A 57,443-nucleotide genomic window follows, 5' to 3' on the forward strand; every position below is an offset into this window, starting at 1 on the left:
GACAGCTCGGCGTGGAACCGCTCGTCCTGCACCACGAAACGCGGATCCGGCGCCGGCGACCGCTCCCGCATCGCGTACCAGCGCTCCAGCTCGGCGCCGAGGACCGCCGGATCGTGCCGCACGGAGGGGTCCTCGATCGCCCGGGCGATACCGCGCAGCTCCAGGGTGACCCGGAGTTCGTAGAGATCCTTCAGCTGGGCGAGTCCGAGGACCGTGACGTGGAAACCGCCGTCCCCCCGCTCGATCAGCCCGTCCGCCAGCAGCCGCGCCAGCGCCTCCCGCACGGGCGTCCGCGACACCCCGAAGCGCGCGGCCAGCCGTACGTCGCTCAGCCGCTCGCGTGTGCCGAACCCGCCGTCGAGCACGGCGGCCCGCAACTCCGCGTACACCCGGTCACGCAGCGAACCCGCGGGCGGCGTCACGCCCGGGGCCACCGGGGCCACGAGGGTGAGCGGTCCGGCAGGATCGGCCGGGACCGCGTCCGGCCGCGTATACACCGTTGAATCCATGCCCGCAGACGCTAGAAACCCCTTGTTTCCCAGGAGCCCTCCGCGCGTGAATGCCTCGTTTCCGAGTCCTCACCCCGGAATCCGGGATCCGGCGCCCGGGGTCCGGGATCCGGCGCCCGCTCCCCCCGGGCTCAGGCGCCGTCGAGGCCGCGGGCGTGGGCGAAGCGGGCCTGGCCGTCGGCGAGGGCGATCAGCGGTCCGGGATAGCCGAGGCGGGCGCGCCGGTCCTCCGGCAGCCGCCAGGGCTCGTGCACGTACCGGTCGTCCACGTCCGTCAACTCGGGCACCCAGCGCCGTACGTAGGCGCCGCTCGGGTCGTAACGCCTGCCCTGGCGCACGGGGTTGAGGACGCGGTTCGGACGGGTGTCGGTGCCGGTCCCGGCGACCCACTGCCAGTTGAGCTGGTTGTTGACGAGGTCGCCGTCCACGAGCAGGTCCAGGAAGTGCCGGGCGCCGACCCGCCAGTCCACGTACAGCGTCTTGGCCAGGAAGCTCGCCGCCAGCAGCCGTGCGCGGTTGTGCATCCAGCCCTCGTGGAGCAGCTGGCGCATCGCCGCGTCGACGACCGGATAGCCGGTACGGCCCTCCCGCCACGCGGCGATGTCCTCGGCCGCGTCCTCCTCGGTCCGCCACCGGTCGCCCCGGGGGCGGTAGTCGCGTACGGACGCCGCGGGCCGGGCCGCCAGCACCTGGTGGTGGAAGTCGCGCCAGCACAACTGGCGCACGAACGCCTCCGCCCCGGCCCCGCCCCGTGCCCGGGCCCGGTGGACGAGCTCCACCGGGGAGAGGGCCCCGAAATGGAGGTAGGGGGAGAGGCGGGAGGTCGCGTCGCCCGCCAGGTCGTCGTGCCGTTCCTGGTACCCGGACATCCGGGACCGGGCCCACCGGGCGAACCGTTCGCGCCCCGCGGACTCGCCTCCGTCCGGGAGACCGGGCGAGAGGCCGGACAGGCCGTCCCGGGAGGGCAGCGGCTCGCCGCGCACCGCGTCGGGGACCCGCACGGTGCGCGGCGCCGGGCAGGTCTCCCGCAGCTGCTCCTGCGACCAGCGGCGGAAATAGGGGGTGAACACGGCGTAGTGGTCGGACCCGGCGGGCGTCACCGCCCCGGCGGCGACAGCGGTGATCACGGCGTCGTGCACCCGCAGCGCCACCCCGCGCCGCTCGAGGTCCTCCCGCAGCCGCTCCTCGCGCCGCTGGGCGTAGCCGCTGACACCCGCCGCCATGTGGACCTCCGTGGCCCCGCACTCCGCGGTGACCGCGCCCACCTCCCGGACACCCGGCCCCGTACGCACGACGAGCCGGCCGCCGCGCCGGCGCAGCGAGGCGTCGAGATCCCGCAGACAGTCGGTGAGGAAGGCGTCGCGGTTGGGTGCGTCGAAGCCGGCCGCGCGGATGCCGGGATCGCGTACGAAGAGCGGCACCACCTCGTCGGCCGCGGCGAGCGCGGCACGCAGTGGCGGATGGTCGTGCAGACGCAGATCCGAGGTGAACAGGACGACCGCGACGGTCATGGGGCCACTCCTCGCCGTGCATGAGGCCTTGCTTGCTTTCCCGCCGTCTCTTCGGGCTGTTCCCGGCCCGCGGATGCGGAGCCGGGAACGCCACTGCCGGGAACGCCACTGCCGGGAACGCCACTGCCGGGAACGCCACTGCCGGGAACGCCACTGCCGGGAACGTCACCCGCGGCGCGGGCGGCGGGCACGCCGTGCGGGCCCGTGGCTTTTGCCGCGGCCCCTGCGCGCATCGGCCCCGTGTGCGCTCATGCCCTTCGTGGCGGCCTGGGTGATGTTGCGGGCCATGCCCTCGAACACGACGGAGTGGAGCGGGGCGACGGACCACCAGTAGGCGTGGCCCGGCAGCCCGCGCGGGTGGAACAGGGCGCGTTGCCGGTAGAGGGTGCGGCCCTCGTCGTCCGTGCCGGCGTACATCTCCAGCCATGCGAGACCCGGCAGCCGCATCTCCGCCCGCAGCCGCAGCAGCCGGCCGGGCTCGATTTCCTCGACCCGCCAGAAGTCCAGCGAGTCACCGACCCGCAGCCGTTCGGCGTCACGCCGCCCGCGCCGCAGGCCCACCCCGCCGACGAACCGGTCCAGCCAGCCCCGCACCGCCCAGGCCAGCGGGAAGGAGTACCAGCCGTTGTCCCCGCCGATGCCCTCGATCACCTTCCAGAGCGACTCCACGGACGCCTCGACGCGCACCTCGCGCTCGTCGCGGTAGAGACTTCCGCCGGCCCAGTCGGGGTCGGTGGGCAGCGGATCGCTGGGCGCCCCCGGCAGGCTCGCGGACGACCAGCGCGTGGCGACCTGCGCCTCCCGCACCCTCCGCAGCGCGAGCGCCAGTGACTCGTCGAACGACAGCGGGCTGTCCGGTGTGTCGGGCACGTAGGGGGCGATGTCGTGCTCGTGGCAGACGACCTCGTGGCGCAGCGACTCCGTCAGCGGCCGTGCCAGGGAGGCGGGTACGGGGGTGATGAGCCCGATCCAGTGGCTGGACAGGCTCGGGGTGAGCACCGGCACCGACACGACGAGCCGCCGCCGCAGTCCGGCGATGACGGCGTACCGCCGCATCATCTCGCGGTAGGTGAGGACGTCCGGCCCGCCGATGTCGAACGCCCGGTCGACGTCGGCGGGCATGCGGGCCGAGCCCACCAGGTACCGCAGCACGTCGCGTACCCCGATCGGCTGGATCCGGGTGTGCACCCAGCTGGGGGTGACCATGACCGGCAGCCGTTCGGTCAGGTAGCGCAGCATCTCGAACGACGCCGACCCCGAACCGATGACCACCGCGGCCCGCAGCACGGTGGCGGGCACCGGCCCGTCGAGGAAGATCCGTCCCACCTCGGCGCGGGAGCGCAGATGCGGGGACAGGGACCCTTCCGGGACGTCACGCGGGGTCAGCCCGCCCAGGTAGACGATGCGCCGTACGCCGGCGGCACGGGCCTGCTCGGCGAAGGTCCGGGCGGACCGCCGGTCGGTCTCCTCGAAGCCGGAACCGGCCCCGAGGGCGTGCACCAGGTAGTAGGCGACGTCGATCCCGCGCATGGCCGCGCCGACCGAACCGGGGTCGGTGACGTCGCCCCGGACCGCCTCGACGTCACCCGCCCAGGGATGGTCGCGGAGTTTGCCGGGGGAGCGGGCGAGGCACCGGACCCGGTGGCCGGCCCGCAGCAGCTCCGGTACCAGGCGCCCGCCGATGTATCCGGAGGCGCCGGTGACCAGGCAGTGCAGCCGCTCGGTGCCGCCCTCGTCCCACTGCCCGCCCGAGCCCTCGCCCGCGTCCGTCTCGGTACCCACGTCCGTCTCCTCCGCGCTCGTCCGCCCACGTGCCCACTCGCTCCGGGGTTGCTTCCTCTCCTCCGATCATGGCGGCAGCGCGGTGGACGTGCCCGTTCAGACGGACCGGGAACCTGAAGGGGAGCCGGAGCCGGCACCGGCATCCGCGTCGCTCCCGCGGGCCAGGGCGCTCGGCCACCATGCCCGGGGGCCGATGTCGATCACGAGCGCGGGCACCAGGAGCGAGCGGACGACGAGGGTGTCGAGCAGGACGCCGAAGGCCACGATGAACGCGATCTGGACCAGGAAGGCCAGGGGAATCACCATCAGGGCCGCGAACGTCGCCGCGAGGACGACCCCCGCCGAGGTGATGACCCCGCCGGTCGTGGTGAGCCCGCGCAGCACGCCCTGCCGGCTGCCGTGCGCGAGCGCCTCCTCCCGGACCCGGGACATCAGGAAGATGTTGTAGTCGACGCCCAGCGCGACCAGGAACACGAACCCGTACAGGGGTACCGACGCGTCCGTGCCCGAGAAGCCGAGGAGATGCTCGAAGACGAGCGCCGACACCCCGAGCGTCGCCAGGAAGTTGAGCCCGACCGTCGCCACCAGCAGCACCGGTACGAGCAGCGAGCGCAGCAGCAGGACGAGGATCAGCAGGATGATGGCGAGCACGATCGGCACGATCACCGTACGGTCCCGGGCTGCGGTCTCCTGGGTGTCGTACTGCTGCGCCGTGTAGCCGCCGACCAGCGCGTCGGCCCCGGAGACGGCGTGCACGCTGTCGCGGAGCCGCTCGACGGTCTCCTTGGCGGCGTCGCTGTCCGCGCCGTCCTCGAGGGTGGCGGCGATCTCGACCCGGCCGTCGGCGACGAGCGGCTCGCCGCCGGGCCTCCCCGAGGCGGAGACCGGGGCCGCCGAGGCGACGCCCTCGGTCTCCTCGGCCGCGGCCGTCACCTCGGTGACGCGGGCGGCGTCGGCGATGATGACGGCGGGGTTGCCGGAGCCGCCGGGGAAGTGCTCGCCGAGTGTCTCCTGGGCGGTCACCGAGGGGGCGTCACCGACGAAGATCTCCTCGAACGGTACGCCCTTGGAGGACAGGGTGGGGGAGAAGGCCGCGAAGACGGCGAGCACCAGGGCGGTCACCACCCAGGTGGCGCGCGGCCGCCGGTCCACGGCCGCGGCGACCCGGTGCCACACTCCGTGCCCCTCCGCGGGGGCGTCCGCGGAGGGCGTGCTCCCGGCCTTCTTCGGGCGGGAGGGCCAGAACGCGCTGCGCCCCAGCAGGGCCAGCACGGCCGGCAGGAAGGTGAGCGTGGAGAGCACGGCGCACACGATGCCGATCGCGCCGACCGGCCCGAGAGCGCGGTTGTTGGTGAGGTCACTGGCGAGCAGGGCCAGCAGTCCGAGCGCCACGGTGGCGGCACTGGCCGTGATCGCCCCGAACGAGCGGCGCACCGCGGCGACCGCGGCCTCGACCCGGTCCCCGCGCAGGGTGATCTCCTCGCGGAAGCGGGCGGTCAGCAGCAGCGCGTAGTCCGTGGCGGCGCCGATGACGAGGATGGAGAGAATGCCCTGCACCTGGCCGTCGACCCGGACGACGTCCCGGTCGGCCAGCGCGTACACGACCGCGCAGGCGAGCCCGAGGGCGAAGACGGACCCGAGAATGATCAGGAACGGCAGCAGGACGCTCCGGTAGACGAGCAGCAGGATCACCAGCACGGCGGCGAGCGCCACGCCCAGCAGCAGCCCGTCGACCCCCGCGAACGCGTCCGACAGATCGGCCTGGCTTGCCGCCGGCCCCGCGATCTGCGCCGTGGTCCCCGGCACGTTCCCGGCCGCCTGCCGGATCTCGTCCAGGACGGCGGGCAGCTCCTCGTCGAGACCCGGCTCCAGTTGGACGACTGCCTGCAGGGCCTGCCCGTCGTCGGAGACGAGAGCGGGCGACGGCGAACCGGCGACCCCGGGCTGCCCGGCCAGAGCGCCGGCGGCCCGCGTGGCCTCCTCCTGCTGGGCCCCCGTCACCCGGCCGCCCCCGTCGGCCGTCCACACGATGACGGCGGGTACATCGCGCGACGCCCCGGCCTGCTCGAACGCGTCGCCCTCTTCAAGTACCTTGGTCGACTCTGCGCTCTGCGGCAGGAACGCGGCCTGGTCGTTGGTGGCGACCTCGCCCAGCTTGCCCGCGTAGGGGCCGAGCGTGCCGCCCACACCCAGCCAGACGATCAGCAGAACGAGCGGCACCAGCCACCGGCCCCAGATCGGTGTGGTCCTCATTGAATCCCCAAGTGGCATAGGAACGGAAGGAACGGAAGCGGGACGAGCAGAAGTAAGTCAACCATCAAGTATCTCAATGGTTGAACAAATATATACTGAACGCATGTCCGGCACCGATAGCACCCCGCCCTCCCCTCCCGGGGACGACCCGACGGGGCTGCAGAGCTTCGCGGTCCTGCTGCGCCGGATGAACTCCGAGTTCAACCGCATCGCCCACGAGTTCGCCCAGGCGCAGGGCCTGCACCTCACCGACGTGCAGGCGCTGGTCGCCGTCCTGGACGCCGACCCGGCCGACGGCCCCATGACGCCCGGCAGGCTGCGCGACCAGCTCGACCTCACGTCCGGCGCGGTGACGGCATGCGTCGACCGCCTGGAGAAGGCGGGCCACATCCGCCGTGTACGGGCCCCGGGGGACCGCCGCGTGGTCCATCTGCACTACGAGCAGGCGGCCAGGGCCGTCGCAGGCGCCTTCTTCCGCCCTCTGGCACGGAGTACGGAAGCGGCCCGGGTCCGCTTCACCCAGGACGAACTGATGACGGTGACCCGGTTCCTCACCGAACTCAACCGGGAACTCGTCCTCCTGGGCCGTCACGGCTCGTGACGACGGGAAGGGCACCCCGGCTCCGGTTGCCGCCCGCACGAGAGGCCATGCCCGACCGGGGAGGGCAACCCCACGGCCCGGGCGTCTGTTCCACATCAGCAGCAGGTCAGGTACGTGGAACCGTGCCCTCGGGTCCCACCGCCGTCCGTCCACCGTGTTCGCAAGGGTGTCGGGGCGGTCGTCCTTGATCTGCGTCACCCTGCGGCCGTCCACCCCGATCGGCTTGGCGAGCCCTCCGAGCGTCACCTCACGGTCCAGGTCCTCCTCCCCCGGCTCCACCGGATCGGCTGGCCGTGGACGAAACGGTTCCCGCTCGACCGGGTCGTACCACGCGCTGCCCCGCCCCTCCCTTGGTGCCCATCCCGCGTCGAGCGCGCCCCGGGGCCGGGAAGCCGGGGTAGTGGCGAGGCATCGCGCGCACCACGTGGCCGTGGCGGTACCCCACCTGGGCGGGCCCACTCCCCCAACGTCACCCAGCCCCTGTCAGGCTCGACCACGATCCACCCCGTTCCCACCCGGAATCCGCGACACGCGGCAGCGCACATCAGCGTGACACCCACGGCACCCGAACATCTACCGGCCTCGCCGCCGCCCTCGGGACCTTCGGCCCCGAGGGCATCACGGCGCTGTGCGGCGGGCACACCGCAGTGATCAGGATCTGGCGGCGTGCGTCGGGTGGCCGGCAGCGGACCGGTGCACGATCACACGGTCGCGGCAACCCCCTGGCCGAGGGGGCCGAGGGGGCCGGGTCGGTGCGCCACGTGGCGCGGGGCCACGCCCGCGGCAGAGCGGTGCTCACCGCGGCGCGAGCCTCGAAGGCAACGCCCGGACGAGGTCAGAGGGAGGAAACCCCCGGCTGCGGCGGCCCGACGGGCCCGTTGCCCCGCTCGGCGAGCCCGGCGTGCAGGAGAAGCAGGCGGGCCAGGTCACGCGCCTCGTCGGCGGTGAGCGCCGCCCATGTCCCCGGCCCGCCCCCCTGGTCCTGGCCCACGTCCAGGGTGACCCTGCTGATGGGCCGGTCCGCGGGCGCGAGCCGCAGGCACCGCACCGCGATCCTGCGCCCGCAGGCCGTCACGAGCGAGGGGGTCCCGGCCGCGGTGGCCAGGTCGCGCCCTGTCGTCGTCATCCGTCTTACACTCCTTTGCGCCGGCCGGGCCGGCCCGGCAACTCCGGCGGTCGTCCTGTCCGCTGGGCCCGGCAGGTGTCCCGTCCGGGACCTCCGGCGGGTCAATACGGTCAGCGCGGAGCGGCGCCGGAATGTTCCCCGCCGGCGCGCTCCCCGCCGGATCGTGAACCGCTCCGGCGGGGACGGAGGCTTTGATCTGCCCGGAGGCGTCCAGGGCTTCCCCGCTGCCCGGCCCTGTCTGAACACGGTCACTGTTCCGGCGAAGTCGCTGTACGCGGTCATGCGTTCACTGCGGAGCTGCCGCCGGGACGAGGCCATCTGGTCGCGTGCAGCCGCTCGGCGCTGGAACAGGTGCGTCACGGCGACACCGAGGAGAGTCCCCAGAGCTGCGATCAGGGCTGGGAGAACACCGGCCACGGGGAGCAGGACGTCACAAGATCTCCTGCGTGCCCGGCCGTCCGGCCGCCCGGACGCCCGGACGCCCGCGCGGCCCCGGAACGAGTCCTGGCCTGCCGGAAAGACCATCAAGATCATGACGTTCCTCTTGTGCGGGCGGCCTGTCAGGCGGCCTGAGCGTGGCGGCCGGGTGCCTCGCCCTCCGCGGCCGGGCTACGCGAGGCGGGAGGGGGCGCGGGTCCCGGACGCGCCGGGGGTGCCGTCCGCGGTGCCGGTGTCCAGGCCGGGGGCGCCGCCGGACGTGGTCCCGGGGCCGTTCGCTCCAGCGGTGTGCGGCCCTTCCGCGGAAGCGGACGGGGCGGTGGGGCGTCGGGTGTGCAGTTCCTCGCGGAGGCGGCGGACCTCTTCCGTGAGGGCGGAGATCTCGCTGGTCGTCTGCGCCTCGTTGGCGCGGAGCTCGGAGAACCGGTCCATGAACCAGGACGCGAGGGTCGCGGTGACGAGACCCGCGAGCGCGATGCCGCCGACCATCAGCGCGACGGCGATCAGACGCCCCTCGGTCGTCGTGGGGTAGAGGTCGCCGTAACCGACGGTGGTGACCGTGGTCAGCGACCACCACAGGGCGTCACCGAACGCCGTGATCGAGGCGTCCGGGTTGCGCCGCTCGACGTCGAGGATGGTCAGGCTGGAGAGGAACAGCAGCAGAGCCGTGCAGGCCGCCACGTAGGTGCCCAGACGCAGCCGGACCCGGCCCAGGGTGGAGGCGTTGCGGCGTACCACCATGAACACGAGGGTCACCAGTCGCAGGGGGCGCAGCGGCGGCAGGACCAGGGTCGCCAGGTCGAACAGCCGTACCTTGAGGAACTGCCATCGGCTGCCGGCCACGGCGAAGCGCAGAACGAACTCGGCGGCCAGCAGCGCCCAGATGGCGAAGGTCACGGTTTCGGCGGCGTCACGCCAGGCGCGGGGCAGCCCCGGGTCGAGGATCGGCACCGCGTAGGCCGTGAGGTAGACCAGCGCGAGGCCGATGAGCCAGCCGCCGGTGCGCTGCTCCCAGCGCCGGAGCCGTTGGTCCCTGAGGGCAGGTGTGGCAGACATGGCACGCCATTGTGGCATTGCACCCGGTACGACGGTCACGACGGCATGCGTTCCGGCCCCGGAGGGACGGCGAAGGGGCCCGGCAGCGCGGGCGGGACGAAGCGAGGCTGTGATCCGCATGTGACCGCGGCCACGTAAGGTCCCTTGGGCCACGGTCAGTGGATGACGTGCAGGTTCCCCGAGGGCTTCTGAGAGAGGAGAAGGCGCTCGTCAGCAGGTCAGCGGAGTGCGCGAGGTCCGTTCCTCCCTCTCCAGAAATTTGCGAGTTACCGGGAGAAGTTCGATGCAACTCCAGTAATCTCTATGCTTGTGTCAGATTCCGAAGGTCGCACCCTCGCGCTCGTACCGCCGCCACGTGCTACGGATGTGAGTTCAGGCCCGATCGAGACCGGTTTGGTAGACGTCGTCACCCTCCAGCGGCGCCGCCAGGCGCGGATGTCCGCCCAGGGAGAGGAGAGCTTCTTCGTCGACGCGCTGACCGGGTACCAGTGGGCACGAGACTCAGCCGGACTGGCCCCGTCGACGATCGACCAGCTGATCAAGCCGGTCATCGAGGTCTGCGACTTCTACGGCACCGTGCCGTGGCACCTGACCCCGCGCGAGGTCGACAAGTACTTCGCCGGCCCCGGGAAGCGCGCACACCACACGCACCGGCAGAAGCTCAACCACATTGACGCGTTCTTCGCCTTCCTCGAACAGCGCTACGCCTACGAGATCATGATGCGGTTCGGGGCGACGGTGGAGTCACCGGTCGACCCGTTCAACAGGCCTGTCCACCGTGGGGACTTCGGGCTGCGGATCCCACCCTCGCAGACGGCGATGAAGGAGTTCTTTGCCCGCTGGCGGGAGCAGTTGCCGTCCGCCCGGAAGTACGCCGTTGCCTGCCGCGACTACGTCATGACGAAGATCGCGTATGTCTCCGGTGTGCGGGCCGCCGAGCTGTGTCCGGTGACGATTGGCGACGTCCACTGGGAGCACGGCCAGCGGGGCCGGCTCGTCGTCCAGGGCAAGGGCGCTCGGGGCCGCGGCCTCGCGAGGCGTACCTGTTCCGAGAGGCGCGCGAACTGCTCTGGTGGTACATCGAGGAGGTCCGGGCGGAGTTCGGCGACGACGCCGATCACCCGTCGGCACCCCTGTGGCCGTCCGAGCGCAAGCCGAAGGCGATAGCGGCGCTGAACCTACCGATCGCGCCGGCGATCACACCCTCGACGTTCCGCCGACAGCTCCACGCGGCGGCCGCGAGCTACCTGACCGGCCCCGTCACCGACCTCTTCCCGCACCTCCTGCAGCATGCGTGCGCGACCCACAACTACGAGCGCGGCATGACGCTCTGGGAGGTCCAGCGCGTATTGGGTCACCACTGGGCCACCACGACTCTTCGGTACATGGCGACTGCACAGGCGGACCCCGAGCATGCCAATGTGGCAGCGAGCTCGCGGGCGGCTCAGCGCCTGGTGATGGACAAGGGGAACCTTCGGTGAAGTGGAATCTGAGGATGGTGGCCGCTCAGCGGGACCTGTGGCGTCCCACCGAGTTGCTGGAGGCGTTCAAGACGGTCGGATTCACGCCGTCGCTGAGCAAGGTCGCCGCGATGTGGAGCGGCACACCGGTCACTGTCCGGCTCGACGACCTGGACAAGATGTGCGCGGTACTGAACTGCACCGTTGGTGATCTGCTCCAGGCCGAGCCCCTGGAGGTCAGCGTGGCAGAGAGCGAAGCACTGCCCAAGGCCGTGGGAGCTGAAGGCTTGGACGGGGGTCCCGTGCGGCCGATGCCCCGTCGGCAGGGCAGCCGTCGCTCGTTGCCGCCGAACTGACAATGGCGGCAGGATTTCATCCTGCTCAGTGCCCGGACTGCAAGGGTTGGGGGGTTCCCGGGCTGGCCACGTGCCAGGGATGCATGGAGTGGCGGAAGAACCATCCTGAGCAGGGTGTATGTCTGCGCTGCCGTCACACGGGATACCTCAACTCCGACCGTCTGCGCCGGGCATGCCTGCATGCTGTCCGGCTCGACGCCGACGCAGCCTGGGTCACCGACCCGGACGGCGCCGGCCCGCGAAGCCGTCAGCTGATGCTCCTTTACTCCGGCCTCGCCCCCACCCACGCCCAGCCCCTGAAGAAGTACGGCAGGCGCACCGGCCGCACCGGCGCCGATCAGCGCGAGCGGCTGCACTGGGTGGAACAGATACGCGCGGCGGCGGCCCCGACCCGGGACGACCCTGCGGTCCTCCCACCCGCCATCCCGGGGCAGCTGCCGCTCTTCCCGGTCCGCCGGAAGCTGTCCATCGACGTCTGCCGGCGCATTCTGCAAAGGCCGCTCGCCGGCTACCGCGAGGTCGTCGAGCACACTGCCGCGTTCGCCGCGGACACCGGCATCAGCAAACCCATGCAGCGCAAGCTGCACGAGATGCTGCGTCTCGCGCTCGCCGTGCGCGACGCAGACGGCGACGACCTCGTCGACGAGCTGGTCCTTGACGACATCCCCAACTACGGCCGGTCCGTCCGGGCGATCCTGCTGCGGGCGAAGATGCTCAGGCTCCTGCCAGAGCCGCGCGAACCCGAGCGTCCCCAGCGGTCACGGATGTCACGGACCACGCGCCGCGTCTGGGCGCCCCGGGCGATGACACCGAGGTCCTGCCAGCAGTGCGGCTCTTGGTTCGCAGCGAAGATGAAGGCCACCTGCGAGCCCTGCTCATCCTTCGCTCGAACGAGAGGAAGCAGCGCCGCTTCCACGGGAGTGTGCGCTCGCTGCCGCCGTGTCGACCTGCCGCTCGCCGACGGGTACTGCCGCGGATGCCGATGGCATGTATCCCCCCACGGTCCAGGGGACATCGCCCGGTTCGGAACGCAGCTGTGGCTCGGTTCGCCGGTTCCGGCGCCCACAAGCCTGCGTCGCTCGGGTGTGGCCCCGCCGACTCCGCGCCAGCCTGTCTCCGAGCACGTGATAGCCCCTGGGCAGGAGAGGTTGTTCGAGCACGGCGGCAGACGCCACTCACTCGCCCATCGGCACCACCTTCACCGCCATCTTCCGCCCCACCGGATTCACGATGCCCACGCTGCGGCAGGACCGGATCCGCGACGAGGCATTCGAGGTCGATGACCCGCTTCACCTGATGCGCCTGTTCGGAATCTCCTCTCATACCGCAATGCGGTACATCACCGTGGCCCACCCCGAACGCACCGCGAAGCTACCCCGGTGAGGCGAGCGGCCGCCACCAACCCGTACACAAGAAGCCTAGGATTCAGTATTCGCATACGACTTCCTACAACCTGACGTCCAGGAATTCTGGAACCCTCGTTGGGTCGTACTGGTGAATCCCCCGCAGCAGGTGAGGAGAGGGCGACAGTGCGGCAGGCGCTGTCAGCGAGGCGGCTCTTGGTGAGCCAAACGCTGAGGGCAGAGCTGGGAGCCCAAGGCGCATACCGGCCGCGGAGAGGTCGTATCGAGTCTCAACCTCCGACCTCACGGCGAGATTGGCGCGCATCGTGCCGTACCTCCGCACGGCCGCTTCGCCGAGAACTTCACCCAGTAGGCCTAGCCGACACCGCCACGCGCAAGCCCGGCCATGCGTAAGCTCGGCCGCATCAAGTTGCTCATCACGTTCTGTGTCACGCGCGGGCCTGTTGGGCTTGGGGAACCACTGTCATCGGCACACAGCACCGGCAGAAAGATCGCCCAGTGAACGCAACGTATGACGCAGTAGTGGTGGGAGGAGGCTTCGCCGGGGTCACGGCAGCCCGTGACCTCGTCGACCGCAGACGCTCCGTCGTGCTCCTCGAAGCGGGAACACGCATCGGCGGCCGCACGTACACACGTCCGTTCAAGGGACAGGAGGACCTGACTGTCGATCTTGGCGGCAGCTGGGTCAACCGTGAGCTGCAGCCCGAGATCCGGCGCGAGATCGGTCGCTACGGTATCGCGCTGGCCGAGGACGCGATGCCCGCAAGCGCCGCATTCATCACCGACGGTGTCCTGCGTTCGTTCCCAGTGCCCGCAGGCGAGATCGCGGACCTGGAGCGTGTCGTCGGGCACCTGAGGGACGCATCGAAACGGATCGCACCCTCCCAACGCCTCAGCAGGCAGCCGATCCGCGACCTGGACGTCTCGGCGGACGATTTCATGGCCCCCCTCCAGCTGGGACCAGCCACGCGGGACCTGGTCTACGCGGCGCTGGCCTGGTACGCCGGAGCGGATCCGCGCAAGGTGTCGATGCTCGGCTTCATTGCCCAGACAGCCGGGTTCGGCCACAGCCCGTACGGCTTCTTCGGCGCGCTGACGGAACGCATCGTCGGCGGCGCCGAGACGCTGCTCGACCGCATGGTCGAACAGTCCCGCCTTGAAATCCGCCTGGACCACCACGTCGCGCAGATCGAGCAGGATGAGGACGGGGTGACGGTCCGCACGCGCCACGGTGAGTGCGTGCGGGCTCGCTCGTGCGTCGTGGCCGTGCCCACCAACGTCCTTCGCCACATCGACTTCCGGCCCGGCCTAGCCGACGACAAGCAGCGCTTCCTCAAGGAGAACCACGCCGGCCGCGCCACCAAGCCTTCAATGCTGGTGCGGCACGTCCCGGCCCGGTCGTTCGCACTCGGCCTGGGCACCTTGCAGGCTCTGTGTCTCGGCCACGAGTACCCTGACGGTTCATGCCTGCTCATGGGCTTCGGCGGGGAACGCACCAAGCTCGACCTGAGGAATCGGGAGCAGGTTGAGGACGCCGTGCGCGAGTACTACCCCGAGGCCGAGGTGCTGGCAGTGGACGCCTACGACTGGAACGCCGACCCGCTGTTCGACGGGACCTACCGCATCGACCCCCCTGGGCAGGCGTACGACTTCCTGCGTGCGATGAATGAGCCGGAGGGACGTGTCGTGTTCGCCGGAACCGATCTCGACGACTCGGTCTGGCGCATCTGGATCGAGGGCGCAGTGCACAGCGGTCGTCATGCGGCTGATGGGATCAGCGTCATCCTCGCCCGGTAACGCCCCTCTCACCTCCTGGAGCACCCGCACCGTTCGCTGCGCCGGCGGGATGTGTTCGTCGAGCACGGTGACCGCTGGAGGTGCCCCGCGTGAAGCTACTGGCCGGGGACAGATGGACGGCCGCCGTGCCGAAGGTGCTCACCGCGCTCGGGCTGGAGAGCGAACCGGCCGGACACCTTGCAGAACTCGCCCCCGCCCTGCATGCGGCGTATGTCCAGGTCGCCTCCGGCGCCGGGGCCGCTGCTGTTGCGCGCACCGAAGACCGATGACGAGACCCGTACAGTCCGCAGCGTTCCGGCCCGGAGCCACCATTCATGGTTCCGGGCCGGAACGCTGCGTGGACGCCGACCAAGCGGCTGCGCACGGCAACGACCGCGCCGCATCACAGCAAGCGAATATCCGGCAGGGTCCGCCGTGCTGGCTGCGGACCGTGCGTCAGGCGGACAGGTGCCCGAAGAACAGGCTGCCGGGGACATCCAGGTCCGGCGAGTGGAAGAACTCCCGGATCGCGCGGATGTACTCGGGGCGGCTGATGGCGCCGTCACCGTCGGTGTCCAGCCGCGCGAAGGTGTCCATCGCGTCCGGCGCCTTGCTGCCCCACAACAGGTCCAGGAACTGCTTGAACTCCGACTTGCTGATGGCGTTATCGCCATCGGTGTCCGCGATGTCGAAGATGGCGTGCGGGATGCACTCCATCATGTTGTAGCGGCTGGTGTCGACGCTCGCCGCGCGGTTGGCGTGGGCGAACTGCTTCCGGTCCAGGCGGTCGTTGCCGCCCGCGTGGCGCAGGAGCTCCGTCCAGTACATCTGGTACGCGATCGTCAGCGACTGCGCCTTGCGGTCCTTCTTGTCGATCTTGTACGCGCTGAGGTAGCGGTCGATGATCCGCTGGTAGTCGCTCCAGTCGACGTAGCCGTCGTTGTCGGTGTCGGTCGCTTTGAACAGCGCTTCAAGCTTGAGAGTGATCGGGTCGGTGGCGGTAGTGGTCATGATTGCCCTTCCGGGAGTGAGGTGGTGGGGCACTCTGGCGCGCCCGCCACGAGGCTAACCACGAAATCATTGACAAGAGCTGCTAAATAGCTGCTTCTGGGCAGAAAACACCAGATAGTGTGATTGTTTTGGACTTTTCAGTCTAAGTTCCCCAGTCGATCAGGTGTCGAAGTGGACTGGTGCACTGGCCGGCCGCCCGTAGCGGCGGCACGAGGCCACCGCTACGGGCCCCAGACCGGCTCGAGCTCTGACCAGGAGGGACACAGGGACGCCCCTCGTGCTCCGGATTCCACGGGCGAAGGTCCTGGTCCACACCCTGGAACGTTGCGGCGAGCGAGGTCGGCAAGCTGTATGCGAAGCCGATCGTCGACCCGGGGCAGCCCGCGCCCGCGGTGTTCGGCATGAACGAGCCTGTGTTCTTCCCATGGTGTGGTGCTCTGTCGCTGCCCACACCGGGCGAGGCCTGGTGTGGGCAGCGACAGGTGAACAGATGCTGATCTGATGCTGCGTCAAGGGGACACTGAACTGTGCTGCCCTCTGTCGGACGTGAGGCGTTCTTGTCACCGGACCCTGTGTTCCGGTGTGTGGCGTAATCGAGCGGCGATGTGCGTGGTCACCGCCGGGAGTACAGGCGCCCGTCCGACCACAGCAGGTCTGCGCGGCCCCAGCGTGCTGCCGCGCGCACGTCGGGGAAGAAGCCGTGTCCCTTGTCGTTGGCACTGGTGTTGCACAGCACCGGTACGCCGCTGAGCTGCTCGTACTCCGTGAGAACCGCCGCCAGCAGCGGGTTGTCGCGCTCGGTCACGGTCTGGAGCCGGGCCGTGCCGTCGAGGTGGACGACGGCCGGGATCTTCTCGTGCCACCCGGGGCGCACCGCGTGGTCGAAGAGCATGTACGGGTCGGGACAGCCGGGGGAGAAGATCTCGGGTGCCCGGTGTTCCAAGCAGATGGGGGCGACCGGACGGTAGTCGGCGCGGCTCTTGATGTCGTTGAGCCGGTCCTTCATTTTGGGGTCAGTGGCCGGGGCGAGGATGCTGCGGCCTCCGAGCGCGCGAGGCCCCAACTCGGCCCGCCCGTTGAGGACCACGACCGGCTCCGCGGTCTCGTGGAGCACCTTGGCGAGCCTGGCGGCGTCGCACGGCTCCCATGTCCGCCCCTGCACGTCGGTTACCGGCAGCAGCCGCGGGCCGCTGAACACGCCCCAGTCCAAAGCGGTTCTGTCCTCCTGACAGACCATCTCCGCGACCGCCGTGCCGATCGCGGCACCGGAGTCGTTCGGGAACGGCGGAATCCATACCTCGCGGAAGAGGCCGCTGGTCCGGATCAGACTGTTCCACTTGATGTTGAGGGCGCACCCGCCCGACATGCAGAGATTCGGGCTGCGCACGTCGGGAGCGAGCTCCGCCATGCGCTCGCGCACCGCGGTTAGCAGCCTGGTGCCGAGATAGCCCTGGAAGCTCGCGATGAAGTCGGCGTCCGAGCCGCCAGGCCACACCGCGGCACGGTGGTCGCGGAACCACTCGGCCAGTTCGATCCCGGTGTCGAAAGTGAGTGGAATGCGGTCCAGTTGGGTGTCGAAGACCCGGTACAGGTCCGGCTCGTCCCGTCCCAGGGCGGCATACGCCATTGCCTTGCCCGCGACGTCGAGGTTCCGTGGTACCGCGGCATTGCTGATCTCCTGCTCGTGCTGTCGCGCCGCGTCCGGGGAGCGGAACGGGTCCCACTGGGCGCAGTAGTCGGCGAAGGCGTTGCCGTAGACGGGGAAGAGGGGACCCAGGCTCCGTACCTGAAACGGCGAGGCGTCCACGCGGTACAGCCGGGGAACGGTGCCGCCGTCCCAGACGATCGCCAGTGCGGACTCGCCGCGGGCGGCGAACGGGCTGGTGCAGTAAGCGCCGAGCAGGTGCTGCGTCACGTGGTGATAACTGGCGTACGGGGTGACGCCGTCTCCCAGCGGCAGGCCGGCGAATTCGTAGCGGCTCAGCGCCACCCCGGAGGGAGCGTCCTCTTCGCTGTACGGTGCCACCTCGAGGGCTAGGGGCCGCCCGTGGTGCGTGACCTCCCGCAGGATCGGTGCGGGCTCGCCCGGTGCCGCCATCCACCCGTCGACCGCCACGGCATCGAGGTCGGACAGTCCCACGCCCTCCCCGGCCAGTACTTCCTCGACGACTTCCAGCCGATCCAGCGGCTGGAAGCGTGGGTTGCCCGCCAGTTTCTCCATCTCGATGCTGCACAGCAGTTTGCCGTTCTCGATGACGGCGATCCCGCCGTCATGGGTGAGCTTCAGCCCGCAGATCAGCATTTCATATTCTCTCTTCTTTGAGGTGTCTCTTCTGTGCCCCCCGTCTCGTAGGCGAACGGGTGGATTGTGAAGTGGCTTTTCAGGCTTCACAAAGGGTGGGTTCCTCAGTTTCCCTTGGGCTTCCACAACGGGGCAGCAGCCTGCCCCCGCAACGCCGACCAGTGGTCTCAGCGGTGGCCGTAGGCTTACAGCGGTGTGCCCGTGGGCGCATGCTTCATGCCCCGGGGTTACACGATTCGTCCGACCGTCCGAATATTGCTAACCCGGATGCTGTGCTGCTCCGAGGCTCTTTCTGTGGCGGTTTCGGATATCGGCCCAGGCTGCCCGGCAGTCTTCGGGAATCGCCATTATGATAACGGCCTCACATTCGACAGCGCGAAGGCGGCATTCGACATGACGACTACCGATGTGGCAAGCCTCTACGAATACTTTCCGTTCCCGTCCCCGGCGGAGGACGCTCCGCTCATGGACATGATCGCCGACCAACTCCCCTTCGTCCTGCGCGACTCGGGAATGGAGGGCTGGGAGGTGCTCGATGCCGGGTGCGGCACCGGCTCCATCCTGCTGGCGCTCGCCCGGCGGTACCCCCGGGCCCGGTTCACGGGGGTGGACGCCTGCCGCCGCTCCATCGAGATCGCGCGGCGGAGCGCCGAGTGGCACGGGGTGACCAACGTCGAACTCGTGCACGGCAGCATGCCCGAACTGGACCTGCGGCGCCGGTTCGACCTCGTGGTCTGCTGCGGAGTCCTGCATCATCTCCCCTCACCGCGGGCCGGGTTGCAGTGGCTCACCGAGCACATGGCGAACGACGGATTGATCCATCTGTGGCTGTACGACGCGGTCGGCGAACACAGCCGGATGCTGGACCGGGAGCTCGTGCGACTGCTCACGCCGCCCGGCAGCCACGAGGGCGGGCTCGCCACGATCCGCGACCTCGGACTCGAACTGTCCCTCGCGGACTACGGCTTCCCCGCCGGCTGGACCGGTACCCCGCTCACCCCTGCCGAACAGGACGTCGCGGACGCCGACGCGTACCTCAACCCCGTCGTCCAGCCGATGCGCTTCGCCGACATGCCCGAGCTGTTCGCGGGCCTGCCGGTGACCTGGCTGGCCGCGGACCGCGTCTACCACCCGGGCGGCATCGGCCTCGTCGACCTCGCGGGCGAGGAGGCGGAAACCAATGGCGGCGCGGTATTCGTGCGCCCCGAGGACCTCTTCGACCGACCGGCCCTGCGGCACCGCGTCCGCGAGTTGGGAAACCTCGACCGACTGCGGGCGATCGAGCTGCGGCTGCGGCCCACCGGCTTCGAGGTGCTCGCCGGCCGCGGCGCCGGCCTCGACCGCTGCGTACCTCGCATCGCGGGCAATCTGCTGCCGTTCGGCGGCGGTCCGGGACCCGGCGCGCGCTGAGCGCCGGGCATTCACGTACGCTCTCTCGACACCGCGTCAGACACGAGCGGTGGAGACCGGTGTGTTGAGCAGAGCGCGGGTGTGGGCGGCGGCGCGGATGCCGGTTTCGACGGCGCCGTCCATCCACAAGGCGTTGTAGCTGGTGGAGGTGTCACCTCCGGCGAAGGCGATGCGTCCTTCTGGGGCGCTGATGGCGGGCCCGTGCGTGGTGAGCCAGCCGGGGCGGTAGGCGATCCAGGTACCGCGGGCGTAGGGGTCGTGGTTCCAGTCGTGGCTGTGCACCGCCCTGACACGGGCTGCGGGCGCGTAGGCGGCCAGGGCCTTTTGCGCCCCGCCCAGGGTGTACAGGTCGGGGGAGGCCACGGGGTCACCGAAGCCGGTGAGCAGGCTGCCCTGGTCGGTGACCCTTTCGGTGCGGATCCACTGGAATCCGTCCGGACTTCCCGCGGCGAAGAAGTGCGGCTCGGGCAGGCCCTCGGCCAGCAGCCAGACCTTGGCGAAGTGACCGGCGTGCCCCTGTGCGGTGACGGCCTGCTTCGCGGAGTGCAGGGCCGGGCTGAAGTCGATGCCCTGCCAGCAGTTCAATGGAGTGGCGACGATCGCGGTGCGGGCGAGGAACCGCTCCTCGGCGTCGGTGATGACCTCGACGTGGTCGGAGGTCTGGGCGACACGGCGAACGGGTGAGGAGAGGTGGACCTCGGCGCCGGCATCGGCGATGAGGGCGTCCAGGAGTGTCTTCGTCCCGTCGCGGAAGCTGTCGAGGACATCGAGGGCCAGCGTCTGCTGCGCGAAGGGGGTGTAGCGGCTGGCGATCTCGCCGAGGAGGTACAGGGCGGAGATCTCGTCGGCGGGGGCCCCGTAGTGCACCGACGCCTGCTGACTGAGCGTGGCGACCACTGTGGCGGACAGGCCGAGCGTGCCCAGGTACTGGCGGACCGACACGTCCAGCGGACGGGTGCGGTCGGGGACGTGGAGGTAGGGGAGAGTGGCCTGGGCGGTCTCGGTGATGCGCCGGACAGCCTCATCGATTTCGGCACCGTAGCCGGGGGGCAGGGCCTGCGGGTCAGTGTGGCGCATGCCGTCGATGATCAGGCTGCTGACGGTCGTACTGGGGGTTTGGACGACGGGCAGGTGGTAGCGGTCGGCCTCGACGTAGATGTGGCGGAAGGTGTCGCGGCGGCCCAGCCACATGCCGCCGAGGTCGACGGCTGTGCCGGTGCCGGGGAAGGTACAGGTCCAGGTGCGCCCCCCGAGGCGGTCGCGGGCTTCCAGCAGCACCACGGAATGCCCGGCTGTCCCCAGTTCGCGTGCGGCGGTGGCGCCGGAGATGCCGCCGCCGATGATGATCACGTCGTGCATGTGTGCTCCTGAAGGGTCGGCCGAGGTTTCGGCGCGTGGTGCGAAGCGGCTCGGTCGCCTCGCCGGGGGTCAGGGTGCGGTCTCGGCGCGCACCTCGGCGGCGATCCGGTCCCAGGCCAGTCGCACGTGCCGCGGCTCGGTGCCCGGCGCGCCGATGGCCATGCGCAGCAGTACCCGGCCGCCGGCCTTGGTGTGGGTGAGGTACAGATCGCCTGAGTCGTTCAGCCGCTGCATCACCCGCAGCGTGGCCGCGTCCGCCTCCGTGTCGGACAGCCCAGGCCACAGCGGGCGAAAGCAGACCAGGCCCAGCGGGTGGTGCGGGTGCAGATGGAATGCCGTGTCGGCCTCGATCCCCCCGGCCAGCTCCCGCGCCAGGCCGATGCCGCTGCGGATGTGTGCCCGCAGCCCCTGCGCGCCGTACCAGCGGATCACCGACCACAGCTTGAGCGCTCGGAAGCGGCGGCCGAGCGGGATCTGCCAGTCGCGGTAGTCGATGACCTCGCCGGAGGCGGTGGCCTGGTTGCGCAGGTATTCGGGGAGGACCGAGAGCGCGCCCACCAGCGGTGCGCGGTCGGCCACCCACATCGCGGTGCAGTCGAAGTTGGTGAGCATCCACTTGTGCGGGTTGGTGACGTAGGAGTCGGCGTACTGAGCCAGTCCATCGTTGAGCCACCGCAGTTCCGGGCACACCGCCGCCACACCCGCATAGGCCGCGTCCACGTGCAGCCAGGCGCCGTTGTCGCGGCACACCGCGCCGACCTCGGGAACCGGGTCGATCGCGGTAGTGGAGGTGGTGCCGACGGTTGCGCAAACCAGCAGTGGAACGGCACCGGCCGCGCGGTCCTGGGCGATCATCGTCTCCAGACAGGCCGGGTCCATCCCCAGGGTCTGCTGATCGACGTCCACCACCCGCACGGCAGCCGCGCCGATCCCACAGATCCGTGCGGCCTTCACCAGCGAGGAGTGGGTCTCCGAGCTGGTGTAGATCGTGTACCGCGCGGTGATGCCCTCCCGCCGCGGGTTCCCATCGCTGGCCCGGTGCAGCGCGGCGACGACTGCCACCAGCGCTGCGCTGGACGCCGAGTCCTGGATGACCCCGTTCCCCCGGAACGTGTCCGGCAGTCCCAAAAGGTGCACCAGCCAGTCCATCACCCGGGTCTCGAGCTCGGTGCAGGCCGGACTGGTCGCCCACAGCATGCCCTGAACGCCCAGCCCGGACGAGAGAAGGTCGCCCAGAATTGCCGGACCGCTGGCGTTGGCCGGGAAGTACGCGAAGAACGAAGGATGCTGCCAGTGCGTGATGCCGGGCAGCAGCACCCGGTCCAAGTCCGCCATGACCCCCTCGAACCCCTCACCGGTCTCCGGCGGGCTCTGCGGCAGCGCGTCCAACACCTCACCCGGTACGAGCTGGGACCGCACGGGGTACGACTCGATCTTCTCCTGGTAGGCGGCGATCCAGTCGATCACCTGCCGGCCGTAGCGGCGGAACTCATCGGGCGTCATATGCCCACGCGCGACACTGCTTCCCGACACCGTACTCCAAATGATTGGCGTGGATTCCCAGCCCGACTCCCCTAGAGTCGGGCTTTTTTCATACCGCAGTGCCCGGCGATCTGCGCGAGAATGGCTGCGGTGCTCAGTCAAGCACCCCTGGGCGGGAAGGCAGAGCCAAAAGGCGGGAGTTCACCCTATTCGGTCGCCTGGCGAGGTCGCAGGTGCCCGGCGTGGGATCCCTCAACCGGGCGCCCCGAGTGGAAGAGTTCCTCGTGCGCAACGTCCTTAAAACACTGGAACGGGGATGGGTGACCAGTTATGACTCCTGTGAATGAGCACCGCGCGGAGACGGGAGGACGGATTGACGAGCCGTGTGCTCGGCGGAGGAGAGAAATTACGCAGGCGATCCGCAGGGCGGGCGGGCTCAACTCGCACCCGGTGACCTACAGCACAGAGGAAGACGAGCTGTGGGGCACGATGGTGTCGAAGCTCAACGCCATGCACTCCCGCGTCGCCAGTTCGCGCTACCTCCGGGCCAAGGAGCGGCTGCCGCTGCCCGTCACCCACACGCCCAGGATCGACGACCTCGGGCGGCGCCTGAACAACCTCACGGGGTTCCGCCTGCTCCCGGTCGACGGGCTGACCCCGGTAAGGGACTTCTACGGGCGCTTCGGCGACGACATCTTCTCGACGACCATGTATCTGCGTTGCCCCAGCCAGCCCCACTACAGCCCCGAGCCCGACATGCTGCACGAGCTCGTCGGTCATGTCGTCATGCTGGCCGACCCGCAGTTCGCCGATCTCTACCGGCTGTTCGGAAAAGCAGCGAACAACGCCACTTCCGAGCAGGACCTCCAGGCGATCAGCCAGGTCTTCTGGTTCACGATGGAGACAGGTCTCGTGCAGGAGGACGGCCGGACCAAAGCATACGGAGCGGCCCTCCTGTCATCGAGCGGAGAACTCGCCAAGCTCGACTCCTGCCTGGTCGATGAATTCTCCATCCAGGAAATGATCGCATCAGATTACGACATCTCCACTTACCAGGGGCGGTTGTTCATCGCACAATCCGTCGAGCAAATGGTCAGCGAAGTCCGCTCCTTCTTGGCGCGTGCTTGAAATCGAAATTTCTTCATGCATGGCCGCGTGTCGGCGGAGGTAGCCCGCGGGGGTGCATTATATCTCGGATTTACATTCCAATTGCATGCAGCGAAGGCGGTGGCGAAGCCATGACCACGACGAATGTCGGCAGCCGGTCATACGACATGGGAACTCAGGTGCACGACCCAGCCGCGGTGCGGCTGGTGGAGATCACCCTGGGGTTCTGGATCGGGCAGGCCGTGGGTGCGTTCGCACGACTGGGCATCGCGGACGCGTTCGCCGGTCAGCACCGGACCGTGGATGATCTGGCCGCCCGAACCGACTGCGATCCCCGAGGACTGTGCCGGCTGCTGAGTTCGCTGACCGGTGTCGGAGTCGTCCGTGTGGTCTCGCCCGGCGTATTCGCCCTCGGCGAGTTGGGACAGCTCCTCCGCACCGACCACCCCCAGTCCATGCGAGACCTCGCGGTGCTCCAGAGCCGGCCGTGGATGTGGCGGGTCTTCGAACAGCTCCAGCACGCGGTCTCCACCGGTGGCGCCCCCATCCAGGACGTCCTCGGCGTCGACTGCTACTGGACCTGGCTGCACGGTCGGCCCGAGGAGCGGCAGGTATTCGATGCCGGGATGGTGTCGGTGGCCAAGGTTCTCCAGATCCCCACCGCACTCTCCTACGACTATCGAAACGTACGCCGGATCGTCGACATCGGCGGTGGCCTCGGGCAGGTGCTGACTGCGATCCTCAACGCCAACCCCCACATCGACGGCACACTCTTCGACCAGCCGGCCACCGTCGCCGACGCCGCTCAGGCACTGGCGGACGCGGGGCTGGCAGACCGGTGCTCCGTGGCGGGGGGCGACATGTTCCAGGCCGTACCCGCAGGCGGCGACACCTATCTGCTGTCCTTCGTGCTGATGGACTGGGACGACGAACATGCGGAGCGGCTGTTGCGCAAGGTGGCGGCCGTGCTCCCCGTACGCGGGCGGGTCTTGGTCCTCGACTGCCTGGCGGACCACCCCACCGACACCGGTTCGTCGGGGCACCCCTTCCACATGGGGCGCACGGTCGACCTGTTCCAGATGTGCATGGGCAGCGCCCGGGTCCGCAGTCGCGCGGAGTTCGAAGAACTCTATGCCCGCGCAGGCCTGCGGCTCCATGCGCTTCACCTGCCGCAGGCACCGGTTGGCCTGATGGAGGTAGTCCCTGGCTGAGAGGGCGCCCCGTTCTCCTGTGAGCCTCCGCTCCGGACCGGTCGGCCCACTGGTGTCCCGTTAGCCTGTCGGTATGACGGAGCACGTCGTGCACCACGGTGCGAGGGGTCTGGTCACTCCGGAGGAGGCGGACGCACTGTGGGCCGTTCTGACGGCCGACGGTACCGTGCCGGCGGTCGCCGGGCCGTTCACCCACCGGCCTTCCCCCGCCCGGGCGGGGTATGTCCTCGTCGGGTGCCGTGTCGTCACGGCGGTTCAGGTGGGCGGGGACCGGTGGCGTGTTCCGGAGGCCCAGGTGCGCGAAGCGGCGGCGGAGTTGAACGCGGTGCGGATGGACCGGCGGGACCTGGTCCGTGTCGGTCCCTTCCGCGCGTCGCAGGGGCCCGCGTACGACGAGGAGACACGGATGCGTTGGCGGCGGCGCGTCGCGGACGAGCTGGCGGGGCCGGCCGGTCCCGGGCGCACGGCAGGTCGACCGACTCACCTGGCGGGGATCGACTGGCGGCGAGTGCTGGTGGAGCGCGACCGTGCCGGGACCCGGACGTGGTGGCTGCCGCGCACGGTGGTGAGGCTGCTCGACGCGGCCGAGCACGCCGAGACACGGTGGCTGCGAGCCGAGGCGATCGGTGAAGGGGACGTGGCCGGGGGACCGGCCGCGACCGCTTCTTCCCCCGCCGCCCGGCAGGACGTGGGAGCCGATGGCGGGCCGGCGCCGCGCTTCGCGGGTACCGTGTCGCCACCGGATCCCGTGGAGCAGGGCGTGTCACAGCTCTCCGAGGAGGCCACCGCTCCGCCCCGCCCGTACGGGAAAGAGCTCGAAGGCCGTCGGTACTCCGTGCTCAGCAGAGAGCCCGGCATCACGGAGAGGGTGGCCGGGTGGCTCTGCGCCGTCTGCCTCCGTGTGCCCGCCGCGGTCCTCGACCACTGCCACGAGCACGGCTATGTCCGCGCCCCCGTCTGCCAGTCCTGCAACACGCGGGAACGTCCCGACCACCTCTACGCCACCGACGCCCGCGTCACGGACCGCTGCCTCCGCCTCTTCCGCACCGACGCCGAGACATGGCTCCGCCACTGGCACCGCTGTACCGGCTGTCGCGCGCGCACCGTCCTGCCGCTGCCGCACCTCGCCGCGTGGACGGCGTTCATCGCCTGCCGGTCCCTGCGCCCGACCCACCGGACTCCGGGCGGACGCAAACCCTGCGGAGCCCTGCGTGTGTCCTGGACGGGCAGTCAGAACACGCCGCGGGCCTGTCTGCTCACCGTCATGGTCGACTTCTGTCCCTCCGGCGAGCACCGGATCCTGGCCCGGGTCCCCTACCGCGAGGCCGTCCGGTTGTTCCACGACTGGCTGGCCGAGACGGCCCCCGCCGTGGCCGCTGCGGCCGGTCCCGACCGGGTGGACGGCCTCCCGACCCAGCCCCGCCCGGTCGTCGTGGACACCAGTGGTGACGGCTTGGCACTGTTCTGAGGCGGTGTGCCGCGCACGGCGAGGCGGACTCCGGCGCCATGGCACGGGCTGAACCGCCCCGTATGGCGTTGCGTACATCCCGGCAGGCGTCGGCGTCGTCGGCGTCGTCGGCGCGGCCGGCGGTCTCGGCGCAGATGCGGCAGTGCTCATGGCGCTGTGCGTGCCGGCTGCACAGATCGTGACTGCGCCGGCAGACGATGAGGCATGCCCCGACTGCGCGGTGAGCAACGTGTGGCGATCCGCGGGAACCAGCCGCTCCTTCCTTCCGACTGTTGTGGGGGAGCGAGGAGGTGGCATGGACGGTCTGGACGTCCGGATGTGTGAAGTCGTCTGCCGTCACGGCCGGGTGGACGCCGTGCGGGACGTCGGCCTGGACGTCGGGGCGGGCCAGCGGGTGGCGTTGACCGGCACCAACGGTTCGGGCAAGACCACCTTGCTACGAGCTGTCCTTGGCCTGCACCGTCAGTACGCCGGCCGGATCCTCGTCGGCGGTCGGGGCACGGAGAGCGCGGCCGAGTGGGCATGGCGGCGCCGGGCGTGCGCGTGGATTCCGCAGAAACCCGCGGTCGGCCGGTTCCCGCTGCTGGCAGGGGAGTTGCTGGCAAGCAGCGGCGCGCGCGTCGAGGCGGTGGAGGCGGCGGAGAAGCTGGGCGTCGGGTCGTTGACCGGCCGGCCGCTGCACACGCTCTCCGGAGGCCAGCTGCAACGCATGTATCTGGCCCGCGCGGTCGGCTGTGTCGCGGCCGGCGCGGGGGTGCTGCTGGCCGACGAGCCCACCGCCGCGCTCGACTTCGCGGGACAGGAGGAGGCCGCCGACGTCCTGCTGTCCCTGCCCGTCACCGTCGTGGTCGTCACGCACGACCGGGCGCTCGCCGATCGCTGCGACCGGGTGCTGGAGATGGCCGCCGGCCGGCTGAGGGAGGTCCGGTGAACACCCTCGCCGCCACCGACCTCGGGCCGCTCCTCCAGCTCTTACCCGTCCAACGCGCCGGAACGGCACTGCTGTTGGCTGCGATCGGTCTCCCCGTGATCGGTGTCGTGATCGTCGGGCTCGACATCATGCCGGTGCGGTTCGCGATGATGCACGTCGCGCTGCTGGGCATCGCGGTCGGACTGCTGACCGGGCTCGACCCCATGCTGTGCGCCCTCGTCGCCTGCGCCCTGGCGGGTGCCGGGGTCGCGCCGCTCGCGCGCACGCCGGACGGCCTGTCGGGCGCGATGGGTTTGCTGATGAGTCTGGCGATCGCCGCCGCGCTGCTGCTTCTTGCCGTGTCCGGGGTGAACGCGCAGGGCGCGTTCGCGCTGCTGTGGGGCTCGATCCTGTCCGTGGGCACGGCCGACCTGTGGCTGCTGGGCGTGCTCGCGGTCGTCGTACCGGCGCTGTTCTGGTGGCGTCGCCGCGATCTCGCCCTGCTGCTCCACGACCGTGAACTCGCCCTTTCCTCGGGCGTACGCGTCGACCTGCTCACCCTCCTGCTGCTCGTCCTGGTCGCGGTGTCCGTGGCCGGAGCCATCAAACTGACCGGTGCGCTGCTCGTCGACGCGCTGACCCTGCTGCCCGCGCTGGCCGCGAGGCGGCTGGGCACCTCCCTGAAGTCCATCACCGCCTGGGCGGTGGGCATCGGTGTCGTCGTGAACCTCACCGGGTTCCTTGTCGCGTTGAAGCTCGACTGGCCGCCCGGGCCCGTGCTCGTCCTGACGGCCGGGATCGTCGTCCTGGCCGTCCATCTCATTCCCGAACGGAGAATCAGCTCATGGCGCGCATCCGCGTCCGCATCATCCGTGTCCCTTCCCTTCTCGCACTGAGTCTGAGCACCGCGCTCGTCCTGACCGCCACCGGCTGCGGCTCCGACAAGGCCGACAGCCCGGACGCGAGCACGAGCGGGAAGACCGACGCCGACACGCCCGTCGTCGTTGCCACCACCACCTGGGAGGGCGCCTTCGCGAAAGCCGCGGGTGCCGAGGACGTGAAGGTCATCGTCCCGTCGTCCGCGCAGCACGCCCCCGACTACGACCCCAAACCGTCCGACCTCACGGCCGTCGCCGGCGCCGACTTCGTGCTCTACGCACCCTTCGAGCCGTACGCGGAGAAGATCAAGGAAGCCGCCGGGTCCGACGCGAAGCTGGTCGAGGTCAACCTGGACAACGACGCCGACAAGGTGAGCGCCGAAGTGGCACGCCTGGGCGGGCTGTTCGGCACCGGGGACGCCGCCACTCAGTGGAACGCCTCCTTCGAGAGCGAGTACGGCACGCTGCAGAAGCAGTTGAAGGAGGCATGGCCGGGCGGCAATGCCCCGACCGTCGTCGCCCAGGTGTTCTCCCTCTGGTCGGCGAAACTGGCGGGCGCCGAGGTGAGCGGCACGTACGGCCCCGAGGCCGTGACGGCCGAGCAGCTGTCCGAGCTGTCGGGGAAGAAACCCGCGTACGTCTTCGACAACGTCCACATGACGACGGGCGAGGTGCTGCCGGACTCGGGGGCGAAGCAGGTGGAGATCGTCAACTACCCGGGCAAGGACCTGGATCTGATGACCGTCTACAAGAACGCGGCGGAGACGATCGAGAAGGCGCTGGCCCCGTAGCGGGGCACGCGAGGGAGGAGGGGGAGTCCTCCTGACAGGAGTGCGGGGCCGCCGGGAGACACACGGCGGCCCTCTCACGTACGGGTCACACGGCCTGCGCCGCGGGCTTCGGTGCCTGCGCCGCGCACCGCTCCCGCAGCAGCGCCCGGTCCGGCTTGCCCGCCGGAGTCAACGGCAACTCCGTGACGAAAAGCAGGCGTTCGGGGTGCTTGCGCCGCTCAAGTCCGCGCCTGTCCAGGTGCGCGGACAGCTCCTCCAGCGTGGGCGCATTACCCCGCGGCACCACGCAGGCCGCCAGCCGCTCGCCCATCAGCGCATCCGGCACCCCGACGCACACCACGTCCCGGACCAGCGGATGGCCGGCGAGCTCGATCTCCACCTCGGCCGGGCTGATATTGGCCCCGCCCCTTATGACGACGTCCTTCAGGCGGCCGACGATCCGCAGGTTGCCGTCGTCCTCGACCAGGCCGAGGTCGCCGGTGCGTACCCAACCGTCGGCGGTGCGGTAGCGGGCATCAAGGTCCGGGGCGGCCACATAGCACAGTGGCGTCATGGGACCGCGGGCGACGATCTCACCGACCGAACCCTTCGGCGCTTCCTGCAGTTCGGGTGTGCCGGGGACGGCTATACGGATGTCGGCGACGCGCGGGTCGGGGTGTCCCGCGAGGATGCCGGGCCCTTCCCCGCGCAGGGGTTCATCACCCAGCCCGGTGTGGCAGTTGACGCCGTCGGCCGAGCCGTAGAGGTTCACGACCGGGCAGCCGAAGACCCGGCGGGCCTCCTCGGCCGTGGCCTCGTCGAGCGGCGAGCCGCCGACGACGACGGCCGTCGGGGGAGTCGGCGCCGGGTGCCGCCCCTCGGCGGTCCGGTCCAGCATCATCCGGATCATGGTCGGCACGCCCAGGACATGCGTGGGCTCGTGCTCGGCGAGCGCGTCCAGGGCCGCCTCGGGGGTGAAGTGGTCCAGCAGGACGAGCGTTCCGCCGTGCCGGGCGAGCGTGACGGCGGTGCCGTTGCTGCCGAACGCGGAGGCCAGCGGTACGAGGAAGAGACAGCGCGGCGGCTGACCGTCGGGGATGAGGGAGGCCAGGAAGTTGCCGCGGCCGCCGGCCAGCGCGTTGTGGGAGTAAGCCACCATCTTCGGCTCGGCCTCGGAGCCGGACGAGACGAGGATGCGGGCGGCGGAGTCGGGGTCGGGGCGGGCCGGACTGAAGGAAGTGGGGTCGGTGCGCAGCAGTGAGGAGAGCGCGACAGTGCCTTCGGGGGCGGTTCCCGGCCCGGCGCTGATCACGGTGCGCAGGTCGGGCAGTTCACCGGTCAGAGCGAGCAGGCCGGCGGCGTGGTGGTTGCCGCGGTGTTCGGTGGCGGCGATGACGGCGACCGCCTCCGCCCTGCGCAGCAGCGAGGCCGCCTCGCGGTGGCCGCGGCCGACCGGGAAGGGCAGCGCGATCGCGCCCAGGGCGGCCAGCGCGAGGTCGGCGATGACGGCGCCCCGGCCGTTGGGGAGCTGTATGCCGACGACGTCGCCGGCGCGTATGCCGAGCCCGGACAGCCCGGCGGCCAGACATCGCACCTTACGGTCCATGGCGGTGTAACAGAGCTTCCCCCTGGCATCGAGGACCACGGTGCGGTGCGGGTCGGCGATCTGCCGGGACCGGTAGAGGCTGTAGAGGTCGAGGTCGGGGCAGCTGCCGTCGACCGCCCAGCCGCGGCGCAGTCCGGCGGGAAGCAGGTCGTGCAGGGCCACGGTCATACGAAGCTCCAGGGGGTCGGCACGGCGGGTGCGCCGTGGGCGTCGCGGCTGATCGAGCCGGAGGAGAGGAGAAGGGCGAGGTCGGTGACGACCGGGACGGCGGCCAGACCACGCTCGCGCAACCGCAAAAGCGCCTGACCGGTGGACAGTCCGCGCACGTCGTACGGGATCGCGCCGTGATCGGGAAGGGCGATCCAGCCGTCCGTCGTCGGCAGCGGGCGGCGGAACCCGGCCGGCTGACGCGGGTCGAGCCCTTGTGCGGCCCGGGCCCGGGCGGGTGCCGTGAGCACGTCGGCGGCGCCGAGGAGAGACGAGTCGACGCGCACCCCGTGACCAGTGCGCTCACGCAGCAGCAGTCCCGCCAGGACCCCCTCGGTGCCGAGCAGCCCGCCGAGGACGTCGAGCAGTGTCATCAGCGACGGCGCGGGTGTCTCGTCGGCGGGCCGTACGGCCTCACCCACCCCGGTACGGGCCTGGACCATGAAGTCGGTGCCCATGGGAGCGCCTGGCAGCCGGCCGGCCCAGCCGCTGGTGTACGCGTAGACGAGCGCGGGGTTGGCGGCGGCCAGGTGCTCGTGGTCGAGGCCGAGTTGCGCGGCCTTGCCCGGCGCCCAGTTGTGCAGGAACACATCGGCGTCGGCAGCCATCTCGCGCAGCCGCTCCCGGTCGGCCGGGGACTTGATGTCCACCTCGACGGCCTTCTTGCCCCGGTTCAGCGCGAGCCACCGTGCCGAGACACCCGAGCAGGTGGGCGGCATACCACGCAACGGGTCGCCGCCCGGCGGCTCGATCCGGATCACCTCCGCGCCCAGCAGGCCGAGGAGATGGGCGGCAAGCGGGGCCTGGACGCGGCGGCCGGCCTCCAGGACGGTGAACCCGGACAGCGGCGGATCGCCGCTCGCTCTCCCCGGGGCGTACGTGGCGTCGCGCGGGCTCAGTTCCCAGGGCGGGGCCCCGTCGTACTCCGCCGCCCGTTCGGCGAGTGACCGCAGCGGGCACACATCGGCGCCGGACGTCTCGGCGGTGTGCCGGACCCGCTCCCAGGAGCTCGCCCGCACCGCCTCGTGCAGGGTCCGCGGGAAGGGAGCGCAGGCGGTGGCGTAACGGAACTGGAAGGGCCGCCACCCCTGACGTATCGCCTCCTCCGGTGCGTCGAGGGCGCGCCAGAACGCCGCCCACACCCCGGGGTCGAGCGTCTCCAGTTCGAAGACGGTCCCGTCGGCGGAGGTGAAGGGGGGCCCGCCGGGCGCGAGTTCGGCGGCCTCGCCCTCCTCCGCCCCGGCGGCGGCCAGGTACTGCGAGGCCGCGAGCAGACCGGCCCGCTCCGCGCTCACCTCCACCTGCGCGGTGCGCCCGCCTCCGCGCGCCGAGGCCAGGAGCCCGGCCAGCAGGCCCTGCACGGCGAGCACGCCGGTGGCGGTGGCGGCGTAGTCGACGGCGAGCCCGCGCGGGGAGCCGTCGCGCCGACCGTGCACCGCCATGATGCCCGTCGCCGCCTGAGCGGTGGCCTCGTCCGTCGCGGTCATGCCCCATGTGGTGCGGGCGGTGACCTCGCCGAGGTCTTCTCCGGTGACGGTGAGCCGGCTGCCGGAGCTTCCGTCTCCCCGGGCGCCGAGCAGCCGCAGATGCTCCGCGACGAGGCCGTCCGCCGGACCCGGTGGACCTGAGCTCTCCAGTCGGAGTCCGTCGAGGGGGCCGACCGTCCGAGCGACGGCCGGTGTGGCTGGAGTCGCCATGCCACTCCTTTCCTGACGCGCGGGAACCCGGGGGCGGTCGCCCCCGACCTGTTCCACGGAAGAGGAAGTCGGACGGCCGAGGGCCGGGGTTCCCGTGACCTCTGAGGAAAGTAAGGAGAAATCCGCATGGAGGACTTCACCGGAGCGCCCCAATGCCCGGCGGAAACAACAGAGTTGAGAGACCGCGTCGGGGCGTTCGTACGCGACCGGGTGGTGCCCCGTGAACCGCTGCTGGACGCCGGCGGACCGGAAGCCGCAGCCGCCCTGCACGGACTGCGGGAGGCAGCGACGGCCGAGGGGCTGTGGGCGTTGCCGCTTCCCGCCGAACTCGGCGGGCAAGGGCTGCCGCTGGGGTCGTACGCGCATGTCGCCGAAGCGGAGGGAGCCAGCGACCACGGACCGGCCGCCCTCGGATCGGCACCTCTGCTCGACGCGCTGATGCTGTGGCGGCACGGCAGCCCCGGCGTCCGCGACCGCTACGCCGAGCGCCTGGTCGCCGGGGAGATACGGGCCTGCTACGCGATGACCGAGCCCGAGACACCGGGCACCGACCCCTTCCTCACCGCCACGCGTGCCGTGCCGGAGGAGGACGGAAGCTGGCGGGTGAACGGGCGGAAGTGGTTCACCAGTGGGGCCGCCGACGCCGACCTCGTCACGGTCCTCGCCCGCACCGACGGCGAACCGCCGGACCGCGAAGAGCTGTCGCTGCTCCTCGTGCCCACCTCCTCACCCGGCTTCCGTGTGGTGCGCGAACTGCCGGTGTTCGGTGCGGGCGGGCAGTGGGAGATCGCCCTGGACGAGGTGATGGTCGACGGGGACCATGTGATCGGCGAGCGCGGCAAGGCCCTCGCCGTCGCGGGCGAACGACTCCAACTCGGCCGTACCCTGCGCTGCCTGCGCTGGCTGGGCCAGGCACGCCGGGCCTTCGACCTGATGCGCGAGCGCGCCGTGAACCGCACCCGCTCCCGAGGCCCGCTCGGCGACCTGCAACTCGTCCAGCAGCACGTCTTCGAGTCGCTGCTCGCCCTGCGGACCACCCGCCCGCTGGTGTACGAAGCGGTGGCCCGCCTCGACGCGGGGGCTGACGCGCACGTGGAGGTGGGCCTGGCCAAGGTGGCCGCCGCCCGCACCCTTCAGCAGGTGGCCGACGCGGCGATCCAGGTCCACGGAGCAGCCGGCCTCGGCCCGGACACCGCTCTGCCCGCCCTGTTTCGCACGGGCAGAGCGGCCCGGCTCCTCGATGGCCCGGACGAACTGCACATCACGTCGGTCGCGCGCCGGGTCCTGCGCACCACCTAGGGCCGCAACAGGCAACGTTCGCCCCGTCGCGGCGTCCGGTGCGCACTCTCGCCGCACCGGGCACAAGCCCAAGTACGTCCAGTACGGGGGCGTGCGCCCGGCACGCCGAGAGCACGCACCGGACGCCGCTCCTTGACGGGCACACATTGCCTGCCGCGGCACCGGGTTGGATCTCGGCGCGTGAGGTCGGGCGGCTCTGTCACCGTCCGGCCCGCCCCTCGAGGCGGCCGGCCCCCGGCCCTCGCCCGCGCGTACGGCTGCTCCGACGAGGAAGCAAGCTGTCCGGGCGGTTCCGCGCGCCTCGTACGACCGCCCGGTTTCCACGCTGTCCGACAGCGCCCTGAAGGGATGCGGGGCCGTATCGCCATGCGGCCCCGCCGCGACGGGACGGTGTCCCGTGGAGTGGTGCAGCGGATCACGTTCCGCTGGGAGGCGCTGCCACCGATGGCCGGTGCGTCGGTGTCCGAGGGGCGGGAGATACAAGATCGGCCACACCGGACAGCGGGACGTGACCCGCGACCGGCGACGACGGGTCCCCCGGTTTCGAGCGAAGCCGAGAGCGGGGAGAGCGACCGGCCGAAACGGTGCCGCAGACGAACGACGGCATGACACGGCACGTCCGGCGGAGCGCTCAGGCGTCGTGCGGGCCGACGAGGCCCGTGAGTGCGGCGAGCGCGTACGCGAGGAAGAAGTCGCCCCAGATCAGCTCGTGTTGCGTCGCCGTCCCGGCGGCGAGGTCGTAGCAGCCGTTCAGGAGACGGCCGTCCGCCGTGACATGGGTGCGGACCAGTTCGTCGAGAAGTGTGACCGCCTGCTCGCGGTGGCCGAGCTTGAGCAGGGCCACGGTGGTAATGGCGGCGGCGGAGGTGTCGAGAGGGCCTTCGGGGTGTGCCTCGTCGGCCGGAGGCACAGCCGGTTCCCGGAGCAAGTGACTTACGGATTCTGCCGGATCGTCGGTGTCCAGATGGTGCGCGGCATCGGCGACGGCCAGCAGCAGCCAGGCGCGGCCTCGGCTCCAGCCGGGCGGCGGGTCGTCGCAGGACGCCCAGCCGCCAGGCCGCTCGTACCGCCAGGACCAGCGGAAGCAGCCATCACCCGCGCAGAGTTCCAGATGACGGCGCAGATGGGACCCGGCCGCCCGTGGGTCCACCGAGGCAAGCAGCGGAACCATGCCGGGCACGCCGTCCACGCGCGCCAGGAGACGGGGTCCGCCGAACGCCGAGCCCCAGGGAACCAGGCCGAGTTCGCAGTCGTAGGCGTCCCGGCAGGCGTCAGCCGCCCGCAGACGCAGAACGGCGGCCTCGGGTGTGTCGGCGAGCGCCGTGCCGTACCAGAGGATCAGTCCGCGCGTGGCGGTGTCGGCGTCCACCCAGCCGGTGAGCCGGGCGGTGAACCGTTCGGCGGCCTCGCGGTCGATCCCCTGCCCGGAATACCGGGCGCGGAGCCACAGCAGCCCTGCCCAGAAGCCGCCCGTCCACGAGCCCCGCCCGGTCGTCGTCCACCGGCCGCCGCCGGGGTCCGCGAACAGCGGGAAGCGGTCGCCGACATCGGTCCGGGCGACAGCCACCCGGTCGAGGACGGACTTCAGCGCCCGCCCGGCCCAGTCGGGTACGGCAGGCGGGGGGCCCGTGACCGCACGCGGCGTACTCATCGCCGTACGACCGGTCGCCGTTCGCGCACCGCCCAGACCAGGGCCACCACGCCCGCGCCCAGGAACTCTCCCGCGACCAGCAGCCATCCCGCCCCGTAGTGACCGGCCGCGGCGAGCAGCCCGAACAGCGGCGGACCGAGCGCGAACCCGGCGAAGAAGCCGGCTGAGACCAGCGCCGAGTCCTGGCCGGCCCGGCCGGCTGCCGCGCGCTGCATCACCAGCACCATCGAGACCGCGTTCGCGGCGACCGCGAAGACGCCCACGGCCACCGCCGCGACCCAGGCCAGCGGATGCGCGTACGCGGAGGCCGCGAGCAGCAGCGCCGCCCCCACCGCACCGGCCGCCAGTGCGCCCGGCAGCCACACGGCTCGGCCCGGTTGTCCCGCGACCTTGGACCAGCCCAGTCTCCCGGCGATCCCGGCCACGCCCAGCACCGCCACCAGGGCGGCGGCCGTCGTCGGGCCGAGATCGAGCCGCCGTACGCCGTAGAGGGCGAGGTAGGTGTTCACGGAGGCGATGCCGCAGCCCAGCAGCAGCGAGTAGGCCGCCAGCCAGGCGATCGTTCCCCGGGGGATCCACGAGACGGGCGCGTACTTCGGGGGCGGATCGGCGGGCAGGGCCCGCGCCGCCCAGACCGCGGCCACCACGGCCGTCCCGGCCGCCGTCCACACCGCGCCCCGCCAGCCGACGGCCCCGGCCAGCGCGGCCAGCGGCAGTCCGGCGGCGAACGCGCCCAACTGCACGCCCGACTGTTTCATCCCGGTCACCGAACCGCGCCGTTCGGCGGGAACGGCGGCCAGGATCGTCTTGTTCGTGGCGGGGTTCGCCAGTGCCTGCGGCAGCCCGCCCAGCGCGACCGCCGCCAGCAGGAACCCCGCCCCCGGAGCCGCCCCGATCAGTGCCAGCGCCACCGCCGACACCAGCAGCAGCGCGACCAGACAACGGCGTGGCCCCAGACGGTCCACCACACGCCCACCGGCCGGTGAGAGCACAGCCGCCGCCCCGAAGCCGACGGTCGTGGTCAGGCCCAGCACGGTCGGCGACACGTCCAGGTCGTCCACGAGCCGCGGTCCCAGGGCGCCGAGCAGGAACAGCTGCATCATCGAGAAGGCCATGGCACACGTCAGCAGCGCGGTCACAGCCGCGGTCGCCCGCGCCGGGCCGCTGCCGACCGCGGTCCGGGTCTCGCTCTGCTCCGCCGCCACCGGCGCCCCTCCTCCACCCCGACTCCGCCCGGCGGTACTTCCCGGGTCCTCGGTAGGAGTCGGCAGGAACGACCGGCGAGTTCCCGCCCGCTGTTGTGGTGTGGATCACGGCGGCGGGCCTGAGTCGGATACCCGGGTCGTTTCCGTACCCTCCCGTGACCCAGGTGACCCGGACTGCGAAGATGAGGCGCCATGACTGTCGGGTGGTGTTCTCGCACGCTACGGGCCGCGGTGTTCGCGGCCGTCTGCGTGCTGCTCACTGCCCTGGGTCACGTCATGATGTCGGGGGTCCCGGTGCCTTGGTGGGCCCTGGCCGCAGGGGCGGCTGTGACCGGCTGCACGGCCTGGCGGCTGGCAGGACGCGAGCGCGGGCCGGTCCTGGTCGGCTCCGTCGCGGTGGCCGCTCAGGCCGTCCTCCACTCGTCGTTCTCGTTCGCCCAGGCCCTCGTGCACCCGGAACCGTCCAGCGGCAGGTCGCTCGTCCAGCAGTGGCTGGGCCACCTGCTGTGCGGTTCGCCCTCCGGGCCGGGCGCGGGGTATGACGCCATGTCCACGTCCGTGGGCTCCATGGACCACGGGACGGGCGCCATGCACTCCATGGGGTCGATGGACCACATGACGGGGGCGGCGCACTCCATGGGATCGATGGGTCCCATGGGGGCCGCGCATTCCCTGGATCACGGCATGGGCGGCATGTCCTCGGCGGGCATGCTCGCCGCCCACCTGCTGGCCGCGTTGCTGTCCGGCCTGTGGCTCGCCCACGGCGAACGCGCCGCCTTCCGCATCCTGCGGGCGCTCGCCGGCTGGCTCGTCGCACCACTGCGCCTGGTCTTCCGGCTGCCCTCGCCGCCGGACCGCCCACGCGTCCGGTCCCGCCGGGCCCGTACGGGGCGCGGGCTGCGGCAACTCCTTCTCACCCACGCGATCGCTACTCGGGGACCGCCCGCCGGGACCGCTGTCGCCTGACGACAGCCGGTTTCCCGAGGCCCGTCCACACAGACGTCGAGCCGTCGGCTCCCTGCCTCGGGCATCGGCCGCGCACACCTGTGCCCGGCCGTTCACCCTTCACCGGTTCCGCCGTGCCGCCCGCTGTTCTGCGCGCGCCGCCCCGGACATCGGTTCCCTGGATTCCCGAGAAGGAGAGACACCAGGTGATCATTCCCGCCCTGTCCTCAGCACGCGAAGAACCGAAAGATGTGTCGGGAGACGAGTCGATCACGGCGTGGGCACTCGCCGCCCGCAGCGGCGACCCCGACGCTGTCGAGAAGTTCGTCCGCGCCCTGCACCGAGACGTCCGCCGCTACGTGACCTTTCTCGGCGCCGACCCTCAGAGTGCCGACGACCTGACCCAGGACACGTTCCTGCGTGCCCTGGGCAGCCTGCACCGGTTCGAAGGCCGTTCCTCGGCGCGTACCTGGCTGCTGTCCATCGCCCGCCGCACGGTGATCGACAGCATCCGCTACAGCTCCTCCCGCCCGCGCCTGTCGGACACCGATGACTGGCAGTCGGCCGCCGAACGTGCCCAGCCGCGCGGTCTGCCCGGCTTCGACGACGGCATCGCCCTCGCCCAGCTGCTCGACACACTCCCGGACGACCGCCGCGAAGCGTTCGTCCTCACCCAGCTGGTGGGACTTCCCTACGCGGAGGCGGCCGGTGTGAGCGACTGCCCCATCGGCACGGTGCGCTCACGCGTCGCCCGAGCCCGCACCTCGCTGATCGAGTGGCTTGACGACGCCGAGCACCGCACGCCGGTGGCCGCTGCGGCCTGACAGGCCGTACGTCGCTCCGGGGGCCGGGGAACGCCGTCACGTCGGCGTCTCTGCCGGGCGGAGTGGATGCACAGGCCCGGCGAACAGCACCGGGCCTGTGCGGCATGGGAGCGGGACTCCTGATGACGCGCCCGACGCCTGGACGACTCCCTGGCACTCGGCGGCCCCGCGGGAGTCCGACGGCAGGTGGGCCCTCGTGCCCCGGGCGAGGGCCGAGCGGCTCGGCCGCCCGGTCCGCCGGAACGGCAGACCGGGCCACTTCGAACGGTGGATGGTGTCCCGTGGAGCGGTGCAGCGGATGCACGTTCCGCTGGGAGGCGCTGCCCCCGATGGCCGGTGCGTCGGTGTCCGCGGGGCGGGAGACACAAGATCGGCTACACCGAACAGCGGGACGTGACCGAGCGGTGCCGACACATGCGCCTCCATCGACCGATGGCATGCGTGAACGCGGCTGCCCGGCCACCCGTAAGTAACGGGAACGGTCGGTCCTGAGAAGTCTCCCCGATGTCCCGGAGGTGCCGCATGGCAGGCGTCACCGAAGACGCCGCCGATGTCCTGCGTCTCGCGCGGGCCGGGGTCCTGGCGGCCGTCTGCGTGGTGACGACAGCGCTGGGCCATGCCCTGATGTCGGGCGACCTCCTGCCCTGGTGGGCGGTGGGCCTCGCGTTCGCCGTGACGGTCCCGGGCGCCTGGTGGCTGACCGGCCGGGAACGCGGCGCCGCGACCGTCGTCGGAGCCACGGTGGGCGCGCAGGGGCTGTTGCATCTGCTGTTCAGCCTCGCCCACCTGCTGATCCGCCCGCCGGACGCCACGACCGGTGGGCCGGGGACGGAACAGGCCTCCGGCATGCACCACGGGGCGGTCTTCACCCACTCCGGCGTGGCCGTGCACCATCACGGGGCCCGTTCCGGGGTGGTGGAGACAGCTTCCGGCACACCGCTGTTGTCCGCTGTGATGCACGGGAGTACTGCCGGGATGCTCCTGACGCACCTGCTGGCCGCCGTCGTGTGCGGGCTGTGGCTCTGGCGGGGCGAGGCGGCCGTCCACCGGATCGGCCGGGCCCTGGAAGCCCTCCTCTTCGCACCACTGCGCCGGGTCTGCGGCGTCCTCTTCCACCCGGGCGACGGGCGCGAGGCGCGGCCGTACCGGGCCGCCGCCGGTGACTGGGAGCGGCCGCAACCGACACCCGTCTCCCTGAGGCATGTCCTCGTCCGAAGAGGGCCACCGCGGAGCCGGTCCGCAGTCAGCCGCCCGTCTCCCGATCCGCTGCTCGCCGTACGGCCCTGAATCCGGCCCGATGTCCGGTTGTTGCCGTGGCCGGGAGACAGGCGACGGCCGACCTGCCCGCAGGCGCGTCGGCCTGTCCTCTTCGGCCCGGGCCGTGTCCGCCCATGGCCACGCGACGGCCTGCTGTGCGCCGCCGCAGTCTCGTCGTCCGGGCCCCGGCCCCAGTCATCGATCGGGAGTTTGACCCATGAACCACCACACGTCCGCCCGCCCGCCCCTGTGTGACACCACGTCAGTGGTGCCTTCGGTGACGCCCGAACGGGACGGGCCCGCGGCCGTGCCGCGTCGCCCGCGCACCCGTCTCGCCGTCGCCGGCGCCACGCTGGCGGCGACGGCCGCCCTGCTGTCCGGCTGCGGCGGCGACTCCTCCGAGAACACCTCGAACACGTCCGCCGACACGGCGGCGTCCTCATCCCCCTCCAAGAGCATGGACGGCATGGACGGCATGGACGGCATGGACGACATGGCGATGGGGGACCCCTCGGCCACCCCCGCGAACAAGATCCCCGACGCGGAGGTGGTGAAGGGCACGCTTCAGGTGCTGGACACCCGGCCGCCGGGCATGGACGACGTCAAGGGCACGGCCTGGCTGGCGCAGGGCCCGAAGGGCACCACGGTGACGGTGTCCCTGACCGGCCTGAAGCCGGGCGACGCCTACATGGCCCACCTGCACGCCCAGCACTGCGCGGACGACAACGGCGGGGAGCACTTCCAGTTCGAGAAGGGCGGCGCGACCACACCGCCGAACGAGGTGCACCTGATGTTCGTCGCCGACAAGTCGGGCAAGGCCATGACGACGGTGAACAACGCCCAGAAGACCGGCGAGGACGCGGTCGCCCTCGTGGTCCACCCCCGTGAGGCGATGGACAACCGGACAGCATGCGCGGACTTCGACTTCTGAGGGCGCCGGCCGTCCTGCTGGGCTGCCTGTGCGCGCTGCTGCTCCTCGGCAGCGCGCCCGCGTACGCCCACACCGCACTGAAGGACGCCACGCCGGCACCCGGCGCCGAGGCCGGCTCCGGAACCAGCGTCGTCGCGCTGACCTTCGACCGTCTGATGCCCGGCACCACGCCGGAGATCGGCCTGACCGGACCCGACGGCACCACAGTGCCCGTGGGGCAGCCGGTTCTGGCCGACGGCTCCGTCGCCTGTGCCGCCGTCACCCCGCTGCGCGCGGGAGTCACCACCCTCACCTACACCGTCACGGCCACCGACGGCGACACCCAGACCAACGCGTTCCAGTTCCAGGTCGTGGACGGCACCGAGCCTGTCGCCACGCCGTCCGTCTGCCAGGGTCTGACCTTGTCGGCGCCGGACGCGGGCGGGGACGACACGCTGCCGGGGCTCAGCCGTACCACGGCGCTGGTCGTCCTCGCGGGGGTCGTCGTCGCGGTCGTGGGCGCGGGTGTCCTCGCCGTGCGCGGGCTGCGCGGGGCGGGGCCGACGGGGCGGAGAAGGGGGGCGCCCGTGTGACACCGGAGCACCCCGCGCCCCGGGCGCGCTCACCGGACACGGCCCGAGCGCGCCCGAGCACCGCCTGAAGCGATCGACAAGGACGCATCCGAAGGGATCTGACAGGGGAGCACCTATCGCGGCGGCGGGCCCGGTTCCGGCGGATAGCCGGGCCGGGCCCACGCGTGTTCCGGCGGCCCACGCCGGGCCGCCGCCCCGCTGTCCTGGCGGGGGCCGGACCCCGGGCTCCGGAGTCCGCTGCTCCGCGCGCGCCCGGAGTGATGGCGACCGCCATGAACATCCCTGTACGGGCTGCCGCCGGTCTGAGGCCGCTGAGAGCAGCGGTGTTCTCCGCGGTCTGCGTGACGCTGTCGGCGGCCGGTCACGTGCTGGTCCCGGGAAGCGGGATCCCGGTGTGGACCCTGGCGGCGGGCTGGGCCGGACTGCTGTGCGTGGTGGGGCCGTAAGGAGGTGCCCGAGGGGCTGGAGGTACACCTGATCTGCGACAACTACGCCACGCACAAGACACCGGCGATACAGCGCCGGCTCGCGGAGCACCCGCGCTTCCACCTGCACTTCACCCCCACCCACTCCTCCTGGCTCAACCAGGTCGAGCGCTGGTTCGGACTGCTGACCGAGCGGCAGATACGCCGCGGCATCCACAAGAACGTCCAGGCCCTGGAACGCGACATCCGCGCCTGGATCAAACTGTGGAACGAAGATCCGCGGCCGTTCGCCTGGGTGAAGGCCGCGGACGAGATCCTCGAACGCCTCGCCGGACATCTTCAGCGAATCAAAGACTCACGACACTAGGACTTCGTTGGATGGCCCCGGCCTGCGGCGACACGACGCTTCGGCCCGTGGGACGGCCGTCCGGACGAGCTGGTCCTCCCCGTTCACGGCGTTACGTCGCGACCCGTCGAAGCCCTGCGCCGCCCACCGGGCCCGCAGTTGACAAAGCCCTACTACCTCGCCGCCCGGGACGAACCCGCAGGAACCTCGGACAGTCGTGTCCGCGCCCTCGGCTTTGTCCGGGCGCCGCGACAGCAGTGTCACCGTCAGGGCCGGTACGGCGGCGAGGACCAGCCACGGCACGGCGGCCGGCAGGCGCATGTGGGCAGTGCAGGTCCGTGGGTTCGGTGTGGGCAGCCGACCGCCCGGCCGCGGTTCGACGACAGGGCTGCAGTGTCCGCGCAGCGCCATGTCCACGATCCCGGCTGGGCGGGCGGCCCGGATGGTCAGGTGCCCGTTCCGGTCGCCAGGCGTGCCGTGGTCCGGATGAGGGAGACGGTGAACGGGTGGCTCGGTTCGGTGAGGATCTGCCGGACCGAGCCCTGTTCGACGAGTTCCCCGGCGTCGAGGACGGCGATGCGGTGGGCCAGGGCCGCGGTTTCCAGGTCGTGGGTGATCAGGACCAGGGACAGGTCGTCGCGGTCGCGGACCAGTGCCGTGAGGGTGTCGAGGATGCCGCGGCGGGTGATGGTGTCGAGGCCGGAGGTGATCTCGTCGCAGATCAGGACGCGGGGGCGGGCGAGCAGGGCGCGGGCGAGGGCGGCGCGCTGGAGTTCGCCGCCGGAGAGCTGACCGGGGCGCCGGTGGACCAGCTCTTCCGGGAGGCCGAGGCTGGTCAGGGTGGCCAGGGCTTCCCGCCCGGCTGTGTCTGAATCGGTGCCGCGCAGCCGGATTGCCGTGCGGGCGACCTGGTGCACAACGGGGCGGTGCTCGTCGAAGGCGGCGCGCGCGTCCTGGAAGACGTACTGCACGGCCGCCAGTTGGGCACGGTCACGGTCGCGCAGGCTGCGTGGCAGCGGTGTGCCGTCGAGGAGAACCTCTCCGTCCTGGTCGCGGTGGAGGCCGGCCAGGCAGCGGGCAAGGGTGGTCTTGCCGCTGCCGGAGCGGCCGACGACGGCCAGGCATTCGCCCGGGTGCAGGTCGAGCCCGGCGGCGCGTACCACCGTGGTCGTGCCCTGGGCGCCGTCGCTGTGGCGGGCGGTGAGGTCGCGTATCCGCAGGACGGGCCGTGCGGGCCGACCGGTGCCGGTCGTGCTCTCCGGCTCCGCGAACTCCGGCCGCTCGGACAGCAGTTCGCGGGTCCATTCGTGCTGGGGCGCGAGCCATACGCGCTGTGCCGGACCCGACTCCACGACCCGGCCTGCCCGCATCACGATCACGTCGTCGGCAAGTGCCCGTACGACATCCAGGTCGTGGCTGAGCAGGACGACGGCGATGCCGTGTGCCGCGACGGCCGCGAACTGGTCGACGATGCGGCTCTTGGTCAGGGCATCCTGCCCGGTGGTGGGCTCGTCGGCGACGATGACGCGGGCGCCGAGCAGCAGCGCCTGGGCGAGGACGACGCGTTGCTGCTGGCCGCCGGAGAGCTGGTGCGGGTAGCGCCGCAGCAGAGCTTCGGCGTCCGGGAGTTGGGCCTCGGCGAGGGCGCTGAGGACGTGTTCGCGGGCCGCCGCCCGGCGCTGCCCCAGCGGCAGGTGGCGGACCCGGGCGCGGGCGATGTCGGTCAGGAGGGCGGAGATACGGCGGGCGGGGTTGAGGACGGCCGCCGGGTGCTGGGGGATGTAGCCGACCAGGCCGTCGGCCGCCAGGCGTACGTCGCCGGTGACGTGGGCGCCCGGCGGGTACTCGCCGAGCAGAGCGAGACCGGTGGTGGTCTTGCCGCTCCCGGAGGCGCCGACCAGCGCCGTGACCTTCCCTGGCAGGGCTCTGAGGTTCACTCCGTCGACGATCGCCCGGCCGTCGATCTCGACGCGCAGGTCGCGGACCTCGGCCACGGCCTCTTCGGCAGCGTCTCCAGAGCGGGCGAGCACGTCAGGCAGGCCGACCACGCTGTCCGGGCCGGCCGAGCCCGCTGGCCCGGTCGGCCTCACCGAGCCGGACGTACCGGCCGGGTCTGTCGTGTAGTACTCGCAGTTCTCGTGGTTCACGGACGTGCTTCACTCCTTGCCCGGCTGCTGGTGGACCTGGGTACGCCCGGGAGCTTCCTGCCTCTGCCCCGGTCGCTGCGGCGGTCGCCCGCCAGCGCGGCGTCGAACAGAAGATTGGTGCCCATCGTCAGGGCCACGATCAGCAGGGCGGGGACGACCACGGCCCACGGCTGGACGAACAGGCCGGTGCGGTTGCGGTCGACCATGACCGCCCAGTCGGCGGCGTCGGGGGCGACGCCGACGCCGAGGAACGCGGCCGTGGCGACCAGGTAGAGCACGCCGGTGAGCCGGGTGCCGGCGTCGGCGGCCAGGGTGCGCAGCATGGACCGGCCTACGTAGCCGACGGCCATCCGCCACCACGTCTCGCCCTGCATGCGCAGCGCCTCGACGGCGGGGCGGGCGGCGGCCTCCGTGGCGGCGGCGCGTACGAGGCGTGCCGCGTCGGGCACGTTGACCAGGGCAACGAGCAGGGCGAGCCCGATGGTGCCGGGGGAGAACACCGTGGCGGCCAGCAGGATCAGCAGCAGTGACGGGATGGCGAGCAGGACGTCCGGGGGCCGCATCAGCAGCTCTTCCAGCCAGCGGTGGTGGGTGAGAGCGCTGACGAGTCCGAGGGGCAGGGCCACGAGATAGGCGAGGGCGGTGGCGGCGAGGGCGGTCAGCACGACCGGGCGGCCGCCGTGCAGCACCTGCTGCCAGACGTCGCGGCCGACGAAGTCGGAACCGAGCCAGTGGCCGTCGCCGAAGGTGAAGGAAGCGGCCCGTGGGCCTGGTTCGCCCGCGAACACGGGGCCGAGGAGGGCGAGGACGAGGGGTACGGCGACGACGGTGAGGCCGAGTGCGAAGCGGCCCGTGCGCAGGTGTTTCACGCGGCCACCCCCGCCCGGGGTGCAAGGCGGTGGGAGACCAGGTCGGCGCCCAGGTTCAGCACGACGGTCAGGATGCCGAACACCACGGCGAGTCCCTGGACGACGGGTACGTCGCGTTCGGCGACGGCGTTCAGCAGGACGGTGCCGAGTCCGGGTATCACGTACAGGGCCTCCACGACGATGACGCCGGACAGCAGCCAGTCGATGGTGCGCGCGAGTTGCTGCGTGGCGGGGGCGAGGGCGTTGGGAAGAGCGTGGGCGTAACGGACGCGGGCGCCGGAGATGCCGTAGCGGTGGGCTTGAGCCACGTAGGGTGAGGCGAGTGCGTCGATCATGCCGGCGCGCACCAGGCGGGACAGGGAGCAGACGGGGCGGGCGAGTAGGACGAGCACGGGCAGCACGAGCGCCGCCGGGTGGCCGAGCAGGTCGGTGCCGTAGCCGACGGCGGTCGGCGGCAGCCAGCGCAGCTGGATCGCGAGGACGGTCACCAGCAGCACGCCGAGGGCGAACTCGGGCACCGCGTACACGGCGAGCGTCGCGGAGCTGATCAGCCGGTCGATGAACCCTCCTTCGCGGCGGGCGGCCAGTATGCCGAGCCCGAAGCCGACCGGCACGAGCAGCGCCACGGTGAGGGCGGCCAGCAGCAGGGTGGGGCCGAAGCCGTCGGCGATGTACTGGCTGACCGGGCGGTCGGAGGCGAGCGACGTGCCGAGGTCACCGCGCAGAAGCCCGGCCGCCCAGTCGGCCAGCCGCTGCCACGCGGGCTGGTCCAGGTTCATGGCTGCGCGGATGGCCTCGATGCGGGCCGGGTCGGGCTGGTCGCCGGCCAGGGAGACGGCGGCGTCGCCGGGCAGCGCCTCGGTGAGCGCGAAGACCAGCAGCACCACGGCCACGGTCTGCGCGACGCCGAGGAGCAGCCGCCGGGCGACGAAGGAGCGCAGTCCGCTCACCCGAGCCACACCTTGTCGAAGCGGGCCCAGTCGAGCGTGTTGGCGGGCGCCTTGGTCTCCACTCCCTTCACACTCCGGGCCGTTCCGATGATCCAGTCCGCGAAGCCCCAGATGAGGAAGCCGCCCTCGGCGTAGAGACGCCGCTGCATCCGCTCGTAGACGGCGGTCCGTTCGGTCTTGTCGCGGGTGGACTGGGCCTGCTGGTAGAGGGTGTCGAAGTCCTTGTGCTGCCACTTGGTGGCGTTGGTGGTGGAGTCGGTGAGCAGGCGCTGGGATATGTGGGCCTCGATGGGCATGGCGCCGGAGCGATAGCAGCACAGGGTGCCGTTGTCGAGGATGTCGCTCCAGTACGAGTCCTTGCTGCCCATCTTCACGTCGATCGTGACGCCCGCCTTGGCGGCCTGGTCGCGGAAGATGCTGGCAGACTCGGTGAACCCGGCGGCGACGGCCGAGGTGTCCAGGGTGACCTTCAGTTTCTCGGCGCCGGCCTGCTTGAGCAGGGCGCGGGCCTTGTCGAGGTCCTGCTCGCGCTGCGGGAGGTCGGCGGCGTAGTACTGGTAGCCCTTGCCGAACAGGTCGTTGCCCACCACGCCCGCGCCGGACAGGGAGCCCTCGACGAGCTCCTGGCGGTCGGCGATCAGGAAGAACGCCTCGCGCACCCGCTTGTCGTCGAAGGGCGCCCGGTCGGTCTTCATGCAGAACGCCTGCATGGCACTGTTGCGCAGCCGCACGATCTCGATCTGCCCCTTGCCCTCGTGGGCGCGGGCGGTGGTGGGGTTGAGCTCGTTGGCGTACTCGACCTGCCCGCCGAGGAGGGCGTTGACGCGTGCGGACTCGTCGTTGGCGACGACGAACTCGAGCTCGTCGAGCAGCGGGGCGCCGTCCCAGTGGTCGTCGTAGCGGCGGAAGACGGCCGAGCGGCCGGGGGCGAAGGAGACGAAGCGGAAGGGGCCTGAGCCGATCGGCTTCTTGTCGAAGTCGGCCGATTCACCGGAGTTCTCGGGGACGATGTATGCGCCGAACGCGGCCAGGATGTTGGGGAATTCGGCGGTCGGCCGCTTGAGCACGAACTCGATGGTCCGCTCGCCGTCGGCGCGGCTGGCGTCGAGGTCGATGGGCTCCAGGGATGCCTTGGCGCGGAACGCCTGCTTGGGGTCGGCGATGCGGCGGTAGCTGTAGAGGACGTCCTCGGCGGTGACCGGCTTCCCGTCGTGGAAGGTCGCCTTGCGCAGGACGACCTGCCAGCGGTCCAGGGCCTTGTTGGACTCCCACTTCTCCGCTAGACGGGGCTGGGCGGACAGGTCGGGGCCGTAGTCGGCGAGCTTGTCGAAGAGCGCCTTGGCGCGGGCGACGTCGGCGAAGAGGCTGGACAGGTGCGGGTCGAGGGTCTCGCTGGCGCCGCCGCCCGCGAACGCGGCGCGCAGCCGCCCGCCCCGCTTCGGTGTGCCGTCGCCCTTGCTCCCGTCATCGGCGGAGCCGGAGCCGCCGCATCCGGCGAGGGCGATCGCGCCGAGCGAGGCGGCACCCGTGGCGGCGAGGAAGCCGCGGCGGCGCAGACCCGGGAGGCGGTCCGGGGAGGGGAGATGACGGCTGGATTCGTCGTGCATGTGTGTTTCCTCGGTGTGAGTGGATGTGCCGTTGCGGTGCGGGGGGAGGGGACAGCTTCGGGGCGTCAGGGGCGCAGAGGCGGGCTCGGTCAAACGGACTCGGTCAGGCGTGCCACCACGTGCAGCCGGTCGGCGTCGGCGGTACGGCCGGGGAGCAGGCCCTCGTGCCAGGGCGGCTCGGTGCGCGGGCCCGGGCCGTCATGGAGCTCCAGGACCTCGAAGCCGTGCGCGGCCAGGAGGTGGCGCAGCTCCTGCGGGAACAGCAGCCGCCACGCGGAACGCTGCTCGACGGGCTCCGACCCGTCGTTCGCGGTCCACACCCGTGTACGGCACAGGAGTTGGGCCGCACGGTCCACTGTGAGCGTGGTGGTGGACCGGTAGGCGGTGCCCTGCCAGGTGAAGGAGTTGACGGCGGGTGCGTCCAGCAGGTCGGTACGGCCGAGGGAATACGCGCCGTTGCGCATCTCGCCGACCAGCAGTCCGCCGGGGACCAGCGAGCGGCGGCAGGAGGCGAGAAAGCCGTCGAGCTGGTCGTTGGTGTGGCAGTACAGCAGGGCGCTGTCCAGGCAGACGATCGCGTCGAAGGCCGCCCGGCCCAGGTCGAAGCTGTGCAGGTCGGCGTGGACGTACTCGGGTCCGGGGTGGTGGGTGCGGGCGTGGGCGAGCATCGCCTCGGAGAGGTCGGCGCCGGTCACCCTGCGGCCAGCGCCGTGCAGGTGGGTGGCGTCGCGGCCGGTGCCACAGCCGATGTCCAGCACGCGCGGGCCCGCCCCGTGCCGCCGCAGGCAGTCCTCGGTCCAGCGTCCGGCGAGCCGGTCGGGGTCGGGGAAGCGGGCCTCGTACAGCTCGGGGTTGTCCGTGAGTAGGTTGTGCGCACTGGCGGTCGTCGTCGAGGTCATGCAGGTGTCCTTCCTCGGGCGGTCGCGGGGGCGGCGGGCTCCGACGGCGTCGGCAGCGATCCCAGCCGGTGCAGCCACGCCACGCCCAGCGCGGACGCGAGCCCGAACAGCGCGCAGCACGCCCACGGCAGCCAGCCCGCGTCGCCCCGCTCCCCGGCGTCCATGGCCCAGCCGACGACGGTGTTGCCGACGGCGGCGGCGATGCCCGAGACGACGTAGAAGATCCCGAAGTAGGTGCCGGTCAGTTCGGGGCGGCCGAAGCCGGGGATCAGCTCCATGACGAACGGCTGGGCGACCATCACGCCGAGGTAGAGCAGCAGGGTTCCCGCCAGCACGGGCAGGGCGCGCAGCGCCGCGTCCATCGTGCCGGTCGGCCCACCGGAGCCACCGGCCACCATGGCGGGCGGCAGGAACGCCAGCGCCATCAGGCCGAGCCCGGTGGAAATCCAGCGTGCCCTGCCCTCTCGCTCCTTCAGGGCGCGGGTGATGCGCAGTTGCAGGGTGAGACTGGCGAGGGTGCCGACGAGGAAGACGAGGCCGGCCGCGCCGTCCCAGCCGGTGGCCTGCCGTGCTCCGTCGGGCAGCAGCAGGTACAGCTGGTTCTCCAGGGTGAACATGCCGACCATGGCGAGCGCGAAGGCGAGGAAGGCCCGGTTGCCGAGGACCTCGCGCCAGTCCGCGAGCACGGTGCCCTTGCTCGGTTCGACCTCCCGGGCGGGCAGGACCAGGGCCTGCGCGACGGTGAGGACGGCGAAGATCCCGGCCGCGGTCAGGGCCGACGTGCGGAAGTCCACGAGAAGCAGCGCGCTGCCCAGCAGCGGCCCGATCAGGGCCCCGGTGGTGGCGAACACGTTGAACAGGGCGAATGCCTCGGCCTTGCGCTCGTCGGCCTCCTGGGCGATGTAGGCGCGTACGGCGGGGTTGAACAGCGCCCCGGCGAAGCCGCTGAGTACGGAGGCGGCGAGCAGGATGGCCAGGTTGTCGCCGAGCGCGAACAGCGCGAACCCCAGGGTGCGCAGAGCACAGCCGGCGATGATGACACCGCGCGCGCCGAGCCGGTCGGAGGCCGAGCCGCCGATGATGAACAGGCCCTGCTGGCTGAGGTTGCGTACGCCGAGCACGACACCGACGACGGCGGCGGACATGCCCAGGTTCTCGGTGAGGTGGGTGGCGAGGTAGGGGATGAGGAGGTAGAAGCCAGTGTTGACGCCGAGCTGGTTGACCAGCAGAAGCCGGACCGCGAGCGGGAAGCGGCGCATCTCACGCCACGTCTTCACGGCGCACCTCCCGCGGCTCGATACCCAGCCCGGGCAGGGCGCTTGCCCGTACGTAGCCGTCCTCGCCGCCTATGCCGGTCCACGGGTCGTGGGCGAGCAGCAGGTGTCCGTCGAGGTCGGCCCAGCGGGCGCGGTCGGCGAGGTGGACGGCGGGCGCGAGGCCGAGGCTGCTGGCGGTCAGGCAGCCGAGCATCAGCTCGGTGCCGCTGCCGTCGATCAACTCGGCGATGCGCAGGGCCGCGTGCACTCCGCCGCACTTGGCGAGCTTGACGTTGACGCCCTGGACGCGTCCGGCCAGCCGGCGCACGTCCTCCAGGTTCACGGCGTCCTCGTCGGCGATGACCGGCAGCGGTGAGCGCTCGGCCAGGGCACCCAGCGCCTCGGGATCGCCTGGTGCGAAGGGCTGTTCGACTGCCTCGACACCGAGGTCGGCGAACCGGGGCAGCAGCGCCTCGGCCTGCGCCGTGGTCCAGGCGCCGTTGGGGTCGAGGAGAACCCGGGCTCGGGGCGCGGCGTCGCGGACGACGCGGACCCGCTCGACATCGTCCTCCGGATCCGGCAACCCCGCCTTGACTTTGATCACTTCGAAGCCGCTCGCGGCGAGACAGCGGGCCTGCGCCGACGCGTGCGCGAGGGACGTGATGCCGATGGTGCGGGCCGTCGCGGCGACCGGGGGCTCCGCGGCCCCCAGGAGCCGGTGGACGGGGCTGCCCGCGCGCTTGCCGACGAGGTCGAGCAGCGCCGCCTCGACTGCGGCCGTCACGGCCGGGGGAATGCCGTCACCGCCCACCTCTTTCGCCCGCAGGGCCTCCAGGGCGTTCTCGGGATCGGGGAAGCGGGCGAGTTCCGTACCGGCGGCAGCGAAGAGCCCTTCAAGGGTCTCGGCGTCGAGACGGTAATAGAGGCTGGTGACGGCCTCACCGTGCCCGGTGACGCCTTCGTGTTCGATGGTCAGCCACACGGCTTCGCGGGCAGACATGGTAGAGCGGGAGATGCGCAGCGGCTCGGTGAGATCGAGACGTACGGTGCGCCGGCTGGCCTTCACGGGTTCCTTTCCGAAGGGGGGACGGCCTTCAGCGGGTCAGCGACTCGCGTGCACCGCACCCAGTCGGTTGCCTCGGCCGCGTGCGGATGCGGGATCTCGACGGGCCGGGTGGCCGCCGTGGACGGGTCGAGGCCGTGGGCGGTGGCGAAGTCGTCGTCGTAGACGGTGCCGAGGTAGCGGTGAGGTCCGTCGGGGAAGATGGTGGCGACTACGGCGCCGGGGTGGACGCGGGCGGCCCAGGCGGCGACGCGGGCGGCGGCTCCGGCACTCCAGCCGCCGCTGACGAAGCTGCCGCGGGCCAGGCGGCGGCAGCTGTCCACGGCCTCGGCCGGGCCGACCCAGTGGACCTCGTCGTAGGCGTCGTAGGCGACGTTGCGCGGGTGGATGCTGCTGCCCAGGCCGCGCATCAGCCGGGGCCGGGCAGGCTGGCCGAAGATCGTGGAGCCGGTGGAGTCGACGCCGATCAGCCGCAGCGCGGGCCAGTGACGGCGCAGCGGACCGATGATGCCGGCGCTGTGCCCGCCGGTGCCGACGCTGCACACCAGGATGTCCAGGTGGTCGAGCTGGACGGCGAGTTCGGCGGCCAGGGAGGCGTAACCGGCGCAGTTGTCGGGGTTGTTGTACTGGTCGGGCCAGTAGGCGCCGGGCAGCACGGCGAGCAGCTCTTGGAGCCGTGCCAGGCGTGCGGCCTGCCAGCCGCCCTGAGACGCGGGCCGGTCCACGATCTCCAGGCGCACTCCGTGGGAGTGCAGCAACTGCCTCATGGACGGCTCCAGTTCGCTGTCGCCGACCAGCACGATGGGGTGGCCGAGGGCCTGCCCTGCGAAGGCGAGCCCGATGCCGAGGGTGCCGGAGGTGGACTCCACCACCGGGGCGCCGGGGCGCAGTTCGCCGCGCTCGCGCGCGCCCACCAGCATGGAAACGGCGGCCCGGGCCTTCATGCCGCCCGCGGCGAGCCCTTCGAGCTTGGCCCAGAAGCCGGGGTGCGGTTCCGGCAGGCCGGCCGTGATGCGCACGACAGGGGTACGACCGAGCAGGGTGAGCAGCTCCGGGCGGGCGGCGGACCGTATATCGGTTGGGGCGGTCGCTGTCACCGGGCGCCTCCCGGAGTGCCGGCGCGGTAGCGGTGGACGGTTCCGGGGCCGCCGTCCAGCCAGAAGAAGGGGTACGGCTCCGCACACACCGCGCTCACCCCGTGGCCCAGGAAGCGGGGCAGCACGGCGCTGCCGGTCTGGGCGAACGTCACCAGCTGCTTGCCGCGCCGCAGCGCGTGCTCCCGCAGCGGCTCGAAGGTCCCGTTGCCCAGCGCCATCCCGGACACCAGCAGTGCGTCACACCGGCCGGCCTCGGCCAGCGCATCGATGACGACCGGCTCGTCCCACTCAGTGACCCCGCCCTTGAGGTCACACGGAACGTAGCCCAGTCCGCGCGCACGCAGCGCCTCCAGCAGGGAGTTGACCACGCCGACCACGAGCACCGTCGCCCCCGGCGGCAGGTCGAGCAGCTCGACCACCGCCCGCGCCCGGGCCCGGGACTTCTCCAGCGACGTCCCGGCCGCCAGCGGCACGGGCCGGGCCCCGTTGTCCGGGGTGTGCGGGGCGACGTGCATCAGGTAGGCGTCGAGGGCGGCCACGCGCACCGGCGGCAGCGGATGCTCCAGCAGCCGGGCCACGTCCGCGCCGACGCAGTCCTCGACCGCGCTGTCGGGCAGCGCGCCGGGCTCGACTGCGCAACTGCCGACGGCCTCGGCAAGGCGCAGGCTGAGGACCTCGTTGCGGTAGCCGGTACCGCGCCCGTCGTGCCGTACGGCCTGCCGTGTGGTGAAGGCCACAGCGATCCGCAGGGCGGCCGGATCAGGGCCGAACTCGCCGGCGCGGGCCTGGGCCACGAGTGCGTCGTACGTCGTCACGCGGGTGGACGCCGAGATGGCGGGGCTCATCGGATCACCAGCCCGGACCGCAGCTCGCCAAGCAGTTCCTCGACCCGGTCGCGGGCGCCCAGCCCTTCGGTATCGCCCGCGATGACGTGCCCGAGGTACTCGTTGTTGCTGCCCGCCGCCTTCACCTGCTTGCCGGGCTCGGCGAGCTGCACCTCCAGCACGTCCGGCAGGGCCCGCAGACGGCTGCCGTCCAGGGCTTCGAGCGTGCCCGCGGTCTCCGGTACCAGGAAGCCGATCGCGGCGCTGCGCAACCCGGTGTCCGTGTGCTGCAGGCCGGGTGCGCGGCCCAGGGAGACGTCCACGAAAGCCGCGGCCAGGTCGATGCCCGTGACGTGACGTACGAGCTCCGTGATGCGGTTCCCGGCGGGCCGGGGGTTGACCTCGACCACGCGCGGCCCGGCAGAGGTGAGCTTGACCTCAGTGTGCGCCACGACGCCGTCGGTCAGGCCGAGTGCCTTGAGTGCGCCGAGTGCGGTCTGTTCGGCGGCCTCGGCGTCCGCGGCCGACAGGGCGGCGGGGAACATGTGGCCGGTCTCGATGAACGCGGGCGCCCCGCCGATGCTCTTGTCGGTCACCCCGACCACATGGACCGCACCCGCGTGCGAGACGGTCTCGACGCTCACCTCCGGGCCGTCCAGGAGTTCTTCGAGCAGCACCACGGGCGCCCGCCGCTGCCCGCGCGCGTTGACCGGGAAGTCGGCCAGCGCCCCCACGGCGGCCGCGAGTTGCTCCTCGTCGTCCACGCGCCGCACGTACATGCCCGCGCACAGGTCGACGGGCTTGACCACCAGCGGGTAGCCGATCTCCCGCGCCGCCCGCGCGATGTCCGCCCACTCCTCGTGCACCGCGAAGCGCGGCCCGGGCACCCCGGCATCGGCCAGGACGCGGCGGGTGGCGTCCTTGCGACAGGCGTTCTCGACCGCGTCGGGGCTCGAAGCGGGCAGACCGAGCCGCCCGGCTATCTGCGCCACCGTCGACACGTAGTAGTCGCAGGACGTGATCACACCGTCGAACCCGAACACCGCGTGCAGCCGCTCGACTTCCGGCAGCAGGGCCTCGGTGTCGTTGGTGTCCGCCGTGATCACGTTGCGCGCCCCGAGCAGCGGGTGCGCCGTCCCCTCGGGCGCCGAACGCAGGTAGTGATGCAGATCGCGGGTGAGGAACGTGAACTCGTGCCCCCCCTCCCGTATCGCCCGTGGCAGCAGCCTGCTCATCGACCCGACCCAGCTCTCGACCACCAGCAGATGAGCCACAGCTCCCCTTTTCGTGCCGTTTGGCGCCATGCGGTTCAGACGTCAGGGCAGCCCGACCACGCCTCCGGGAGGAGGCCGGCCGGGCTTTGCCGTAGACACGTTATCGGTAATCATTTTCATTGTCAGGTGCGTCGGTGGAACTATCTGAAGAAACTCCGTGACTCCGTGTGCCCGTCGCACTCTGAACCGCCCCGGGTCAGGTAGAGACTCGATTCCGTGAAAGGGTTGAGTCATGGCACGACCTTCCCGTTACCCGCTTGAGCTGCGCCGTCGCGCGGTGCGCATGTTCGCCGAGGTCCGCGGCGACTACCCGACCGAGACGGCAGCGCTGCAGTCCGTCGCCGAAAAGTTGGACATCGGTTCCCGGGAGACGCTGCGGAACTGGGTGAAGCAGCACGAGATCGACGCCGGACAGCGGCCGGGGACGACGACGCAGGAGTCCGCCCAGCTCAAGGCGCTGAAGAAGGAGAACGCCGAGCTGAAGCGGGCGAACGACATCCTGAAGGCGGCGGCGTCTTTCTTCGAGGCCGAGCTCGACCGGCCACACACGCGCTCGTAGCGTTCGTCGACGAGCACCGGGACCGCTTCGGCGGTGTCGAGCCGATCTGCAGAACGCTCACCGGGCACGACTGCAAGATCGCCCCTTCCACGTACTACGCCTGCAAGAAACGCCTCGAAACTCCCTCGGCCCGTTCCGTGCGCGACGAGGGTCTCAAGGAGTGGATCCAGGACGTCTGCACGTCCAACTACCGCGTCTACGGCGCGAGGAAGATCTGGCAAGAGCTGAACCGGCAGGGACATGCCGTGGCCCGCTGCACCGTCGAGCGCCTGATGCGCGAGCTCGGCATCCAGGGTGCGGTGCGCGGCAAGCGCGTCATCACCACACTCCCCGGCGGACAGGCCGAGCGGGCTCCCGATCTGGTCGACCGCGACTTCGTCGTCGCCGCCGCCCCGAACCGGTGCTGGGTCGCGGGCTTCACCCACGTGAAGACCTGGGCGGGTGTCGTCTACGTCGCGTTCGTCGTGGACACCTTCTCCCGCCGGATCGTCGGCTGGTCCGCCGCGACCGTGAAGGAGACGGTCTTCGTGCTGGACGCCCTGGAGATGGCGATCCGGCGACGCGACCGCGACGAACAGCCCGTCCAGCCGGGTGAGTTGATCCATCATTCCGACGCCGGGTCCCAATACACGAGTTTCCGGCTTGCCGAGCATCTGGACGCCGCCGGCATCGCCGCCTCGATCGGATCGGTCGGCGACGCCTACGACAACACCCTGATGGAGAGCACGATCGGCCTGTTCAAGACTGAGCTGATCAAGCCCCGACGCCCATGGAAGACGCTGCCCGATGTCGAGCTCGCCACCGCCGAGTGGGTCGACTGGTACAACCACCGACGACTCCACGGTGAGATAGGCCACGTCCCACCCGCCGAACACGAAGCCAACCACTACACCGAACGCACGAAACCCCAGGCCATCACCACAGTCTGAGATCTCTGCCGAACCCGGGGCGGTTCAGTTGCCGAGCGCGCCGGGAACACAGTAGAAGTCCTGCTCGCTAGATACGCGACATGTCTCCACGGGCGACATGTCGTCGCGAACCAGCGGATCGAGAAACTGCTACTCGAATACGCGTGACAATGGTCACACTTAGCGCCCCGAGGTGGACGCCTCGGGGTGTTTCCTTTGTTCCGGCCGGCCCTAAAGGTCAGTCAATGTCCGATCCCGCACATGTCCCGCAGGGGCTGTCCTGCGGGTGCATTCGGTGGCGCTTGGCTGCAGATGGCTGCAGGCCCCCCGATCTGGCGTATTGCCTGATCAGAGGGCCTTTCAGGCACCTGACCTGCGGTGCCCCCGGCAGGATTCGAACCTGCGCACACGGCTCCGGAGCACGTTCAGTGATCGGCTTGGGAATCGGCTCTGACCAGCAGATTCCTTGATCGCGGGAGGCGTGGGGTGCCCTCGTGTATCGCAGATAGTGCGAAGTCGGGAGTCGCCTCCGGCTCCTGCGCCCATTGGGGGGTCGGCTCCGCCGACGGGCTGTAACACCCCTGTGTTACAGCCCTCTCCTATGCGGCGCACCGCTCAACCGGCCAGGCGCCCAATGGCCCGAGCCAACAAGTGCGTGTCCTCATCGCCCTGCCACTGCACTACCTCGCAGAGGGGTCGACTGTCGTAGGTTCGGTTGAACTCCCGCACATCTTCGGAAAGTGGAGCATTGGTCACTATTAGGACATTGGAGGCAAGGGAAGGGAGCTTGGAAACTACCTTCTCGATATCACGCATCCGTAGCACTCCCCGGCGGCGGAATCGGATTTCTGTCGCGATCGAGGTCCCGGCTGGAGTCTGCCCATAAGCGTCGAATTCATCGTCCCGGTATCCCGGTTCAGCAGGCAATCCCGCGCGCCCCAAGGCGTCGACTACAGACCGCTCATATTGAAGCGCTTGGAACCGTGGGTCTTGTGACAGTTCCAAAGCTTCCACGATGCGCTGCGCGGCTGTGATGTATGATCGTGCACCGCTTTTGGTTAGAAGGATATCGCCTTCATGGGCGACTCGGTTCCGCAGGTGGCGCAGGTCCTCGACTGAGCGGGCGAGTTCATCGGAGAGCAAGCCCATGTTGGACAGGGTCTGTGGAGATATCCGGGCAACCCCGTGTTTTGTCCCTGCGGCCTTCAGGGCCCTTTCTACCTCCCGCCATGCGGCCATGACCGCGGCAGTCGTCTCCGTCTCTGCAAGCTCGAACAGGTCAGAAAGATCGCTACCTGAATATTGCGGTCGCGTGATCTGCTGCGGTTCTTCGCTCGGGATTTCCGGTTTCTCTGTATCCTCTATCGCCGGATGTGCCGTCTCTGCTGCTGCTAGTTCGCTTGCCATTTCACTCCCGATTTCGGCAGCTTCCTGAGCAACTGCATCAGCCTGCTTTTCAAAGGCCACTGTTCCAAGGGGAGTCTCAACAGACTCGACGCGACCGAACAGTGATGCTAGTTGCTTCCTGAAGGTGAAGCCGAGAGTCAGCACAACGGCTGGCCAGACGAGTGTGCGTAGGTATTCCAGAGCCATCTGCCAAGACATGGCGGGATGTTTCCACAACTGCGCGCTGCACGTCAGCACTTCGAGCAAGTTCCCTTACCATTTGGTCGGCCGATCATGCCGGGGCGGCGCCCCTGGGGGAGCCGTGGCGTGCGTAAGCGGACAGCCCGGACAGCCCGCCTTTCGCCTGTCCGGGCTCTTGCCGCAGGTCAGCGACTCATCCGGACAGCCGGACAGGCAGGACACTGCCCGTCCGATGACGTCTTGTTTGCCTCGTGGCACCCTTGGCAGCGAGCGTTGAAGAGCGAGAGGAGCCGGAGTGCCGGAGGTCAGTCCGCGCGGAACCTACCTGGTCATTGCGGAGACGCTACGAAACGAGATTCAGGCCGAAGGAGGCAGGGAGGCCCTGCCGTCGGAAGCCGAGCTGATGGACTCGCACCAAGTCTCCCGGAACACGATCCGTCGCGCGCTCAAGGTTCTCGAAGGTGACGGGGTTGTCGAGTCCGCTCCCGGCATCGGGTGGCGCGTGGTTCGGGGAGGTGACCGCCGGTCGCTCGCGGAGCGCATGACGGACGTGATCCAAGAGGACTCCCTCTCGGTCGGTGACGCGTACCCGTCCGAATCGAAGCTGTGTGAGCGGTTCGGAGCCTCCCGGACCGCGGTGCGCCGAGTTCTCGCCCAGATGGAAGGAAACGGGGTGCTTGCCACCGTGCACGGCAAGGGGCGAACCGTGTGTGCACTCCCGACTCGCACCGCCCGGTCGTAGTCTTGGCCGTCATGGGACTTACTGAGTGGGCGTACACGCTCTCTGAATCGCTGCTTTCCGATCCGCTCCCGCGCCGGTGGGCGCACTCGCTCGGGGTCGCCAAGCGTGCTTGCTCCCTGAGCCCCATCCTGGGGGACGACGCGCAGCTGTTGGAGGCCGCCGCCGTGCTGCATGACATCGGCTACTCGCCAGCCATTGCCGCCACGGGCTTTCACCCCTTGGACGGCGCGCGGTTCCTCAGAGATCAGGAAGGCGCGGACGAACGGGTCGTTCGTCTTGTGGCGCATCACTCCTGTGCCTTGCTCGAAGCGGAGGAACGCGGGCTTCGTCGGGAACTTGAGAGCGAGTTCGAGCTAGAGCGCCCCGACCTGGTCGACGCCTTGCTCTACTGCGACATGACGACGACGCCGGACGGCACGCAGACAACGCCGGCGGCACGGCTGGATGAGATCGTGCAGAGGTACGGCCCGGACACCATCGTCGGGCGGTTCATTCAGCGCGCGGCCCCCGAGATCCATGCAGCGTCGAAGCGAGTCGGTGACCGGATGGCGGACGT

47 protein-coding genes and 3 pseudogenes (2 of these 50 only partly in view) are annotated in these 57,443 nt (G+C 71.0%); 24 read left to right on the forward strand and 26 right to left on the reverse strand.

Translation table 11 applies throughout. From position 1 onward, the window contains the following. From TU30_RS10035 to TU30_RS10050, 5 genes and pseudogenes are all read right to left on the reverse strand, one after another. On the reverse strand, positions 1 to 509 hold the 5' portion of the coding sequence (locus tag TU30_RS10035; RefSeq protein WP_078878210.1) for a GntR family transcriptional regulator. 271 nt of this gene lie to the left of the window's left edge; 509 of the gene's 780 nt are visible here — the first part of the coding sequence; it begins with the start codon at positions 507 to 509; its stop codon lies off the left edge, out of view. 131 nt (positions 510 to 640) lie between these two features. After that, complete coding sequence (locus tag TU30_RS10040) at positions 641 to 2,020, reverse strand: deoxyribodipyrimidine photo-lyase (RefSeq protein ID WP_042167412.1); 1,380 nt, start codon at positions 2,018 to 2,020, stop codon at positions 641 to 643. Positions 2,021 to 2,185: 165 nt separating this feature from the next. Beyond that, entirely contained in the window at positions 2,186 to 3,259 is a 1,074-nt protein-coding gene (locus TU30_RS10045) for an SDR family oxidoreductase (RefSeq protein WP_370626612.1), read from the reverse strand. A gap of 96 nt (positions 3,260 to 3,355) precedes the next feature. Beyond that, positions 3,356 to 3,802 (reverse strand): annotated as a pseudogene (locus tag TU30_RS38265) (SDR family NAD(P)-dependent oxidoreductase); the annotation flags it as partial. Between the two features lie 96 nt (positions 3,803 to 3,898). Beyond that, positions 3,899 to 6,055 carry an MMPL family transporter gene (locus TU30_RS10050; RefSeq protein ID WP_042167415.1) on the reverse strand — a complete coding sequence of 719 codons (2,157 nt, stop codon included), beginning with the start codon at positions 6,053 to 6,055 and terminating at the stop codon, positions 3,899 to 3,901. A 103-nt stretch (positions 6,056 to 6,158) separates the two neighbouring features. Here TU30_RS10050 and TU30_RS10055 point away from each other — a divergent pair, with 103 nt between their 5' ends. Next, a complete protein-coding gene (locus TU30_RS10055; protein ID WP_042167418.1) occupies positions 6,159 to 6,656 on the forward strand; it encodes a MarR family winged helix-turn-helix transcriptional regulator in 498 nt (165 codons plus the stop codon). 835 nt (positions 6,657 to 7,491) lie between these two features. Here TU30_RS10055 and TU30_RS10060 read toward each other — a convergent pair. Next, positions 7,492 to 7,782 (reverse strand): hypothetical protein, encoded by a 291-nt coding sequence (locus TU30_RS10060; RefSeq protein ID WP_042167420.1) that lies wholly within the window; start codon positions 7,780 to 7,782, stop codon positions 7,492 to 7,494. Positions 7,783 to 8,391: 609 nt separating this feature from the next. Continuing rightward, positions 8,392 to 9,276 carry a potassium channel family protein gene (locus TU30_RS10065; RefSeq protein WP_063837632.1) on the reverse strand — a complete coding sequence of 295 codons (885 nt, stop codon included), beginning with the start codon at positions 9,274 to 9,276 and terminating at the stop codon, positions 8,392 to 8,394. Positions 9,277 to 9,711: 435 nt separating this feature from the next. Here TU30_RS10065 and TU30_RS10070 point away from each other — a divergent pair. From TU30_RS10070 to TU30_RS10095, 5 genes and pseudogenes are all read left to right on the forward strand, one after another. Continuing rightward, positions 9,712 to 10,757 (forward strand): annotated as a pseudogene (locus tag TU30_RS10070) (tyrosine-type recombinase/integrase). After that, positions 10,754 to 11,092 (forward strand): helix-turn-helix transcriptional regulator, encoded by a 339-nt coding sequence (locus tag TU30_RS10075; protein WP_199816843.1) that lies wholly within the window; start codon positions 10,754 to 10,756, stop codon positions 11,090 to 11,092. Before TU30_RS10070 ends, TU30_RS10075 begins: the two are co-directional and overlap by 4 nt. Positions 11,093 to 11,346: 254 nt before the next feature. Then, positions 11,347 to 12,375, forward strand: a complete 1,029-nt coding sequence (locus TU30_RS35960; protein WP_062189510.1) for a hypothetical protein — start codon at positions 11,347 to 11,349, stop codon at positions 12,373 to 12,375. A gap of 606 nt (positions 12,376 to 12,981) precedes the next feature. Continuing rightward, a complete protein-coding gene (locus TU30_RS10090; RefSeq protein ID WP_234307831.1) occupies positions 12,982 to 14,253 on the forward strand; it encodes an NAD(P)/FAD-dependent oxidoreductase in 1,272 nt (423 codons plus the stop codon). 89 nt (positions 14,254 to 14,342) lie between these two features. Further along, complete coding sequence (locus TU30_RS10095; RefSeq protein ID WP_042167428.1) at positions 14,343 to 14,522, forward strand: hypothetical protein; 180 nt, start codon at positions 14,343 to 14,345, stop codon at positions 14,520 to 14,522. Positions 14,523 to 14,688: 166 nt separating this feature from the next. Here TU30_RS10095 and TU30_RS10100 read toward each other — a convergent pair whose 3' ends face one another. Together TU30_RS10100 and TU30_RS10105 are read right to left on the reverse strand one after the other, a co-directional pair. Then, complete coding sequence (locus TU30_RS10100) at positions 14,689 to 15,243, reverse strand: EF-hand domain-containing protein (RefSeq protein WP_042167430.1); 555 nt, start codon at positions 15,241 to 15,243, stop codon at positions 14,689 to 14,691. Positions 15,244 to 15,856: 613 nt separating this feature from the next. Beyond that, a complete protein-coding gene (locus TU30_RS10105) occupies positions 15,857 to 17,545 on the reverse strand; it encodes a carbamoyltransferase N-terminal domain-containing protein (protein WP_042167432.1) in 1,689 nt (562 codons plus the stop codon). A gap of 393 nt (positions 17,546 to 17,938) precedes the next feature. On the opposite strand from TU30_RS10105, the gene TU30_RS10110 reads away from it, so the two are divergent. Further along, complete coding sequence (locus tag TU30_RS10110; protein WP_042167433.1) at positions 17,939 to 18,955, forward strand: bifunctional 2-polyprenyl-6-hydroxyphenol methylase/3-demethylubiquinol 3-O-methyltransferase UbiG; 1,017 nt, start codon at positions 17,939 to 17,941, stop codon at positions 18,953 to 18,955. A 36-nt stretch (positions 18,956 to 18,991) separates the two neighbouring features. On the opposite strand, the gene TU30_RS10115 is transcribed toward TU30_RS10110, so the two are convergent. Both TU30_RS10115 and TU30_RS10120 read right to left on the reverse strand, forming a co-directional pair. Then, positions 18,992 to 20,314 (reverse strand): NAD(P)/FAD-dependent oxidoreductase, encoded by a 1,323-nt coding sequence (locus tag TU30_RS10115; protein WP_042167435.1) that lies wholly within the window; start codon positions 20,312 to 20,314, stop codon positions 18,992 to 18,994. Between the two features lie 69 nt (positions 20,315 to 20,383). Next, positions 20,384 to 21,817, reverse strand: a complete 1,434-nt coding sequence (locus TU30_RS10120) for an aminotransferase class V-fold PLP-dependent enzyme (protein WP_042167437.1) — start codon at positions 21,815 to 21,817, stop codon at positions 20,384 to 20,386. Between the two features lie 309 nt (positions 21,818 to 22,126). Between TU30_RS10120 and TU30_RS10125 the strand changes: the two genes are divergently transcribed. The 6 genes from TU30_RS10125 (at position 22,127) to TU30_RS10150 (ending at position 28,161) form a co-directional block, all read left to right on the forward strand. Continuing rightward, positions 22,127 to 22,924: a hypothetical protein gene (locus TU30_RS10125; RefSeq protein ID WP_078878214.1), complete on the forward strand. Its 798-nt coding sequence runs from the start codon at positions 22,127 to 22,129 to the stop codon at positions 22,922 to 22,924. A gap of 110 nt (positions 22,925 to 23,034) precedes the next feature. Continuing rightward, the gene (locus TU30_RS10130) at positions 23,035 to 24,114 is read left to right on the forward strand and encodes a methyltransferase (RefSeq protein ID WP_078878215.1); all 1,080 of its coding nucleotides are present in this window, start codon (positions 23,035 to 23,037) and stop codon (positions 24,112 to 24,114) included. 73 nt (positions 24,115 to 24,187) lie between these two features. After that, positions 24,188 to 25,582, forward strand: coding sequence for an endonuclease domain-containing protein (locus TU30_RS10135; RefSeq protein ID WP_042167441.1), 1,395 nt, complete (start codon positions 24,188 to 24,190; stop codon positions 25,580 to 25,582). A 295-nt stretch (positions 25,583 to 25,877) separates the two neighbouring features. After that, on the forward strand, positions 25,878 to 26,513 hold the full coding sequence (locus TU30_RS10140; protein ID WP_042167443.1) for an ABC transporter ATP-binding protein: 636 nt from the start codon (positions 25,878 to 25,880) through the stop codon (positions 26,511 to 26,513). Continuing rightward, positions 26,510 to 27,388: a metal ABC transporter permease gene (locus TU30_RS10145; protein WP_042167444.1), complete on the forward strand. Its 879-nt coding sequence runs from the start codon at positions 26,510 to 26,512 to the stop codon at positions 27,386 to 27,388. The genes TU30_RS10140 and TU30_RS10145 overlap by 4 nt, the downstream gene beginning before the upstream one ends. Continuing rightward, a complete protein-coding gene (locus TU30_RS10150; protein ID WP_042167446.1) occupies positions 27,337 to 28,161 on the forward strand; it encodes a metal ABC transporter solute-binding protein, Zn/Mn family in 825 nt (274 codons plus the stop codon). Before TU30_RS10145 ends, TU30_RS10150 begins: the two co-directional genes overlap by 52 nt. 85 nt (positions 28,162 to 28,246) lie before the next feature. Here TU30_RS10150 and TU30_RS10155 read toward each other — a convergent pair whose 3' ends face one another. Together TU30_RS10155 and TU30_RS10160 are read right to left on the reverse strand one after the other, a co-directional pair. After that, the gene (locus TU30_RS10155; RefSeq protein ID WP_042167448.1) at positions 28,247 to 29,914 is read right to left on the reverse strand and encodes a class I adenylate-forming enzyme family protein; all 1,668 of its coding nucleotides are present in this window, start codon (positions 29,912 to 29,914) and stop codon (positions 28,247 to 28,249) included. After that, positions 29,911 to 31,650, reverse strand: a complete 1,740-nt coding sequence (locus TU30_RS10160) for a CoA transferase (RefSeq protein ID WP_042167450.1) — start codon at positions 31,648 to 31,650, stop codon at positions 29,911 to 29,913. The genes TU30_RS10155 and TU30_RS10160 overlap by 4 nt, the downstream gene beginning before the upstream one ends. 126 nt (positions 31,651 to 31,776) lie before the next feature. Here TU30_RS10160 and TU30_RS10165 point away from each other — a divergent pair, with 126 nt between their 5' ends. Then, positions 31,777 to 32,949 carry an acyl-CoA dehydrogenase family protein gene (locus TU30_RS10165; RefSeq protein WP_042167453.1) on the forward strand — a complete coding sequence of 391 codons (1,173 nt, stop codon included), beginning with the start codon at positions 31,777 to 31,779 and terminating at the stop codon, positions 32,947 to 32,949. A 631-nt stretch (positions 32,950 to 33,580) separates the two neighbouring features. Here the strand turns inward: TU30_RS10165 and TU30_RS10170 are convergent. Together TU30_RS10170 and TU30_RS10175 are read right to left on the reverse strand one after the other, a co-directional pair. After that, on the reverse strand, positions 33,581 to 34,600 hold the full coding sequence (locus tag TU30_RS10170) for a sugar ABC transporter permease (RefSeq protein ID WP_042167455.1): 1,020 nt from the start codon (positions 34,598 to 34,600) through the stop codon (positions 33,581 to 33,583). Then, positions 34,597 to 35,715, reverse strand: coding sequence for an MFS transporter (locus TU30_RS10175; RefSeq protein ID WP_078878221.1), 1,119 nt, complete (start codon positions 35,713 to 35,715; stop codon positions 34,597 to 34,599). The genes TU30_RS10170 and TU30_RS10175 overlap by 4 nt, the downstream gene beginning before the upstream one ends. A 282-nt stretch (positions 35,716 to 35,997) precedes the next feature. Between TU30_RS10175 and TU30_RS10180 the strand changes: the two genes are divergently transcribed. From TU30_RS10180 to TU30_RS10205, 7 genes and pseudogenes are all read left to right on the forward strand, one after another. Beyond that, a complete protein-coding gene (locus TU30_RS10180; RefSeq protein ID WP_042167461.1) occupies positions 35,998 to 36,771 on the forward strand; it encodes a hypothetical protein in 774 nt (257 codons plus the stop codon). Between the two features lie 185 nt (positions 36,772 to 36,956). Further along, positions 36,957 to 37,574, forward strand: a complete 618-nt coding sequence (locus TU30_RS10185; protein WP_042167464.1) for a sigma-70 family RNA polymerase sigma factor — start codon at positions 36,957 to 36,959, stop codon at positions 37,572 to 37,574. Positions 37,575 to 38,096: 522 nt separating this feature from the next. Further along, entirely contained in the window at positions 38,097 to 38,861 is a 765-nt protein-coding gene (locus TU30_RS10190) for a hypothetical protein (protein ID WP_042167466.1), read from the forward strand. Positions 38,862 to 39,108: 247 nt separating this feature from the next. Next, entirely contained in the window at positions 39,109 to 39,762 is a 654-nt protein-coding gene (locus tag TU30_RS10195) for a superoxide dismutase family protein (RefSeq protein ID WP_234307827.1), read from the forward strand. Next, positions 39,741 to 40,334 (forward strand): copper resistance protein CopC, encoded by a 594-nt coding sequence (locus tag TU30_RS10200; protein ID WP_042167468.1) that lies wholly within the window; start codon positions 39,741 to 39,743, stop codon positions 40,332 to 40,334. The genes TU30_RS10195 and TU30_RS10200 overlap by 22 nt, the downstream gene beginning before the upstream one ends. A gap of 272 nt (positions 40,335 to 40,606) precedes the next feature. Then, complete coding sequence (locus TU30_RS35290; RefSeq protein WP_176726199.1) at positions 40,607 to 40,780, forward strand: hypothetical protein; 174 nt, start codon at positions 40,607 to 40,609, stop codon at positions 40,778 to 40,780. Further along, positions 40,779 to 41,126, forward strand: a pseudogene (locus TU30_RS10205) (transposase); the annotation flags it as partial. The gene TU30_RS35290 and the pseudogene TU30_RS10205, both read left to right, overlap by 2 nt. Before the next feature lie 425 nt (positions 41,127 to 41,551). Here the strand turns inward: TU30_RS10205 and TU30_RS10210 are convergent. The 10 genes from TU30_RS10210 to TU30_RS10255 form a co-directional block, all read right to left on the reverse strand. Next, entirely contained in the window at positions 41,552 to 43,135 is a 1,584-nt protein-coding gene (locus tag TU30_RS10210) for an ABC transporter ATP-binding protein (RefSeq protein WP_234307833.1), read from the reverse strand. Positions 43,136 to 43,248: 113 nt separating this feature from the next. Continuing rightward, a complete protein-coding gene (locus TU30_RS10215; RefSeq protein ID WP_042167471.1) occupies positions 43,249 to 44,121 on the reverse strand; it encodes an ABC transporter permease in 873 nt (290 codons plus the stop codon). Beyond that, positions 44,118 to 45,071 (reverse strand): ABC transporter permease, encoded by a 954-nt coding sequence (locus tag TU30_RS10220; protein ID WP_042167473.1) that lies wholly within the window; start codon positions 45,069 to 45,071, stop codon positions 44,118 to 44,120. Before TU30_RS10220 ends, TU30_RS10215 begins: the two co-directional genes overlap by 4 nt. Further along, positions 45,068 to 46,678, reverse strand: coding sequence for an ABC transporter substrate-binding protein (locus tag TU30_RS10225; protein ID WP_042167475.1), 1,611 nt, complete (start codon positions 46,676 to 46,678; stop codon positions 45,068 to 45,070). The genes TU30_RS10220 and TU30_RS10225 overlap by 4 nt, the downstream gene beginning before the upstream one ends. Positions 46,679 to 46,767: 89 nt before the next feature. After that, positions 46,768 to 47,577, reverse strand: coding sequence for a class I SAM-dependent methyltransferase (locus tag TU30_RS10230; protein ID WP_042167476.1), 810 nt, complete (start codon positions 47,575 to 47,577; stop codon positions 46,768 to 46,770). Continuing rightward, positions 47,574 to 48,854 (reverse strand): MFS transporter, encoded by a 1,281-nt coding sequence (locus tag TU30_RS10235; protein ID WP_042167477.1) that lies wholly within the window; start codon positions 48,852 to 48,854, stop codon positions 47,574 to 47,576. The genes TU30_RS10230 and TU30_RS10235 overlap by 4 nt, the downstream gene beginning before the upstream one ends. Further along, on the reverse strand, positions 48,838 to 49,899 hold the full coding sequence (locus TU30_RS10240; RefSeq protein WP_042167478.1) for a dipeptide epimerase: 1,062 nt from the start codon (positions 49,897 to 49,899) through the stop codon (positions 48,838 to 48,840). Before TU30_RS10240 ends, TU30_RS10235 begins: the two co-directional genes overlap by 17 nt. Further along, positions 49,896 to 50,993 (reverse strand): PLP-dependent cysteine synthase family protein, encoded by a 1,098-nt coding sequence (locus TU30_RS10245; protein ID WP_042167479.1) that lies wholly within the window; start codon positions 50,991 to 50,993, stop codon positions 49,896 to 49,898. The genes TU30_RS10240 and TU30_RS10245 overlap by 4 nt, the downstream gene beginning before the upstream one ends. After that, entirely contained in the window at positions 50,990 to 51,838 is an 849-nt protein-coding gene (locus tag TU30_RS10250) for a hypothetical protein (RefSeq protein ID WP_042167482.1), read from the reverse strand. Before TU30_RS10250 ends, TU30_RS10245 begins: the two co-directional genes overlap by 4 nt. After that, positions 51,835 to 53,091 carry an ATP-grasp domain-containing protein gene (locus tag TU30_RS10255; RefSeq protein WP_199816844.1) on the reverse strand — a complete coding sequence of 419 codons (1,257 nt, stop codon included), beginning with the start codon at positions 53,089 to 53,091 and terminating at the stop codon, positions 51,835 to 51,837. The genes TU30_RS10250 and TU30_RS10255 overlap by 4 nt, the downstream gene beginning before the upstream one ends. Positions 53,092 to 53,323: 232 nt before the next feature. Here TU30_RS10255 and TU30_RS10265 point away from each other — a divergent pair. Beyond that, positions 53,324 to 54,579, forward strand: a protein-coding gene (locus TU30_RS10265; RefSeq protein WP_107068418.1) for an IS3 family transposase whose coding sequence is annotated in 2 segments (ribosomal slippage) — positions 53,324 to 53,606 and positions 53,606 to 54,579 — 1,257 coding nt in all. Because the reading frame shifts where the segments join, the coding sequence is not laid out codon by codon here. Between the two features lie 594 nt (positions 54,580 to 55,173). Here the strand turns inward: TU30_RS10265 and TU30_RS35965 are convergent. Continuing rightward, the gene (locus TU30_RS35965; RefSeq protein ID WP_158719309.1) at positions 55,174 to 56,211 is read right to left on the reverse strand and encodes a hypothetical protein; all 1,038 of its coding nucleotides are present in this window, start codon (positions 56,209 to 56,211) and stop codon (positions 55,174 to 55,176) included. A 229-nt stretch (positions 56,212 to 56,440) separates the two neighbouring features. On the opposite strand from TU30_RS35965, the gene TU30_RS10270 reads away from it, so the two are divergent. Beyond that, positions 56,441 to 56,887, forward strand: coding sequence for a GntR family transcriptional regulator (locus TU30_RS10270; protein ID WP_042167490.1), 447 nt, complete (start codon positions 56,441 to 56,443; stop codon positions 56,885 to 56,887). 11 nt (positions 56,888 to 56,898) lie between these two features. Continuing rightward, a protein-coding gene (locus TU30_RS10275) for an HD domain-containing protein (RefSeq protein ID WP_199816845.1) crosses the window boundary here: on the forward strand, positions 56,899 to 57,443 show its 5' portion. Its footprint extends 25 nt past the window's final position; the window shows 545 of its 570 coding nt (coding positions 1-545); its start codon is at positions 56,899 to 56,901; its stop codon lies off the right edge, out of view.

Source organism: Streptomyces sp. NBRC 110035 (assembly GCF_000829695.1).
Lineage (GTDB): Bacteria > Actinomycetota > Actinomycetes > Streptomycetales > Streptomycetaceae > Streptomyces.

What these genes read in the sequence shown, in the direction of transcription:
- TU30_RS10060 (WP_042167420.1), bottom strand. Translation starts at nt 7,782, where the DNA reads ATGACGACGACAGGGCGCGACCTGGCCACCGCGGCCGGGACCCCCTCG.
- TU30_RS10105 (WP_042167432.1), bottom strand. Translation starts at nt 17,545, where the DNA reads ATGCTGATCTGCGGGCTGAAGCTCACCCATGACGGCGGGATCGCCGTC.
- TU30_RS10140 (WP_042167443.1), top strand. Translation starts at nt 25,878, where the DNA reads ATGGACGGTCTGGACGTCCGGATGTGTGAAGTCGTCTGCCGTCACGGC.
- TU30_RS10040 (WP_042167412.1), bottom strand. Translation starts at nt 2,020, where the DNA reads ATGACCGTCGCGGTCGTCCTGTTCACCTCGGATCTGCGTCTGCACGAC.
- TU30_RS10200 (WP_042167468.1), top strand. Translation starts at nt 39,741, where the DNA reads ATGCGCGGACTTCGACTTCTGAGGGCGCCGGCCGTCCTGCTGGGCTGC.
- TU30_RS10100 (WP_042167430.1), bottom strand. Translation starts at nt 15,243, where the DNA reads ATGACCACTACCGCCACCGACCCGATCACTCTCAAGCTTGAAGCGCTG.
- TU30_RS10130 (WP_078878215.1), top strand. Translation starts at nt 23,035, where the DNA reads ATGACCACGACGAATGTCGGCAGCCGGTCATACGACATGGGAACTCAG.
- TU30_RS10190 (WP_042167466.1), top strand. Translation starts at nt 38,097, where the DNA reads ATGGCAGGCGTCACCGAAGACGCCGCCGATGTCCTGCGTCTCGCGCGG.
- TU30_RS10160 (WP_042167450.1), bottom strand. Translation starts at nt 31,650, where the DNA reads ATGGCGACTCCAGCCACACCGGCCGTCGCTCGGACGGTCGGCCCCCTC.
- TU30_RS10170 (WP_042167455.1), bottom strand. Translation starts at nt 34,600, where the DNA reads ATGAGTACGCCGCGTGCGGTCACGGGCCCCCCGCCTGCCGTACCCGAC.
- TU30_RS10175 (WP_078878221.1), bottom strand. Translation starts at nt 35,715, where the DNA reads ATGGCCTTCTCGATGATGCAGCTGTTCCTGCTCGGCGCCCTGGGACCG.
- TU30_RS10125 (WP_078878214.1), top strand. Translation starts at nt 22,127, where the DNA reads ATGACTCCTGTGAATGAGCACCGCGCGGAGACGGGAGGACGGATTGAC.
- TU30_RS10055 (WP_042167418.1), top strand. Translation starts at nt 6,159, where the DNA reads ATGTCCGGCACCGATAGCACCCCGCCCTCCCCTCCCGGGGACGACCCG.
- TU30_RS10250 (WP_042167482.1), bottom strand. Translation starts at nt 51,838, where the DNA reads ATGAGCCCCGCCATCTCGGCGTCCACCCGCGTGACGACGTACGACGCA.
- TU30_RS10120 (WP_042167437.1), bottom strand. Translation starts at nt 21,817, where the DNA reads ATGACGCCCGATGAGTTCCGCCGCTACGGCCGGCAGGTGATCGACTGG.
- TU30_RS35960 (WP_062189510.1), top strand. Translation starts at nt 11,347, where the DNA reads ATGCTCCTTTACTCCGGCCTCGCCCCCACCCACGCCCAGCCCCTGAAG.
- TU30_RS10230 (WP_042167476.1), bottom strand. Translation starts at nt 47,577, where the DNA reads ATGACCTCGACGACGACCGCCAGTGCGCACAACCTACTCACGGACAAC.
- TU30_RS10115 (WP_042167435.1), bottom strand. Translation starts at nt 20,314, where the DNA reads ATGCACGACGTGATCATCATCGGCGGCGGCATCTCCGGCGCCACCGCC.
- TU30_RS10150 (WP_042167446.1), top strand. Translation starts at nt 27,337, where the DNA reads ATGGCGCGCATCCGCGTCCGCATCATCCGTGTCCCTTCCCTTCTCGCA.
- TU30_RS35290 (WP_176726199.1), top strand. Translation starts at nt 40,607, where the DNA reads ATGAACATCCCTGTACGGGCTGCCGCCGGTCTGAGGCCGCTGAGAGCA.
- TU30_RS10045 (WP_370626612.1), bottom strand. Translation starts at nt 3,259, where the DNA reads ATGCTGCGCTACCTGACCGAACGGCTGCCGGTCATGGTCACCCCCAGC.
- TU30_RS10155 (WP_042167448.1), bottom strand. Translation starts at nt 29,914, where the DNA reads ATGACCGTGGCCCTGCACGACCTGCTTCCCGCCGGACTGCGCCGCGGC.
- TU30_RS10110 (WP_042167433.1), top strand. Translation starts at nt 17,939, where the DNA reads ATGACGACTACCGATGTGGCAAGCCTCTACGAATACTTTCCGTTCCCG.
- TU30_RS10225 (WP_042167475.1), bottom strand. Translation starts at nt 46,678, where the DNA reads ATGCACGACGAATCCAGCCGTCATCTCCCCTCCCCGGACCGCCTCCCG.
- TU30_RS10050 (WP_042167415.1), bottom strand. Translation starts at nt 6,055, where the DNA reads ATGAGGACCACACCGATCTGGGGCCGGTGGCTGGTGCCGCTCGTTCTG.
- TU30_RS10135 (WP_042167441.1), top strand. Translation starts at nt 24,188, where the DNA reads ATGACGGAGCACGTCGTGCACCACGGTGCGAGGGGTCTGGTCACTCCG.
- TU30_RS10180 (WP_042167461.1), top strand. Translation starts at nt 35,998, where the DNA reads ATGACTGTCGGGTGGTGTTCTCGCACGCTACGGGCCGCGGTGTTCGCG.
- TU30_RS10165 (WP_042167453.1), top strand. Translation starts at nt 31,777, where the DNA reads ATGGAGGACTTCACCGGAGCGCCCCAATGCCCGGCGGAAACAACAGAG.
- TU30_RS10065 (WP_063837632.1), bottom strand. Translation starts at nt 9,276, where the DNA reads ATGTCTGCCACACCTGCCCTCAGGGACCAACGGCTCCGGCGCTGGGAG.